Source organism: Pedobacter nutrimenti (assembly GCF_003208655.1).
Taxonomy (GTDB): Bacteria; Bacteroidota; Bacteroidia; order Sphingobacteriales; family Sphingobacteriaceae; genus Pedobacter; species Pedobacter nutrimenti.
Genome location: NZ_QKLU01000001.1, coordinates 920,532 through 978,202, shown reverse-complemented (window position 1 = coordinate 978,202; position 57,671 = coordinate 920,532). Strand labels below are relative to the sequence as shown.

Sequence of the window (57,671 nt, the reverse complement as noted above, 5' to 3'; positions counted from 1 at the left end):
GGTTCAGAATTAAAACAATTTTCAAAAAAAATAGCGCGATAATGTCAATTGAAAAACAGGAAGAAAACCAGGAAATGAAACGTGAGCTTGGGCTCTTAGACGCCACTATGCTGGTCGTGGGCTCTATGATTGGCTCAGGGATTTTTATTGTCAGTGCAGATATCACCCGGAATGTGGGCAGTGCTGGTTGGCTGATTGTGATCTGGTTATTGACAGGTGTGATTACTTTAATGGCCGCATTGAGCTATGGTGAACTGTCCGCAATGTATCCCAAGGCCGGGGGGCAATACATTTACCTGAAAGAATCTTACAATAAACTGATTGCTTTTTTATATGGCTGGTCTTTTTTCATGGTCATCCAAACGGGTACAATTGCCGCTGTGGGCGTGGCCTTTGCAAAATTTGCGGCTTATTTGTATGAGCCTTTAGGGGATCAGAATGTTTTGTATACCCTTGGGAATTTTAAAATCAATGCCGCCCAGTTGGTGGCCATCGTGACCATTGTCTTACTGACCTGGATCAACAGCCGGGGGGTAAAAAATGGTAAAATTATTCAAACCCTGCTGACCATGATTAAAATACTTTCCCTGTTTGGATTGATCCTGATGGGCCTGTTTTTTGCTTTCCGCCAAGGCACCTGGGACAGCAATTGGACGGATGCCTTCAGGGCTGTAAAATGGGATGTGGGCAGCCAAAGTTTGGTGAGTATTGGTGGGGCGACACTTTTTGCGGGTGTGATATCGGCCATGGTGGGTTCTTTATTTTCCAGTGATGCCTGGAATAATGTGACCTTCATTGCAGGTGAAATCCGGAACCCCAAAAAGAATATTGGCTTGAGCCTTTTGTTGGGGACGATGATCGTGACCCTGATTTATGTATCGGCCAATGTAATGTATACAGCTGTATTGTCCATGAAGGAAATTGCTTTTGCACCTGCCGACCGCGTCGCTGTTGCCGCCTCGCAATATATTTTTGGTGCAGCAGGTACGATTATTATAGCGGTCATGATTATGATTTCCACTTTTGGCTGTAATAACGGATTGATTTTATCGGGGGCCAGGGTATATTATACCATGGCAAAAGATGGTTTGTTTTTTTCACCTGCTGCAAAACTCAATAAGTATGAGGTGCCTGGCTGGGGTTTATGGGCTCAATGTATCTGGGCTTCTGCTTTGTGTTTAACCGGACGCTATGGCGATTTGCTGGACTATGTGATTTTTGTGGTACTGATTTTTTACATCCTAACTATAGCTGGTATTTTTATCCTCAGGAAAAAGTACCCGGAAGCAGAAAGGCCTTATAAGGCTTTTGGTTATCCTGTGATTCCAGCCTTGTATATACTGGCTGCCACGGTATTGAGTATCGCTTTGTTGTATTATAAAACGAGTACCTGCGGATGGGGGCTGGTCCTGGTGCTTCTGGGCATTCCAATGTTTTACCTTTCTCAGCGCAAGGAACCTGCAAAGCGTTAGTTGTTAATGCCCATGGCGTACAGAATAATATTTACCCCAAATTTGGTGTTGTCTTCTGCCAGAAAGCGTTTGTTCCTGAAATCATAATCCCATTCGCAGCCATAATCTTTATTGCTGTACAGTACACCAATACGGTCATTGACCAGAATGGCTTTCAGGTAATCGTGTACCAGATCGTCCCCCCAGCCATTTAATTCAAAAGAAGTGGTCGGGGGGCCTTTTTCAAATTTGAAAAAGGAATGGTAAATCTGGTGGTTGTTAGGAATTTTACGCAGGGCCTGAGGGCCAAAAAGGCTGGCCATTTGTTTTTCAAAGGAACGGGCAAATAAGCCATCAATATCGTGGTTACAATCATCTACGAAAACAAATCCGCCGTTTTGCACGTACTTTTTAAAATTAGCGGCTTCCTGCTGGTTAAATTGGACCAGCTTATGACCGCTCAGATAACAAAACGGGTACTTAAAAATATCATTGCTGCTCAGTTCAACCGTTTTTTCTTCCGGGTCCAATGGAATGGTCGTGTACTCCAGTAAGGAATTGAGCAGGTTGGATGGCATGCGTTGATCGGTATCCCAGTCTCCTGAATTGTATTTTATCCTTGCAAAAGTAAATTTAGATCGTTGCATGTGGCTCTAAAATAGCTTCAATTTTCAGGACTATCTATTTTTTTAAGCGCAGATGTTGTAATTTTTTTGATATTCTGTGTTCAGGGCCTGAAATTTCAGGTGATATCCCTTATCTTGAAACAGAATCGTTCAGTGTAATAAAATATGGCCATCGAAATTTCAGAAACAGATCTAAAATCTTTAATTCATAAATTATCCTTATTAAAAAGCGAAATCCAAAAGGTCATTGTTGGGCAGGATGTCATTATTGAAGAAATACTGGTTGCCCTGATGGCCGGTGGGCATTGTTTGTTGGAAGGGGTGCCTGGTTTGGCAAAAACACTTATGGTCAGGACCATGTCACAAGCACTGGACCTTTCTTTTCGCAGGATACAATTTACCCCGGACCTGATGCCGACCGATATCGTGGGTACAGAGATCCTGGAGGAAGATCATACGACAGGAAAACGGTTTTTTAAATTCAATAAAGGACCGATTTTCGCGCACATCATTCTGGCCGATGAGATCAACAGGACACCGCCCAAAACACAATCTGCACTGCTGGAAGCCATGCAGGAGTTTGAAGTGACCTATGGCGGACAGACTTATCCGCTGGACCGTCCTTTTTTTATACTGGCTACGCAGAACCCTATAGAACAAGCCGGAACTTATCCGCTGCCTGAAGCGCAGCTGGACCGTTTTCTATTGTACGTTAAAATTGGCTATCCAAGTGCGGCTGAAGAAACCCGTATATTAAGCAGTACAACCGGCAGTAAAAAAGAACAGGTATTGCCAGTGATTGGTGCTGCTGAGATCAGGCAGTTACAAACCTTAACAAGAGAAGTCAGCATCAGTGAAGATTTAGTGGCCTATGTGGCCGAATTGATCCGGGCCACAAGGCCTGATACCAGCACGGTCGCTTATGTGAAAGAGTGGGTGCGCTGGGGCGCTGGCCCAAGGGCAGGGCAGGCTTTAATTTTGACAGCAAAGGCAAGGGCTTTGTATCATGGCCGTTATGCGGTATTAATGGAAGACCTGCACACCATGGCCTATCCGGTACTGCGGCACCGGATATTGCTGAACTTTAAAGCAGATGCAGAGCAGTTGACGACAGATCAGGTCACTGCCGAATTACTAAAAGTAGTATCGAGGCCTAAAATCAGTATTTAATGAGCAAATTGCTGGATCCTAAAGTGATGATGGCGATAAAGGAGCTTTCCCTTTCGGCAAAAATGACCATTGATGGTTTTATGAGCGGAATCAATAAGAGCACCATAAAAGGCTCGGGATTGGAGTTCAGCCAGTACAGGAGTTATCAGCCCGGTGATGACCTGCGTTCACTGGACTGGAAAATGTTTGCCCGTTCAGACCGCTATTACATCAGGGAATCTGAAGTGGAAACCAATATTTCCATTCGTTTTTTACTGGATGCCAGTGCTTCTATGCAACACCAGGACGGAGATTTTACCAAAATGGACTATGCCCGTTATCTGGCGGCCTCACTGGCCTACCTGGGCAACCGACAGGGAGATGCCATTGGTTTGTACGTCTTTAAAGAAGGGGGTGTTTTTTCGCTGGCGCCCAAACAGGACTTTCAGCATTTGTCCAGATTGTTTTACCAGATCGAACAAATCCAGGCCTCGGGTCATTTTACCCGTCCTGTACACTATAAAGAATTGTATGCCGGTAGTGGTAAAAGAGAATTGCTTGTTTTGATGACAGATATGTATCAGCAAGGGGACGAAATTTTTAACTTGCTGGACACCCTGAATACGCTCAGGCATGAAGTGATCGTTTTTCATCTGATGTCTGCAAACGAACTGGAGCTGGACTTTAAGGGCTACAGCACCTTTGAAGATCTGGAAAGTGGAAAATCCATACAGATTGATCAGCAGCAGGTGAAAAATACCTATCAGCAAAAACTTCAGGCTTTTTTATCAGATACCCGAACAAAATTACTGGATAAGGGTATTTTTTACCGGATGATGCGTACCGATATGCCATTAGATGAAGCCCTGAGGGATTTTTTGAACCAAAGGAATAAACTTAAAATATAAGCTGTGCAATTTTTGTATCCCATAGGTCTGTTTGCGCTTGCCGGAATTGCTGTTCCGCTGCTGATTCATTTATGGAATATAAAACCTGGCCGGAGGCTGAAAATTGGCAGTATTGCTTTACTTGGTGAAGGTTCGGATCAGCGGTCCAGAAGCTTCAGGTTGAGGGACTGGTTGTTGTTGCTGCTGCGCTGCCTGTTGCTGATTTTCTTAGGTTTGATCCTGGCCGGTCCTTATCTGGATAAAAAAATGGAAAAGGATGGACCAAAAGGTTGGGTCCTGGTCCGGAAAGAAAATCTGAAACTCATTTATCATCAGAAGACTAAGGAAATCGACTCGCTGTTGAGCAGTGGCTACCAGGTGCGTGAATTTGCTCCGGGATTCCCGCAATTAAAGCTTAAAGATACCTTGGTGCTGGAAGCACCTTTGAAAATCAATAAATTAAACTATTTTTCCCTGCTGCGTGAATTGAATGAGCAATTGCCTGCCGGTTTTCCCTTGCAATTGTATGCCGACCGGCAATTGAGCAAGCTGTCCGGGTCATTGCCTGAACTGGCTTTAAAGCTTCAGTGGAATACTATAGAAAAGAAAGATAGCCTCAGCAGTTGGAAAACTTCTTTTGCAGGTAAGACTTACCTGGCCAGTTCCGGGCCTTCCTCTACCAGTTACAAAGTATTGGATCAGGGAGAGGGTACAGCCCGCATGCTCGTCTTGATCCAGGGAACAGCAAATCAGGCAGATCAGCATTACCTTAAAGCGGCCTTAAAATCAATTGGGGAGTATAGTGGTCTTAAAATTCAGGTTGATGGGTATAATGAGAAGAATTTCAGTTTGTTAAAGCCTGATTTGGTCTTTTGGCTTTCAGACCGGGAGCCAGACCAGGCTTTAAGAAAAGCCTGGAAAAAAGGGGCGGTGTTGTTGAGTTATGAACAGGGCCAGACGCTTGCCCTGCAATCCAGCATTCATTTGAATCCGGACGAACGAGGAAACCAGGACGCAGTGTTGCTGCATAAACGGATTAGTCCGGTAGTAGTTAAAGGTAGGACGGTATGGACAGATGGTTTTGGACAGCCCTTACTAAGCCTGGACGAGGACCAGGCTTTGCAACATTACCGTTTTTATAGTCGATTTAACCCCCAATGGACAGATTTGGTCTGGAGAGAAGAATTTCTGAAAGCCTTAATGCCCCTGCTTTTTGCGGCAGATGATCAGGCCCGTAGCACAGGTTTTGAACAACATCCTGACGATCAGCGGGTACAACCTGAGGCCTTGCCGCTTTCCCTTCCGGGAAATCAGTATGGTATTGAACAAAGAAGGGGTTGGAAAGAACCATTAAACCTGGTGTTTTGGGGCCTGGCTTTTTCTGTTTTTGTCCTGGAAAGAATTTTGTCTTTAAAAGCAGCAAAAGGATGAGGGGAAGCAGTGGTAAAATATGGATGGAAAATATCCGTCAGAAATGGATGCTCTTTGTCTTTCTGAAGGTGTTGATGATCAGTGCAGGTGCAGCCATGGTGATTACGGTTGTTTTTATGGATGTTCTGCATGGCGTTTTATGGCTGGCCCTTCCTGTTTTTCTTATTGCTTTTGCAGTTTTGGCCTATTGCATGCCTTTCTGGAAAGTTAGCACTCAGTCGCTTTCCGGTTTTCTGGACCGGTCTTATCCGGAATTGGAAGAAAGCAGCAGTTTATTATGTCAATCAACTGAAAGTTTATCTGTGCTGGAAAAATTCCAGCAACAGAAAATCGAAGGAAAACTGCCTCATTCGGTCGTTCCTTTTAAAAGATTGTGGAAAACCATGTTGTTTCCGCTGTTGGGTCTGTTGTTCTGTTTATTCTGGGGCTGGCTGAAGCCTTTGCAGGGTAAAGACTCTTCTCAGGGCCCGGGACGCATGGCGCTGCCGGCAAAAATCAAAGAACGCATTCCAAAAGGTATTGCTTCTTTTCAGATCCGGATCCATCCGCCATCTTATACGGGCAAAGCTCAAAGGACGCAGCAGCAATTTGCCTTAAGGGTCGAATCAGAAGCCCTGGTGGAGTGGGAAATGGAAAGCAATACACCAGCAAGGAGCATCAGGCTGTTGTTTAATGATCAGCAAGTATTGGAATTGAGAAAAGCGGGTAAAACAGGTATATGGAAGGCTAAACGCAGCTTAATGAAACCCGGTTTTTACCAGGTGGAAGTAGATGGTCAAAAGTCTGATCTTTACCAGATTGAACTGATACCAGACCTTCCGGTGCAAATTAAAATTAACCATCCGGGTCAGCACAGTGTTATTGATTACGGACAGCCACCAGTTGTGGACCTGCGGGTTTCATTAAGTGATGATTATGGGATCAGAACTGCTTTTATTGCGGCTACCCTGGCCAGCGGTAAAGGTGAAGGCGTGAGTTTTACAGAAAAAAAGCTCCTTTTTAAGACCAGCTTTAAAGATCAGAGACAGTTGAATCTGGAGAAAAGTATAGACTTGAAAGCATTAGGAATGAAGCCTGGTGATGAACTGTATTTTTTTGTAAAGGCACTTGACAATCATGGTCAGAACAGCAGTTCGGATGTGTATTATGTCTCTATGGTCGATACGACCGAACTGATGAGCCTCTCTGGAATGACCAGCAGTGTAAGCCTTGTTCCTGAATATTTCCGGAGCCAGCGGCAGATCATTATTGATACAGAGAAACTCTTAAAAGAAAAGGGCAGTCTGAGCGATCAGGCTTTTAAAGACCGGAGCAATGCGCTTGGAATGGACCAAAAATTATTGCGCCTGCGCTACGGCAAGTTTTTAGGGGAAGAATCTGAAAACGACATTGGCGACCACGAACATGAAGAAGGAGAGGAGCATCATCACCAGGAGAAAGCGGGGAGTGAAGAAGCGAAATTCGGGGACGTTAAGGAAATTATGGAACGTTACAGCCACCAGCATGATAATGCAGAAGATGCCAGTTTTTTTGAACCCCAGCTGAAAGCACAACTGAAAAATGTATTGACAGAAATGTGGAATTCTGAACTTCGTTTAAGAACATATAAAACGGTGGAGGCCCTGCCTTATGAGTACAAGGCCTTACGTTTGCTGAAAGACCTTCAGCAAAAATCCAGGGCTTATGTGGCTAAAACAACAGTTAAAATTGCGCAGCTGAAAGAAGACAAACGCTTGAGCGGCGAACTGGATAAAATCGCGCAGCCTGTTCAGAAAAGTGTTTTTAAACCAAATGAAGAAAAAGAACTGCTGCTAAAGAAAGCGCTGCTTTTACTGGAAAACAGACGGGCCAGGGTGAATTTAACCACTTCTGACCAGCTTGTCCTTCAGCAACTGGAAAGGGAAATGATTTTGGCGGCTGCCGATCATCCGGCAACTTTTCTTTCTGCGCTCCAAAAATTAAAACAAATTTCTTCTGGGAAAATGTTACCCGATGCATCGTTTTCTGAAGTGGAAAGGGCTGTTCAAAAAATAATGCCTGTACAGCCGGCTAAACCGAAAGAACAGCAAAAGGCCCCTGCATCGGCTTTGTATGAGCGTTATTTTAATCACCTTAAAGAAATGGAGCGCTAAGCATGGAAATCAGATACCTCATATATTTTCTTTGCGCCTTGCTGGTTGTTTTGCTGGTGCTAAAAGAATTTTTAAGAAAGGACAAATCCCGTTTGCTCTGGCGATTGCTTGCTAGCGTGGTGGCCTGTTTTTCCCTGCTTTTTATGATCGTTCCTTTTTCTTATACGAGCTTAGTAAAAGAAAATAAAAATGAAATCACGCTACTCACGCCTGGACTTGCTCCAGACACGGTTTCTGTTTTAAAGGGGGAACTTTACACGACAGATCCGGTGCTTTTGAATACATTTAAAAGTAAAAATGTTCGTTTCATTGCTGATTTGCCTTATTTTTTGAATACACATCCTGAGCTCAGCAAGATCAAAGTATATGGTTATGGTTTAAAAACAGAACAATTGGAGGACTGGGGAGAAACGAATCTGGAATTTCATCCTGCAGCCGGCCCTTCCGGTTTGATTTCCTGCAACTGGAATGCTGTTTTAAAATCTCCGGAAAATTTATTGGTTCAGGGGCTATATCGGAATACAGGTAAAAGAGCGGTTAAGCTGCTGTTGGAAGGACTGGGGCAAAAACAAGATTCGATACAGGTAAAAGCACTGACGGATGTCGCTTTTACCTTCCGTTACCGGCCGGTAACGGAAGGATTGCAGGTATTTAAGCTGCTGGCCCTGGAAGGAAAAGATACCATCAGCAGGGAAGATCTGCCCTTTCAGGTGAAGGCGTCCCTTCCGCCAAAGGTTGTGATGTTGTCTTCTTCCCCGGATTTTGAAGATAAATTTTTGAAAAACTGGTTGTACAAAAATAAATATCCGGTTTTGTACAGAAGCCGGATCAGTAAGGATAAATACAGTACAGATTTTTTAAACCAGGAAAAAAGTCAGGCCGGGCGGCTCGACCGGGCGCTGTTTAAAAAAACAGACCTGCTGATCCTGGACGAGCAGGAGCTTGAGGGGCTGAGCAGGGAAGAATATGCGGCTGTTGAAAAAGAAACGGCGGCAGGGATGGGTTTGCTGATCCGCAGGACCAGCGCAAAAAAAATGTCTGGTTTTGCGGGGAATTTTAATTTGTATGAAAGCCCTGTTGCTGCAGATAAATTGTTGAAAGTAGAGCTTTCCACGGCAGCGAAGACATTGGGCCGCTTAACGGTGGAACAGTCGCTTTTCCTAAAAGCCGGCACTGAGCAGGAAATCATTGCCTCAGATGATAAAGGCCGTGTATTGGCTTTAAGGAGTATGTATGGAAGGGGAAATGTATTGCTTTCTGTACTTCCATCAAGTTACCATTGGTTTTTGTCTGGTCAGACGGCTGATTATGGAACTTTTTGGTCGGAATTACTCGAAAAATCTGTTAGAAAAGGAGCGTCGGTACATCAGTGGAAAGTATGGCCTGATTTTCCTGTTGCAGGTGAACAGACCAGGTTAAGCACTGAAATAGAAGAAACAAGCAGACAGCCGGAAATCAAACTCGAAGACAGCAGGCTTTCTCCGCGCCAGAGCAGTTGGTTGCCCTTTCAATGGGATGTGGTTTTCTGGCCGCTACACCGGGGCTGGACAAATATGAGCATTGATGGAGCTATTCTATCTTTTTACGTGTATCCAAATGGGGCCTGGGAAAATGTAAAGAGCCAGCGGCGCCTGGAAAGTACTGCCCGCTTTGCCAAAGAGCGGTCTGGAGGAAAGGTTTTTTCGCAAACTGTAATTCCCCGACAGCGGGTGCTTTCTTTATGGTGGTTTTTTGGTGCTTTTCTCTGCGCTGCCGGTTTTCTATGGTATGAATCCCGTCTGCCGGGATCAAAATTTAATTGAAACTAAATTGTTATAAAAAATTTGCAGGTTCTGCGGGGAGAATAACTAAATTGGGTTATTGTAAACCTTACCAAAACAAGCAACTTGAAAAGAAAAGACTTTCTCTACTTATCCGGAATGGGTATGGGGGCATTATTGCTACCTGACCTCTCTGCTTTCGGAAACCCCATAGACCCCTTGCAGGCATTGGAAGGAGGCGTGGATGCAAAAATTAAAAAAGAACTGGCCGATGTAGCACTTAATGCGGCAAAAGCAAAAGGTGCCACTTATGCAGACATCCGCATTGGCCGTTACCTGAACCAGTTTGTCGCTACGCGTGAAAAGCGTGTACAGGGTGTGGCAAATACCGAATCTTATGGCGTTGGCGTGAGGGTATTGGCCAATGGCTGCTGGGGATTTGCTGCAACCAATAAGGTCAGCAAAGAAGACATTGCTAAAGCCGCAGAGCAGGCTGTAGCTGTTGCAAAAGCGAATTCCAAGATACAGGGTGAACCTGTACAACTGGCCAAACAGAAAGGCTACGGTGAGGTGAGCTGGAAAACACCTTTGGAAATCAATGCTTTTGAAGTTCCCGTTAAAGAAAAAGTTGACCTGCTGCTACAGGTCAATGACATTGCGATGCAAAATGGGGCCAGCTTTGTAAATTCCGTGATTTTTGCCGTCAATGAACAAAAGTTTTTTGCTTCTACCGATGGTTCTTATATTGATCAGGATGTACATCGTATTTATCCGTCTTTTAACGTAACCCGTATAGACCGTGCTTCCGGAAAGTTCCAGACCCGGTCGTCCCTGAGCTCTCCAATGGGTATGGGCTATGAGTATATGCATGCACGTCCCGAAGATAAAGTGACTGGGGTTGTAACCAGATATAAAGGTCGTTATGATATGCTGGAAGATGCCAAAGCAGCCGCTCTGGATGCGACAGAAAAAGTCAAAGCCAAATCCGTGGAACCAGGAAAATATGATTTGGTACTGGACCCTTCGCATTTGTGGTTAACCATTCATGAATCTGTAGGGCACCCAACCGAACTGGACAGGGTATTGGGCTATGAGGCCAATTATGCAGGAACAAGTTTTCTGACCCTGGACAAATGGCGTTCCAAGAAATTTAAATTTGGAAGCGATAAAGTAAATGTGATTGCCGATAAAACGCAGGTAGGTTCTTTAGGTGCTGTGGGTTATGATGATGAAGGGGTAAAGTGTAAAAAATGGGACATCATTAAAGATGGTGTTTTGGTCAACTATCAGGCCATCCGTGACCAGGCACACATCATTGGTCTGGAAGAATCACAGGGCTGCTGTTACGCACAGGGTTGGGACGATGTACAGTTCCAGCGCATGCCGAACATTTCCCTGCAGGCCGGTAAGGACAAATTGAGTGTGGATGATATGATTAAAAATGTAGAAAAGGGAATTTATATTATTGGTAACGGCAGTTTTTCTATTGATCAGCAACGTTATAATTTCCAGTTTGGCGGACAGACTTTTTATGAAATTAAAAACGGAAAAATTGCAGGAATGCTCAATGATGTCGCTTATCAGTCCAATACCCAGGAATTCTGGAATTCCTGTTCAGCCATTTGTGATCAGAGTGATTACCGTCTGGGCGGATCTTTTAACGATGGTAAAGGACAGCCTTCGCAAAGCAGCGCCGTTTCGCATGGCAGTGCCACTACCCGGTTCAATGGAGTTAATGTTATTAATACAGCAAGAAAGATTTAATTATGGCCATATTAAGTAAAGAAGAAGCCCAGGCAATATTAAAAAAGGTACTCAGCTATTCTAAAGCAGATGCCTGTGAGATCAGCTTAAGCGGATCAGATGGCGGTAATATCCGTTACGCCAGGAACGCAGTATCAACTGCAGGACAGATCAGTACCATGGATCTGGCCGTTAGTTCCACTTTTGGAAAAAAAACAGGCACAGCCACCATCAATGAATTTGATGATGCTTCCCTGCAAAAGGTGGTCAAAAGATCTGAAGAACTGGCCATGCTGGCCCCTGAAAATCCGGAGTACATGCCACCACTGGAACCCCAGACTTACCAGGAATCTAAAACTTACAATGAGAAAACTGCAGCCATTACACCCGATACCCGGGCGGAAATGGTGGCCAAGAGTTTAAGTGTATCAAAATCTGCAAGCCTGGAAGCTGCAGGCTTTCTGGAAAACTCGACCAGGTTCAGGTCCATCATGAACTCAAAAGGTCTGTTTGCTTACAATAAAGGGACTAATGTATCCTTTTCGGTAACCGTAAGGAACCAGCAGGGAACCGGATCCGGTTATATTGAACAGGATTTTAATGACCTCGATAAAATGGATACCCTGGCCCTGAGTAAAATTGCGGCAAGTAAAGCCAATGGCTCTGCTGGTGCCAAGGCCATTGAACCTGGAAAATATACCGTTATTCTGGAGCCTTTGGCCGCAAGTGATATGCTGGGCAATATGTTCAGGGGCTTTGATGCCAGAAGTGCAGATGAAGGCCGCAGTTTTATGAGTAAAAAAGGCGGAGGTACCCGTTTGGGTGAGCAACTGTTCTCAGAAAATGTAAACATATATTCCGATCCGACCAATGCAGATGTGCCTTCTGCGACCTGGAGCGGTGATGGCATACCGGTAAAAAGAACGCAATGGGTAGAAAAGGGTGTAATTAAAAATTTAAGTTATTCCAGGTACTGGGCTTCCCAAAAAGGTGTTCAGCCGCTTCCTTTTAATTCAAGTATTGTTTTGGAAGGCGGTAACCAATCTCTGGAAGATCTGATTAAAAGCACAGAAAAAGGGATTTTGGTAACCCGTTTCTGGTATATCCGTTTTGTGGATCCGCAAACCCTGTTGCTTACCGGACTCACCAGGGATGGTACATTTTATATAGAAAATGGTGAAATCAAATTCCCGGTAAAGAATTTCAGGTTTAATGAAAGTCCGGTGATCATGCTGAACAATGTGGAGGCACTGGGCAAGCCAGTAAGAACAGGAAGTGGAATGATCCCTCCGATGAAAATCAGGGACTTTACCTTTACCTCTTTATCTGACGCAGTTTAATTTGACTTAATCCCTTTATTTTGAGAAGAAGAGATTTTTTATACCTGAGCGGAGTGGGTCTGGGCGTTTCTGTTGCCCAGAGCATTCCGCTTGTTGGTAAAGCCATTTCTATAGAAGAATCGCTAAGACCTGTAGAGGTACAGCTGAAGAAAAAAATGGCCGATGTTGCCTTGAATGCAGCCAGGTCCAAAGGGGCCAGTTATGCAGATGTGAGGATTGGGAGGTATTTGAACCAGGTGATTGCCACCCGGGAACACCAGGTACAGAATATTGCAAATACAGAATCTTACGGACTGGGCATAAGGGTTATTGCCAATGGCTCCTGGGGTTTTGCTGCGACCAATCATCTGGACAATGACAGCATTGCCAAAGCGGCTGAAATGGCAGTGGCCATTGCCAGGGGCAATTCCAGGTTGCTAACTGAACCGGTTCAACTGGCACCTCAGAAAGGTTTTGGTGAAGTAAGCTGGAAAACACCCATAGAAATCAATGCATTTGAAGTTCCCGTAAAAGAAAAAATAGACCTGTTGCTCGATGTCAACCAGCAAGCCCTTAAGGGTGGGGCAAAATTTGTCAACTCGAATCTTTTTATGGTCAATGAGCAGAAGTATTTTGCTTCTACAGAAGGTTCTTATATTGATCAGGACATACACCGGATCTGGCCAACCTTTACAGTTACAAAAATAGAGGCCGGAAAGTTCGAAACCAGGAATGCCCTTAGTGCCCCTATGGGTATGGGATTTGAATATTTGCAGCCCAAAGAAACAGAGAAAATTAAAGGTGGCCCGGTGACCCTATACAAAAAACGCTACGATATGCTGGAAGATGTTAAAGAAGCTACCATGCATGTTACAGAAAAGCTGAAGGCGAAACCGGTAGAGCCGGGGAAATATGACCTGGTGCTGGACCCTTCACATTTGTTTTTAACCATCCATGAGTCTGTTGGACACCCTACAGAACTGGACAGGGTTTTGGGTTATGAGGCGAATTTTGCTGGAACCAGCTTCCTGACCCTGGATAAATGGCAAAGCGGAAAATTTAATTTTGGGAGCAAAAAAGTAAATATTCTTGCTGATAAAACGCAACAGGACTCGCTGGGAGCGGTGGGCTACGATGACGAGGGGGTAAAATGTGGTCAGTGGAACTTGATTAAAGATGGGATACTGGTTAATTACCAAACGATCAGGGACCAGGCACATATTCTGGGTTTGAAAGCCTCTCAGGGCTGTTGTTATGCAGACAGCTGGGACAGTATTCCTTTTCAGCGCATGCCAAATGTTTCCCTTGCGCCAGGTGAAGTGCCTTTGAGTGCAGCGGAAATGGTCAAAAACGTAGAAAAAGGTATTTACATGTTCGGAAGGAACTCTTATTCCATTGATCAGCAGCGCTATAATTTTCAGTTTAGTGCCCAGCTTGCTTATGAAATTAAGGAGGGTAAAATTGTTGGTCTATTAAAAGACGCGGCTTATCAATCCAATACACAGGAATTCTGGAACTCCTGTGTACAGCTTTGCGACCAGAAGGATTATCGTTTGGGAGGGACTTTCTCGGATGGTAAGGGGCAGCCAAGCCAGGCAAGTGCTGTATCTCACGGATGTCCAACAAGCCGGTTTAATGGCGTTAATGTAATCAATACGGGCAGAAAAATTTAAATAAATTTGTTTTCCCGGGCCACACGGATGGAGTCTGCCCTGGAATTGACATTCAGTTTGGAGTAGATATTTTTAATATGTGTTTTAACGGTTTCAGTTTCAATGAACAGTTCTTCTGCGATTTGGCTGCGGTCTTTTCCCTGGCTTCTTAAAATGAGTACCTCTGTTTCTCTTTTGGTTAAGGGCGAATTTTGGTTTCTTTGAAAGGACATAATGACTGTTCGGGCTACATTGATGCTCATTGGGCCACCGCCTTGGGTAACTTCCTGTATGGCATCGATAATTTTTGGAAAGGGGTTGTTTTTTGTGAAGTACCCATTTGCGCCGTTTGCAAGGGCATGAAGGATTGTTTTTTCTGATTCGTATACCGTCAGGACAATCACGTAGGTGTCTGGCAGCAATTTTTTTAGTGCCGGAAGTGCATCAATGCCGTTTGTACCTGGCAGTTGTATGTCCAGTAGAATGACATCAGGACGGTCTTTGCTCAGGTTGTTTTTTGCATGGTCAAATGAACAATAACTGGCCACAACTACGGATGAAGGGGAGTTGTTAATTAAATAAGCATATCCATCTCTGAGGGTATGGTCATCTTCAATAATAACGATTCTGAATTTAGTACTGGTCATCGTATTTATATTGGTTTTTTATGGGTTCAATTTTTAGGATAACCGAGGTGCCTGAACTGTTGGAAAATATGTTCAATTTGGCATTGATCCTTTTTGCCCTTTCATGCATGTTGTTCAGGCCATTACCCTTTTGGGAGTAATTCAAATCGAAACCTTTTCCATTATCTTTTAACAGGAAAAGAATGGTTCCGTTTTCATACGATTTGATTATAAATAAAACGTTTTTTGCCCCTGCGTATTTTATACAATTGCTAATGGCTTCCTGAAAGATCAGGAGGATATTTTTATTGAACATCAATGGGAAGCTGATCCCATTGATGTTTAAGCTGGTTACTGTCCTGACCAGAACGGTTGTTCCCCGAAAAGCATCTTCGACAAAATTTTTTAAGCGGTTACCGAGCTGTTCAAATGAATCGTTTTCAGGGTCCAGCATCCAGACCAGGTCTTTTGTGGTCGCATACAGGTCATCTGTGTTTTTTCTTATCTTTTCGATAAGTGTTATTTTTTCCTGATCTACCGGGGAAGTCCGCGTTAGCAACATGTCTGTAAGAAGCTGTATTCGGATCAGTTTATTACCCAAACCATCATGCAGGTCTTCTGCAGTTTCTTTTCTGACTTTATATTCCTGTTGCTTTCTGATCTTTCTGATCAGTTTGATTTTTCTGCTGTTTTTTCCGGCCAGTATATATCGAAATATTATATACTGGCCCATAACAAAAAAAAAGAAACTGGTTTTTGAGTAAAAGTGCTTAAATAAAGTCAGCGGCAGAAGAACTGCGCTCATGATCATTTTTATATACTTTGTCGTCACAATGCCAGATAAAAAGGCCAGTTCCTGTGCACAAGCCCAACGCTGCTTAAGTGCTATCATAAAGGGAAAATAGATTATTGACAGCAAAAAAAAATAAACAAATAGTAGTTTTAAGGACATTTTTTTGATGTATTAATTAACTATTAAATATATTTTTCAATTATGAATAAATTATACCCCTTTTAGGGGGATTTATTTTGGTATGCAGTTTTTGTGCTTTGGTTAAGGATTCTACAATTACGCAGGATCTTCTTAGTTCTTACAAGGAATTGTTTTTTAATATCTGATAAAAAAACAATTCAGGAGAGAGAATTATACAGACCCGCAGGGATTTTATATAGATGGGCAGGTTAGGGGTGGGTACGACATATCTTTCCTTTTGTTGGCTGGTAGTATAAGGATTTTAGAAAGGGGAGTTTCGCATATTCATAAATAAGGAGCTGGTCTACTTTAGTGGATATTTCAACTAATTCACTAACCAATTTTTATGATTATGAGAAAACTTATACGAAGTTTATTCGTTTTGGTCTTTTTTGTCACGGGGGCAATGGCCCAGCAGCGGACAATTACTGGAACAGTTACTGGAAAGGACGATGGTGCGCCCATTCCGGGGGGTTCTGTAAGGGTAAAAGGGACGGAAAACGGAACCTTTACAAAAGCAAATGGTACCTACTCTTTAAATGTACCCCCAGAGGCGACTACGCTCCAATTTACTTATGTTGGTTATGTTTCTGAATCCAGGGTTATCGGATCGGGAAATATCAATGTAAGTATGACCGCTATTTCAGAGGGACTAAATGAGGTTGTTGTTACAGGTTATAGCACGCAGAAACAAAGAGATTTGACTGGGGCCGTTTCTGTAATATCCGGGAAAACTATTGAAAGTTTACCCGTACAAACTTTTGACAAGGCTATGCAAGGTCGGGCAGCGGGTGTGCAGGTCACCACAAACAGCGGGCAGCCAGGCTCGGGTATATCTGTGCGCATACGTGGGGTAAATACCATCAATGGCAGTTTACAGCCTTTATATATTGTAGATGGGGTACAAATTTCTGCTGGTGGTTTATCAACTGCGACAACTCAAAATGTATTGGGAACCATTAACCCTGCAGATATTGAATCCATTCAGGTCCTGAAAGATGCGGCTACTGCTTCCATTTATGGTTCGCAGGCAGCCAATGGAGTTGTGATTGTAACCACTAAACGTGGTAAAGAAGGTAGAACGGCCATCCGGGCATCCTTTCAAAAGGGGATAAACCAGCACATGAACCCTTACGAGATACTCAATTCTAATGAATACTATGCCTTACGCAGGGAAGCCGCGGTTAACCGGGCGCTTCGTACCGGTGTTTCGGTAGCTTCTCTAATTGCAAATCTAAATAATTCAGCTTTTGGATCGGCTGCTGATCCGGTTAATTTACCAAGTGTAAACTGGTATAATGAAGTTTTCAGGAATGCACCTTTCAGTACCTATGACCTTTCGTTTAGCGGTGGCAATGAAAAAACCAAATTTTTTATATCTGGTACTTATAACGATTATGACGGCGTAGCAAAACAATCTGATTACAAAAAAGGGGGCGTGAGAGCGAATCTTGAGCATAAAGTATCAGAAAAATTTTCTATTGAAAGTAATTTGAATCTATCTTATGCCAGATCTACTGGCTACTCTCCAACGCCTGGTTTTTATATTAATACTCCTTTTACAGGAGCATTGTATATTCCTCCATATAATACCGTTTATATGCCTGACGGAAGCTATCGAAGTGGCGCCGATTTAAGAGGGGCGCAGCTTAATATTGTACAAAGTTTAATGGAGGAATTAAGAAGTACAAAAAGCTTTCAAACTGTAAGTAATTTGGCTCTTAATTATAAAGTCCTTCCTGAGCTGAGCCTGAGGGCTTTTGCAGGACTTGATTTTGCAGATGCCAAAAATTATAACTACAGGCCATCCTCGATTCCTGCTTATGCGTCTACCGGAGGAAGCGGTTCTGAGAGTTTCATCAGGAACATCAATTACAATACGAGTATTACAGCCAATTATACCAAGACATTCAATACCGACCACAACTTCTCTGCTCTGGGCGGGTTTGAGTTCAGGTCCAACGAACAAACTAATTTGGGGGCTTCGGCCCAAGGCTTTCCCAGCCCTTTATTTAAGTTGATTTCTCAGGCCGCAGTGCCTTTAACGACCACTTCAACTTACACAGGTTTTAAAATCGCCAGTTTAATCGGTAGCGTAAAATATGATTACAAAGGAAAATACCTGTTCTCAGGAAATGTTCGTTATGACGGATCATCCAGGTTTGGCGCCAATTATAAATTTGGATGGTTTGGCGGTGCTTCTGCCGGATGGCGTTTATCTTCCGAAGATTTTCTTAAATCGGCCGAATGGTTAAGCGATTTAAAACTGAGGGCAAGTTATGGTGTTGTAGGCACCCAACCAATCAATGATTTCCAGTCTATGACATTATACAGTTCACCAGGTTCGTCAGGGGCCTATAATGGCGATGCTACCATCAGACAATCTCAAATTGGGAATCCACTTTTGACCTGGGAGCAAACTGCGCAGACGGGTTTAGGTGTGGATTTTGCCTTTTTTAAAAACAGGGTTTATGGTTCCATTGATATTTATCAGAAAAGGACCAGCAAACTTTTGTTGAACAGGGTATTACCGGGTAACTCAGGTTTTTCATCCGTTTTCGAAAATGCAGGTAAACTCAATGGAAAAGGCTTGGATTTTGAAATCACAACCGTGAATCTGGATATGGACAATGGATTCAGATGGTCAACGACTTTTAACATTGCTTTAACCAAAAATAAAGTTGTTGAGGTTAATTCGGGAGCAGACAGAAATGGTACAAATACAATTGTTGGTCAGCCCTCAGATGCTTTATGGACATTCAAATACGCTGGGGTAAATCCCGCTGACGGAAGACCAATGTACTATGATAAAAACAATAACATCACCTATAATCCGGTAGCTAATGATAAAGGAAATGGGGATGACAGGATTATTGGTTTTAATAACCCTACTTCATACGGAGGTTTTGGAAATACATTCTCCTATAAAGGTCTGACTCTGGATGTTTTGTTTCAGTATCAATATGGAAACTCGTCCTATTTACAAAGTGCACAACTTTTGGAAGCTTCAGGAGATGGTGCTAACAATCAGGTAAAAAGCCAGCTTCAGAGATGGACGACACCTGGACAGCTCACCTCAGTGCCACGTCCATATGACAATTTTTTTGAACCGGGAGGTGCTAATCCAGCCAATATGTCCTCAAGGTATATTCAAAAAGCTTCTTACATCCGGTTAAAGCAAGTTACCCTGAATTACAAATTGCCTGTATCATTGACATCTAAAATTGGTGTGCCGGGTATAAGTGTATTTGTACAAGGTTTGAACCTGGCTACCATAACCAATTATCGTGGAGAAGATCCGGAAAATACAGGTAACAATCTGAATGCTTACCCAAATCCGAAGACTTTTGCCGCTGGTCTTACTTTTGATTTATAACATAGAATATGAAAAAGAAATTTATAATATATAGTCTTTCATTTGGACTTTTTTTAGGCTCATGTGAAAAAATGGTTAAAATTGAACCGCAGAATGCAATTTCTCCTAATGTAGCTTTAACAACTATTGGGGGCTATGAGGGGCTAATGAATTCTGCTTACAACAGGCTCATTGATTTTAGTTATTACGGTCGTGATTTTACGATGCTTGGAGATGTGCTGGCAGATAATGTCTATACAGAATTGAGTGTCTCAAATAATCGCTGGGTTGGCCAGAATTCCAATGTCCGGGGGGCACATTATGACATCTGGTCAATTGCTTATTCTGCCATTAATGATGTCAACACCGTAATCAATACAATTGATGCAAATATAAAGGATGCTAATGCTGCTTTAAGGGTAAAAACACTGAAAGCGGAAGCCTATGCATTAAGGGCTATGCTTTATTTTGATCTGGCCCGTGTTTATGGATACGAACCAACTAGTGTAACAGCAGGCGGTGGTTTTAACCTTAGTGTCCCGTTGCGTTTGAAATACACAGCAGGCTTACCTGAAGCCGAACAGATCCCAAGAGGGACCATAACTGATGTATATGCGAGTATTGAAAGTGATTTAAATATTGCGATTCCTTTGTTTCCAGCTGGAGCGGGACTTTCAAAGGATCGTTTCAGAATGAATAAAGGAGCAGCTTATGCGCTCTTAGGAAGAACACTTTTATATGAAGGTAAATGGGCTGCGGCAGTAACACAATTTGACAATGCCATGAATACCACAAATACAACTGCGCGTTTAATCGCTACCGGTGGTTATGTTTCAGGATTTAAAACAACGCCCAATCCAGAATCATTTTTTGAAGTTGTAATTAATCCGAATACCCAGCTCGGGGGTGTCATTGGCTCTAATGATGCATTATATTCCTATACCCATCCAACAGGGTATAATGGATTTAAAACATTTGGGGGTCAGACTGTTTCTGACGAATTATACGCTTTATTTGAGGTAAATGATGATCGTTTTAAAATGATGTTTAAATATGGAGGTACTTCACCGACTCCTCCTTTGTTTAACTGGGCAGATAAATATTCCGGTGCAACTGGCCCTTATGCCGATAACTTTAAAGTAATCCGTTTTGCTGATGTATTGCTTATGAAAGCTGAAGCACTGGCCGAACTGGGACAATATACCGATGCAGCAACGCTCGTAACGCAGTTAAGAACAAACAGAAATGCAACAATTACAGGGATCCCAACAGATGCAACAATTAAAAATTACATTCAGACAGAAAGAAGAAGAGAATTGTTTTTTGAGGGGCAAAGATGGTTTGATTTGAAGCGAAGGGCAAATGGCGTGACCAAGCCTGCAAAAACAGCGATAGGTACTATTTCCGCCTCTGATTATAGGCTTTTAGCTGGAATTCCAACTTCCGAAGTCGCGCTTGGACTAATACAGAACCCTAATTATTAAGTTTATATAAAAGACATGAGAAAATTATTATTATACGGATTAACGATATGTGGCTTTGGCTTGTTTTTGTCCAGTTGTATGCCCAAAGATGACAATATTTATAATGGGCCAAGTGTGGTCGAATTTAAAAACCATCTGCTGGGGAAGGTAAATTTGCCTTCTGGTGTAAGTGGAAACGGCGAGTTAAGCAGAACAGAAAGTGTAAATACTCGAGGTACAGATACCATCTATGTACAGTTAGTGGGGCCTCAGAGACCTAATCCCATCGATATTGGTTTTGCTGTAAATGGCACAAGTACCGCAGTAGAAGGAACGCATTATAAATTCAAACCTGCAGGTGCCAGAAAAGTTACCATTCCGGCAAATTCTTCAGTGGGGTACATCTTAATAGATTTGGTTCCGGGATCGGTTGCTGCAGGTGCAACATTTCCTTTGAGTTTAAGTTTAACAGGAACTGATGATGTTAAGCCGAGTGCAAATTATAAAAACTTTGTACTCACATTGAGTAATTGAAAATTAATAATTAGCCCCTTTTAGGAGGCTTTTTTTGTAAATAGAAGAGGCTGCTCGGTAAATAGGTTTTGTCTTCAGCCAGGCTGCTGTTGTTTGTGTAGGCAACAGCAGTTTTTCTAGGTTTATGTATTGTGGCTTTAAGTTTTTATAAATAACTCCCCCTTAGCGTTATTTATAATTCCGAAGCAACTTATTGGTAAGTTGCATCTATAGTAAATCAGTAAATATTATAATTTTTAAAGAAATAAGAATGCTGTTTAATGGTGTTTTTATTTCTGTTTTTGTTTCAAAATACCCCTTTACGGGTGATTGATACTGCGTTTTTATGCTTTTAACTTTGGTTATTCCCCGGCTGATTAATCTAAAGTTAACTATGAAATGCAGAGTCATTCTGGGGAATAATAACCAGGTTTTAAGCGAAAAAACATGCGAGGCACATCATCAGCATTTGTGCGGAACATATACCATTAATGTTGTCTTGAGAGGAAAGGCCGAATACAGGGTAGGGAACCGCCTGTTTAACCTGACGGCTGGTAACCTTTTGTTTATCAATTCAAAAAGCAGTTACAGCTATAAAATAGATTCCATAGAAGCGGTTCATATACTGAGTTTGTCTTTTGAAGAAGACTTCGTTGTTCGGTTTCATGAAATGATGGGTGGCAAGCATACTGCTTTACTAGAAGGAAGGTCAAATTTTGGAGAAGATACCCGGCCTGTTTTTCTGGAAAGCATACACCTGATGCAGGGGGAAATGCAAAAAAGCTTATTCAGGCTAAATGCGCATATAAAAACCTGTGATTATAATCATAACCTGATCGAGGAACATGTTGAAGAATGTCTGTTGGCCTATTACAAACTTTACCGGCGGGAAATTACCGACAGGGCTGGTTATTTACAGTTTTCCAATGTCTCTACCCGTACAGAAATTTTAAAGCGGCTAATGATTGCCAAAGACTATATTTTAAGTAATTACAATCTGCAGATCAGTCTGCAAAATATTGCTGATGTAGCCTGTTTGTCAGTGAATCATTTGCTTAGAACTTTTAAACAAGCCTTTCAGCTTTCTCCTCATCAGTTTGTGACTGAGGCAAGGTTGCAGCAGGCAAAATATCTTTTGACCAATACCGATTATCCTGTTAAAGAAATTACCAGTATTATTGGTTTTGACTGTCCAAGTTCATTCGTCCGTTTATTCAGAACCAGATACAGCTTTACCCCAGGCTGTTTTAGAGAAGAATACCATTCTGATAAAATGGAGATTTTCGCACATTGAGAAACAATTCATCACCTTACCTTTATAATGCATTTCAGACGCGCAAATAGTAGAAGTTTTTTCATGTCTGAATAATTTAGGTAATAATAGTTAAAAGACAGATAGCCAGGATTGGTATCTGTCTTTTATTTTGGATCTATCTATAAAAAGGTATTGCTTTTTGATCATAACAACTTCTTTCTTTAGCCTTTTTGAGTAAAAAAATAACAAAAATCAAAACTATATAGTCCTTTTTTATGATTTGATTGTATTTAAAGTATAATTATTTTGATTTTATGAATAAAGATTTGACTTATAGTGTTAATCATTTTGCCTGGATGCTGCATGTACTGGGAAATAAGAACCTTCCAATTATTCAGGACATTAGCATTGAAATTGAAATTGCCTGTAAAGACTTGACGGCTTATATTTTTGAAGGCATTTTGACAGATCCGGGCTTAGCTAAAAAGCACCATAAAAGAATCAAAAACGAAGTACGGAACCTAATGGAGGAGTCTGGTGAAGTGATGCGACAAATGAAGGTTTTTAGTCCTGTACGGTTTCATCTGGCCAAAACCTTACTTGCCAAGTTGCAATTAATTTTCGATTTCCTGGAAGACTTCGAATCTCCTGGCACCAATTGATCTTAGTTCGTTGTCGTTATCCTTCTTCATAACGCAACACATAATTCCTGTAAATTTTACCGATCCTGAATATTTGTTCAGCCAAAATGAGCAGAATAACCGGAAATATGATCAATTCGAAAATCCCTATTTTCCAGAACAAATAACAGAGCAGTAATAGGAACCTGAGGCATTCCAGGTAGTAGATCCATTTTCTTTGTTCCATTAATGCACCACAGTTGATTAAAGTTAAAAGTACAAAGGCGATAATAAAGAGTTTGTCCCCAATGAGCGCCATATGATATATAGCGGTGATCAAAGTCAGTAAGGTTGTACAAAGAAAAATTTGAACATTCAGATAGATTTTAAACTTGAAACGATATTGACTGCTTGATTTGTGCTGCAGGTACACTTTTTCCAGTTTTGGGCGGATGTTCTGGTCTAGAACTGCCGGAGCGCCAAAAAGGATCGCTATTTTATTTTTCCATCCTTTAACCGATTTGCATGCTTCTATAATTTCCAGGTAATAATGAAAGTGTTGCCAAAGAAAACTGTAGCTTTTTACCGGATGTGTAAGGCCATAACTAGGTTTTTCTTCTTCCGTCTGAAAAGTACCAAAGAGCTTATCCCAGAATACAAAAACATCTCCGTAATTTTTATCCAGGTATTTTTCATTACTTGCATGGTGGACCCCATGAAGGGAAGGGGTAATAAATACATATTCAAGCCATTTTATCTGGGGCAGCATTTGAGTATGGGTAAAAAAGGAGTAGGCGCCATGGATCACCAGCACCGTGATGACCAAATTAGGGTGAAAACCGGCAAGAGGGAGCAAACACCAGAATATGTTTCTGATCAGGGATTGAAACACGGTAATCCGGGCTGCAACTGTCAGGTTAAACTCTTCACTTTGATGGTGCACGATATGAGCAGCCCAAAGCAGGTTAACTTCATGTCCAAGCCTGTGGTACCAGTACCACACCAGATCTGCAGTAAGGAGCAGCAGGGTCCATACCCACCAGGTATTGGGAATCTGAAAAAGGGCAAAATGTTTATATACCCAACAAAACAAGGCATAGAAGCTGGCGGAGATCAGTAAATTCAATAAACGTTCGGCAATCCCTATACTTAAATTTGAAATAGAACTCTCATGTTTGAAAAGATGCTTTTTATGGAGTTTTCCGGCCAGCAGGTATTCCAGAAAAAGAAAAATAAAAAATGCAGGTATTGCAAAAGCAAGATAATTGATTTGTTTTCCGGCAGGCAGAAAAGGCATTGCGACAAGGTAAAATGAAAACATAAAAAACAGGTTGCTAAATAAAGTATACTAAACTAGTATATTTTATTCTAAAATCTATTGATCTTTTCAATTATCCGTTGGCTGCCCTGAAAAAAATTCCGGTAAATATTTTAAATGTTTTTTATCCGTATCAGTACATATAAGCTCTTCTGGAGTCAAGGTGCTGTGGGTTGTTTTACAGCCTGAAGTGTTTTGTTGTTAAAACGTATTGTTCGGTGTAAGTTATTGTTGTTTAGTCTTTTATTTGGTTTTTTGTTCTTGCTGCTTTGGTTGGATTCAGATAGATTTACGTCATTTTTACTAAACTCAGCTATTAAAATGCCCTTAAAAAGAATCCTTTTCCTGCTTTGTATTTTTCCTTTATGTGGCTTTTGTTTGCCTGTAATTTATACAAATCAGGTAGCTTATGATGCAGCAGGTCCTAAACTAGCTTTAATTGGTGTAGAGAAGAAGTTAAATGCAGGTGCTGTTTTTAAAATAACAGATGCCGGGAATTTAAAAACCGTATATGTAAATAAATTGAAAGGTCCATTAAAAGTGGAGGAATGGGACAAGAACAGGATGTTTTATCAGGCCGATTTCTCGGCCTTCTTTAAGTCCGGCAGTTATAAAGTTTCGATACAAATCGATGGCAAAGATTATTTTTCCTATGATTTTAAAATCGGAGATCAGGAACTGGCCAGGCAAACTATACCTGCCCTTTTACATTACTTTAGGAAACAAAGGGCAAATACAGCAGCGGAATGGGCCGCAGACCAGCAGGTCCAGCTATTTGGCTCAGACCAAAAAGTAGATCTTCGTGGAGGTTGGTGCGATGCTTCTGGTGATGTAAGTAAGTACTTTTCTCACCTGGCTTATGCCAATTTTATGTCCCCCCAGCAAATACCATTGGTCACCTGGTCATTGATCAATACCGCTGAAACAATTCCAAAATTAATTCGTAGTATGAATCTTCAGGATTCTATCGATAGTGAAGCTTTATGGGGAGCTGATTATCTGATGCGCTCGCTTTCTGATCAGGGTTATTTTTATATGACTGTATTTAGTTACTTTAATAAAGACCCCAATGCCAGAAGGGTAGTAGGTTTACATGCAAATAGTGTAACGACCGATGAATATCAATGTGCCTTCAGAGAAGGAGCAGGAATGGCAATTGCGGCGTTGGCAAGGGTATCGGGCTGGAAGAAACAGGGTACATTTCGTTCATCTGAATATTTGCAGGCTGCCGAAAAAGCTTTTGCACATGTGTTAGTTAATAATAAAAAGTATACGGATGATGGTAAGGATAATATTATTGATGATTATTGTGCTTTGCTTGCCGCAACCGAGCTTTGGATCGCTACAGATTCTTTATTTTATAAAAATGAAGCCAGGAAAAGAGCAAAAAAACTACAGCATCGCTTAAGTCCTGAAGGCTATTTTATTGCTGATGATGGAAAACGTCCTTTCTGGCACGCTTCAGATGCAGGCCTTCCATTAGTTGCCCTTTCCAGGTACCTGAAAAAGGAAAATGACCCTACCTTAAGGGCAAGCATTCAAATGACCATTAAAAAATCAATAAGGCATCAGTTAAAGATCAATGCTGAAGTAGAGAACCCTTTTGGATATGCCAGACAAATCATTAATACGGATGGGAAAATAAAAAGCAGTTTTTTTATACCCCATAAAAATGAAACCGGCTGGTGGTGGCAGGGAGAAAATGCCCGTCTGGCTTCCCTGGCTGCAGCTGTTCTGGAAGGGAATAGGGCTTTGGGTGGAAAAAATGGAGCCTGGTTTAAATCGCCATACTCTGGTTTTGCATGGAATCAACTGGACTGGATATTAGGGAAAAATCCTTATTCTGTATGTTTTATGTATCAAATGGGAAAGAAAAATGTTCCTTACATGCAATCCAGTTTTGGGCACGGTTCAGAAAAAGGGGGAATTTCAAATGGCATTACCGGAAAGGACGGTTTTGATGATGGAGGTGGAATAGATTTTAAGGAACATGCTGCAGGGAATGAATGGCGCTGGACTGAACAGTGGTTGCCTCATGCGGCATGGTTTTTAAATGCAGTCACTTCTTTATCGGCCGAAGATCCGGTGCAGGCCAAACAAAAACCATTTAGGATCATTGCCATTGCAGAAAAGGGTGGGCATCATTTGGAATATTCCATGGCCGCAAAAAAATGGCTTAATGAACTGGCTGCAGAAAATAATTTTACGATTGATTATGTCCAAGACACCCGGCTGTTTACAGATCAGTTTTTACAGCAGTATCAACTGTTTATACAGTTGGATTACCCACCTTATGCCTGGAAACCGGACGCTATGGAGGCCTTTAAAAAATATATTATCGAAGGTAGGGGAAGCTGGATTGGCTTTCATCACGCCACTTTGCTTGGTGATTTTGATGGTTATGGGCTATGGCCATGGTTCTCTGATTTTATGGGCGGTATACGGTTTAAAAATTATATTCCGGCTTTTGCGGATGGCCTGGTCAAAACAGAACAGTTTTCTCATCCGGTAATGAAAAATATCCCCGCTAAATTTCAAATTGAAAAAGAAGAATGGTATACTTATGACCGAAGTCCAAGGAGCAATGTAGAGGTTCTCGCTTCTGTAGATGAAGGGAGTTATCGGCCTGCATCGGCCATCCGAATGGGAGATCATCCGGTTATTTGGAGCAACCCCTCTATGAGGGCCAAAAATGTCTATATTTTTATGGGACATTCTCCGGATTTGTTTAAGAATCAAATCTACACCCAGATTTTCAGAAATGCGATTTTTTGGGCGTTGGGAACAGAGGCAAAATAATTCCGGAAATGTAACCCTTCATATCTAAGTTATTCAGACATTTATTGCTGTACAAAAAGAAGCAATTTTAATGAATCGTAGAAGGATAAAATACCATTTATTGATGCTGTTACTGCTCATCACAGTAAAATCAATGGCACAAAGCGGGGCCAACTTTATTCCATCTTCAGCTTCCAATCAGCTGGAGATGTGGCAAAAAGAAACTTTTGATCCAAAAACCATAGATAAAGAGCTGGGCTGGGCGCAGGAGATTGGAATGACCATGATGCGGGTTTATTTGCATCATGTGGCCTGGCAACAAGATCCTAAAGGCTTTAAAGAAAGGTTAAATGAGTATTTGGGTATAGCGGAACGGCACCATATTAAAACTATTTTTGTCTTTTTTGATGATTGCTGGAAGGATAGCTATCAGGCAGGAAAACAGCCCGAACCAATCCTCTCGGTCCACAACAGCCAGTGGCTTAAAGATCCTGGCAGCAGGATTGACAGGGAACCGAAATTAATGGATACACTAGAGGTATATGTAAAGGATGTGATGAGGGTATTTGGAAGGGATAATAGGATTATGTTGTGGGACCTGTACAATGAACCCGGCCATTTTAAACATGGAGATAAGAGCTGGCCTTTATTAAAAAATGTGGTTAAATGGGCCAGAAGCGTAAATGCGGTGCAACCGGTAACGATAGGGCTTTGGAATCCTGAATTTAAAGCTTTCAATAAATTTCAGATAGAGAACTCCGATGTGATTACCTTTCATAATTACCGGGATACCAGTGCTTTGAAGCAAGCTTTGGATACTTTAACGGGTAGGGGGAAACAGGTGATTTGTACAGAGTATATGAAAAGGCCTGAAGGGAGTACTTTTAAAGACTGTTTGCCTATTTTTAAACGTTATCAGACTGCAGCAATCAACTGGGGACTGGTGGCTGGCAGGTCGCAAACCAATTACCCTCAGGGAAATAAAGGTGGAGAACCCGAACCTGAGCTTTGGTATCATGATATTTTTAGAAAAGATGGCAGCCCCTTTAATAAAGAGGAGATTAAAATCATAAAAGCTTATAATAAAACAGCTGTAATTGATGATGGACCTTACGTGTTTTACAAAAATGGCAAAAACTTTATTTATCGAATCGTAAATAATAAAGTGACCACAATCAGCGATCAGAAAAATTTTAAAGTCACTTTTAAAGAACCTGGGAAAGACTTTGAAGTAAAATTACAAGGGGAACTGAAAACTGGTCCTGTAGATTATCCTATGCCCGAAAAACTGTTTGTACTTTCTGACATTGAAGGAGAATTTAATGCCTTTCGCTCTTTGCTGCTGGCCAGCCACATTATTGATGAGCAATACAACTGGACTTTTGGAAAGGGGCATTTGGTGATTTGCGGTGATTTATTTGACCGTGGGCTGCAGGTCCCTGAATATATATGGCTGTTGTATAGTCTTGAGCAGAAAGCAAAGGCAAAGAGGGGCTATGTCCATGTGGTTTTGGGTAACCATGACGTGATGAATTTGAGTGGAGATTTTCGGTATGTTCAGCCAAAATACCTGGAGTCTGCCAAGCTAATGGGAATGGACTATAAGGACTTTTATGCAAAAGATACAGAACTTGGCAGGTGGTTGCGCAGTAAAAATACATTAGAAAAAATTGGGGGCCTGTTGTTTTTACATGGTGGGATTTCTCCTGAAATCAATAAGCAGAAGTGGACCTTGGAGCAAATTAATGTATTGGCGAGGCCTTATTACGATCAGAAAAAAGCGACGGTACCCGATTCATTGAAAGTACTTTTTGCAAAAGATGCACTTTTTTGGTACCGGGGTTATTTCGTGGAACCGAAAATAACCCATGCGCAACTGCAGGAAACCTTAGATCATTTTAAAGCGAAGAGGATTGTGGTAGGGCATACCATTGTTGCCGATACAGTGAGCACGCATTTTGATGGTAAGGTTATTGCTGTTGATGTTAATGAGCATGAAGGTAAATCGAATGCTTTATTAATTGAAGGACAAAAATATTATCGGGTAAATGAACGGGGAGAAAAACAATTACTGCTGGAAGATAAAAAGTAGCATTTCTAAAAAAGTACAGGAATCTTTAAATCAAAACAAGCCTTATGTTGTTATATCGGATATGATCTATAAAACCAGTATCCTGTCTCTTTTTTTATTCGTTAGCTTTTCGGCCCGTGCGCAAAATGCAAGTGATATTATTTCTACTGCTAAAACCCCGCCTAAAGATACCGCAGATAAAAAGGATTTGATTGATATTGCTAAAGTGTTGTTTAAAATTAAACCAGGTAAACATGCCAAGGCGGGTGAAAAAAGGATATTTTTCTCTGTACTCCCCATAGGTGGTAACGTTCCTGGAGGGGGGCGTGCCCTGATTACTTCCACCAATGCGGCTTTTTATCTTGGTGACCGAAAACATACCAATATTTCGAATGTTACTTTTACCCCATACTGGAATTTTAAAGGCCGCTTTGGTTTGCCTTTGCGTTCTGACATCTGGTTACAGGACAATACCTGGGTGATCCAGGGGGATACCCGTTTTTTGGTTTATCCGCAATATACCTGGGGACTTGGAAGCGGTCATGAAGACAACAGGTTATTGGTGAATTATAAATATATCCGGTTTTATCAAAATGCACTTAAAAGGATCAGGCCTTATTTTTATGTCGGCTTCGGTTATAATCTTGACTATTTTATCAATGTCACCACACCCGATAATGGTCCGGACCTGAGAACCTTTACAGGTTATAATTCAGGAACGGAAAAGGGGGCTAACTCTTTTTCTTCAGGTATTTCTTTTAATATGCTTTATGACACCCGTAACAATTCCATTAACCCCCTTCCCGGAGGTTACCTGAACGTCATACTCCGTACAAATCCGAAATTTCTTGGTAGCAATACAAGCTGGAAATCCCTTTACGTGGACGCCAGAAAATATATTCCTTTTAATACCAGGCCTGGTCAACAGAACATGCTTGCGCTTTGGTCGTATTTCTGGACCGGACTTAGTAATGATGTCCCTTATTTAAACCTACCAAGCGTTGGCTGGGACCCTTATAACAAATCTGGAAGGGGAATGGACCAGAACAGGTATAGGGGAAAAGGCATGTTGTATTTTGAAGCAGAATACAGAAGGGATATTACTGAAAATGGTTTGCTGGGTTTTGTGGTTTTTGCAAATGCCACATCCGTGACCGAACCTGAAAACAATAATTTTAAGAACATTCATCCGGCCATAGGAACAGGTATGCGTATTAAATTCAATAAAGGTTCTAATACAAATATCGCTGTTGATTATGGTGTAAGTAAAGGCTATTCCGGATTTTCTATTGGTCTTGGAGAGACTTTCTAAAAACAAGACGGCCCAGGTTAAAAAAACACTTGCCAAATTTAATGTGGATCGGTCTGTTCTTTTTGTGGTTTGAGCAAATATATGTCTGTTTCGATAGGGTTTTTCTGTAAAATTTATGGAATTCCCGGCTTGGTATTTTTGAGGTAATCCATATTCAGATCTTTGTGTTATAGCGTCAAAAGTTTTAGAAAGCGACGCATTCATTCAAATTTAAGGAGCTGGAACCATGAGAGAATTCAGAATTAGCAAGTCTGTGACCTTGCGCACGGATATACTGGAGCGTTATTTTGGAGAAATTAGTCAGTATGATGTGATGACCACGGACCAGGAGGAACGTCTTGCACAAAAAGTAAAGGAAGGGGACCAGATGGCTATTGAAAAATTTATTCTTTCCAACCTCAGGTTTGTGGTTTCTGTAGCTAAAAAATATCAGCACCTGGGTTTTGGTTTAGACGATCTAATTGCCGATGGTAATGTTGGCCTGATCAGGGCAGTATATCGTTTTGATGTGACAAAAGGTTTTAAGTTTATTTCTTTTGCCGTCTGGTGGATCCGGCAAAGTATCCTTTCGGGGATAGCAGAAAAAAGGAGATTGGTAAAGTTACCAGGAAATGTGGTTATAGGAATTGCAAAATTGGAACAGAAAGGACTTGAACTGGAGCAGGTTCTAGAGCGTAAAGCAAGTCCTGAAGAACTGGCCGAGTATACCGGGATGGGATTTGAAAATGTGGTTGATTACCTTGCCGGTACTGCCATGGCCCTTTCATTGGATAGTGAAAATCCAACATTAGAGGAGGGTGGTACATTAATTGAGCGGTTAGAAGAAAAACAAACACCGGGTCCGGATCAGGCTATGATTTCAGGCGCTTTAACAACGGAATTGAAAAGGCTCCTGGACAAATTATCAGAACGTGAAAAAAATATTATTTCCTTGTTTTATGGGCTTGAGGGTAATTTTCCTATGACGATGGAAGACATAGGCCAGCGGCTGAAATTGAGTAAGGAACGCATCAGACAATTAAAAACCAGGGCCATGAGGACGCTGAGGAACAATTGTCCTGAAAGTTTATCCGCTTATTTATAGGCTGGATTTAACAAGTTTGTACAATCTTTCGTATTGGTCACCTGAAATAACTTTCACTTCAGTAAGGCCGCTTGAATAGCAATCGGACAATTGTTTTTTGATTTGAAAATAAAATGTTTTGCCCCTTTGATCTTCGTGTACGTAAAGCTGTATGGGCTGATCACCAGCTCCCCCGGCTGTAATCAGGTTGTGAAAATCATTATTGTTAAACATTTGGACAATGGCATCTTCATCAGCAAAAGACATGTCAAAATTTTTAATAGCAATTTCTTTTATTTTGCCTCCTGTTGTTTTGCTATAATAATCTTTTGCACAAAACTGGGATAAAGAGATAAAGATTAATAAACCAGTGGATGCGATGACCCTCATCAGTATTGGTGAAAAATGTATGAAGTCGGGCTTTATGATCAGTAACAAACAAAACAAAGCCGCCAATAAATAAACGATTTTTTTTACCGGATTACTTTTTTCTTCAAACTCGTTTGGATGTTGAAGGTAATAAGTATACAAATTTAATGGAACGTTACTTTTCATATGCTGTAATTAAATCGTCCTGAAGTCGTCCGTTTTTATGTCGGCCCTTCATTAATTTCCTGTTTTTTCTGCTGTCGTTACAGGGGCTCGGCAGCAGAAGATTGTTACACAATTGCTTTTAATATATGGTTGTTGAAAACCCATATTGTCTTGTTATAATTAACAGGAAAATGTCATTTTTAGTGTTCAATAATTATTCCTGTTTAGCAGTTTCAAGTGATTTATGAGCTAAATAGTAAATAAAAGCAGGTTAAGTAATAGATTTTTTACTTAAATGGTATAGGACCATGCCTTTATTGCATAATAAAGGGTGTCTGTTTTTTTAGACTTTGACTTCTGAGGGTATTTAATTTGATCTGGAAAGAAGCCATTTGGCCAAATCTTCTGCTGCTTTATCATTTTCGTATTCCAAAGGCAGCCTGCCGTTAACATATTCATTATATAGCCATGGATCTCCAACGGCAAAGACAGTCCCTTTTCCATATTTAGCGGTTGCAGCAATGGTAGCCCCATTGGAGGCCCTTAAACAGGCTACTGCATTTGCTGAAGTACTGATGCTGCAAACATCTTTCAGGAAAACCTTTTTGGTGGTTTTAAATATCGGATGGTTTTTTATTTCTATGGCACCGTCATAGAAATGATTGTCATCGATAACATGCAGTTGCAGATCATTATTGAAATGCATTCCAAATTTTTGAGCAAGTAAGTTAAAATGTGGTAGCTCAACATTTGCACTGTCATTGGCCATCATGACCAGTACACCTCCGGCTTTTACCCAGTTTGCTATTTCTAATACATCTTCGGGCTGTATGTAATTGGGCGATGGATTTTCTTTTTTTGTGTCCGGATCTACAATAATATAAACACTGGTGCCTTTGAGAAGCGCCGCAGTAGGTTTTGAATCCATTGCGTCCAGTCTGGCACCTTGTTTTTTGAAAATATCTCCCCAAATTGAAAATCCCGTATTCTTTTTATCTTCCCATGTATAATGAAAACGTTCTGGTTTATTGTTCATCATACGGGTTTCATGATTAAAATATTCATCAAGAGTAACTTTTGGTGCTTTTATTTTTCGGCTCTGGCCCAGCTGGAGGAGGGCATCAATTAGGAGTTTGTTTTGTGTTTCATTGGCGAAAGTAAAGGAAAGTTCTTTATTGGTCTTGTTTTCGTAATCTATGTCATTGTGTCCCATATTCACGTACATCATGTTGTATTTTTTATTTGTCCAAACAACAGGATAATAACCGTTGTGCCAGATTTCATGTGCTTTGGGACCCGTGCCTAAGGGAAAACTGCTGCTGTCAATGGAAAGGAGTATGTCAATGTCCGGATTATTTCGCAGGTCATTTTCCCAGCGATACCACTCATTGGCGGCAGATTTAAAGGTTGCCGGAAGGTGGAGGGTCATCGGGGAATTTTGTTTTTCGAGTTTTAATATGGCAGGGGTAGGCCTCCAGGTGTTACTGACATAGGAACCGGATCCTAAAAACTGATGATGGTACCAGTTCCAGTTGTCGGAATAAGTAGATCCGGCTAAAGAAAAAGCAGAGAAATGGAATCCGATCCAGGCCCCCCCATTTTCCATATATTGCTGGAAAGCCGCTCTTTGTTCTGGTAATTCCGGTCTGGTATCCAGAAAAAGAACGACCTGGTAATCTTTAAGGAATTTAGCATTCAGATTAGACCAGTTTGAAGTGGTATCATAACTGAAATGATATTGAGCAGCAATTTTTGGAAACCAGTTATTGGCTTCCCTGACATAACTGATGTGGGCAAGATCACGTTTTGCAGTATAAAAGGCAATAACTTTGAATTTTGGTTTCGAAGTAGCCGCATTGACTTGTACAATAAAAATGAAAACAAGAAGTAGAGCTTTATAAAGGTTGAAAGTTCTGGTCATGGTGATCTAAAAACAGGTTTTTTATTAAGGTATTAAATTTATAATAATTTGAAAAAAATTGATGGTACAGCCTGGGCCGGAAGGTATAAGTTGCTGTGATTTTAAGCTGTTGCTAAAGCGTATTGCTGTATCATTTTATTTGTTTGCTATTTTACCTTAGGTGCACTTTATCAATGCTTTAAGGGAATTTATACCTGGTGTTTAAGCGTATTGTGTTTTATTTAGTGTATTGAATTTCAGTTTGTTGTGTAATTTTTTTATTGCAGTTTTTTAATAAAACAACATTAAATTTACGGCAACCAGATATTCTACTTTTTAAATTTTAATGATAAAATCCGTTTACAGCCATTTAAGCCCACATTGTTCCAAAGTCTTTCGAATTGCTTTTTTGTTATTGCTTTTTCAGCTTCAATTAAAAGCTCAAAAAGTGATTGCCATCAATGATAAAATTCCTCATCACATCATTTCTTATGGGGAGATCGAGTACCTGGAAGATAAAAGCAATGCCCTGACTTTTGAAGAAGTAAAGAGTGAGGATATGGAGGGCCGGTTTCAGGAAAACAAAAAATACACCCCAAAAAATTACCATACCGGTTCTGCCTATTGGTACCGTTTTAAAATAAGACATTTGAAATCTTCGAAGGAAAACTGGATCCTGGAATTTTTTGATCAGTCTATTCATAACATCAGTTTATATGTACCGAATGATTCAGGTGCTTATCAGGTCCGTTATTTTGGAACTGCTTATCCCTTCAACAATAGGGAATATCAGCATAAAAACTTTACTTATGATATCAGAAACGATGCAGATGGTGTATTTACTTATTATGTCAGGTTAAAATCCTCCCAGTCTGTGGGAGCCATTATTGTATTAAGAAATGTACATTGGTTTATAAAATATGCTTTAAATGAGTACCTGATTTTTGGTTTGTTTTATGGAATGGTTATCGTTTTCAGTTTGTATAACCTCTTGATGTTTTTCGCCATCAAACAACGACAATACCTGTATTACGTCTTGTACAATTTGAGTATTGGTTTATATGAAATGAGCAGCGACGGGATTGCTTTTCAGTATCTGTGGCCTTATTCACCGGTATGGAATGAATATGGTTTTGGTATTGCCCTTTTTCTGAGCAGTATTTTTGGTCTGCTGTTTACGATCAACTTTTTGTACGTAAAATCCAAGGCCCCGAAATTATATAAACTGATTAGCCTGGTTATTGCTTTAAGGGTCATTTTCTTTATTTGTTGTCTTTTTGATAAACATCTTTTCAGTTATAAGCTGATCGAATTGATTCCCCTGGTGGTGGCTTGGGGAACGGGGATATATATATTGAAAAACCGTTATCGTCCGGCCAGGTTTTTTGTGATTGGTTACAGTTTTCTTTTCCTGGGCTTTTTGATTAAAATTATGCTGTTGCTCAATGTAAGCTGGTTGCCATATGGACCGGTTACCTATTACAGTTTGAGTTTTTGTTTTGTGATTGAAATGATCCTTGTTTCTTTTGCCATTGGGGAGAGTATAAGGACATTGCGCAGAAAAAAAGATAAAGCGCAGAAAAGAATGATCCAGCAATTGCAAATTAATGAAAAACTACAACATACCTTAAATAAAGAATTGAGTTCTTTGGTGGAGGAAAGAACCAGGGAGGTAATGGATAAAGCTTCCATTATTGAAAAGCAGAATGAGGAAATTTCAATGATGAATGCAATGCTTGAAAAGGATAACCAGGAACTTCACCTCAATATAGAAAAAGTAACCAGGGCCCGGGTAATGCTCGATGAAGTAGATTTTGTGGAGTTCAGTAAGATTTATCCGGACCGGGAGACCTGTTTCAAGTATTTGTCGGAGTTGAAATGGTCAAAAGGTTATGCCTGCCGGAAATGTGCAAATACGGCTTATTTATCTGGTTACTTGCCTTACAGCAGAAGATGTACCAAATGTGGTTATGATGAGTCTGTTATTGCTTATACTATTTTTCAAAATAGCAGAATACCTATTAATAAGGCTTTTTACATGCTCTACCTGGTTTATTCGACAAAGGGAAAAATTTCTTCTCATAAATTATCTGAAATATTGCTGATCAGACAAAGTACCTGCTGGTCCTACAACAGTAAAATGCAAAAAATTCTGGAAGAGCGTAAGAAAGAACTTAAGAACGCTGGGGCAGGAGGCTGGAGTAAACTCGTTTTGGAGAGGTAACACGGGTGTTTTTGCTTTAAATCATGATTTAAACATGCTCAGGCATGTTTTTTTTTGATTTTTTTTAAATGTTTTTTTAGCGTATCAGACGCTTTGCTTAAAAACGGTTAAATGCATCATTATCAGCAGTTCTTCGTGTTCCTGTTTGTTTGTGAAGCGTATTGCTTTTTCATGTAAGTTGTTGTTTTTCAGATTGTTGTGTGTTTTTTTTCTTGTACTTATGCCAGAATTAAAATAGTTTTACTTCACCAATTATAAATTCTAACCAAATAAACAACATGAAACAAAGAATTACTCACCACGTATTTTTTTTGCTGAGCACATGGAAAGGCCTTGCCTTTTTTTTATGCCCAGATCTAGTCAGGTTTTCCTTTCAAAGCTCCATTTTTATTCAGAAAACTGATCTCTCCGGTTTTCATTATAGAAAAGCGTTGAACTGCGATTAGTTATTCCTCTATTTCTTATTGACTGTATGGGCTGATCAATACCTGATCAATCGAAACAGTAAAAACCTACAATCAAATTATGGATAAACCTTACAATTTGAGAAGGAATTCTATGTCCTTTTCTTTTAAAGATTTAAAACCGCTGGAAGTATCTTTTTATGTATTTCTGCTGATGAACCTGCTTTGTTTTAGTGTATTTGCACAGACAAATTTATCAGGTACAATAAAGGACGATAAAGGTCTGGCACTTCCCGGGGTAAGCGTTAGGGTTAAAGGCGCTTCTACAGGAACAGTTACAGATAATGATGGTAAATACAGTTTAAAGCTTACAGCAATAAATCCGGTATTGGTATTTACCTATATCGGTTACAAGACCAAAGAGGTCGCCCTAAACGGGAAAAGTGTATTAAATGTAGTACTCGAAGACGATGCACAGGGACTCGACGAAGTGATGGTGGTTGGTTATGGCACGCAGAAAAAATCTACCCTTACCGGTGCTGTTTCCCAGATCAGCTCCGAGGAAATCATGAAATCCCCAACTGTTAACCCAACAAACAGCTTAATTGGAAAGCTACCCGGCTTATTGGCTGTACAAACGAGCGGGCAACCTGGTGCCGATGCGGCTTCTTTAAAGATCAGAGGGGTGGCCACTTATGGAAATTCTTCGGCTATTGTTGTTGTCGATGGAATTGAAAGACCTGGTTTTGGAGACGTGGATGCCAATGAAATAGAATCTGTAACAATACTTAAGGATGCTGCTTCCACGGCAATTTACGGGATCAGGGGTGCCAACGGGGTAGTGGTGATCACAACCAAATCCGGAAAACTTGGAAAACCAAAAGTAACCTATACGGGTAACATCAGTTTACAATCTTATACCGGACTTCCTATTGGTTTGGATGCCTATAACAATGCCTTTCTTCAAAATCAGGCTTATAAAAATGACAACCAGCCCTTGCCCTGGACCGATGCAGAACTTCAAAAATTTAAAGATGGCTCAGATCCGATTGGTTATCCGAATGTTCAATGGTTTGATTACCTGACCAGAAAGTTTTATCCGCAGACACAGCACAACATCAATGTTAGCGGCGGAACAAAAATTGCTAAGTATTTCGTGTCTGCTGGCTATTCCTTTCAGGATGGGATCTTTAAAAAATTTGATTCTCCTTATGGGATTAATACCGTTCCAAATTTCAGCAGGTACAATTTCAGGTCTAACATTGACCTGACCCTGAACAAAGACCTCACAGTGGGAATTAAATTAGGCGGACGCTTTTCAAACCGCTATCAGCCTGCAGGTCTGTTGTCTTCCTCAGCTTTTTCCTATGACACTATAGAGGGAATGATTTCCAGGATTCTGCAGGTACCTGCTTACGCTTATCCGGTAACACTTCCCGATGGCCGCATTGCCCAAAATCCTTCTGTAGGTTTGAACCTTTGGAACCCATTTGCTGTACTTACCCGTTACGGAACTCGTAATGATGACAACAATACCGTTGAAACGACTTTTAACCTGGAATATAAACTGGGTTTTATTACAAAAGGACTCTCTTTTAAAACGAATTTTGGATACGATTCCTATTACAGCAATGTAGCCAGACGGAATGCCAACTGGGCTGCTTATGTTTGGGACCGTCAAACCGGGGCGATCACCTTATCGCCAGATACCCGCAACAGGGATGAACCTCTGGGCGGGATAAATGTCACCACCGGTGGCAGTACAAATTCCAATTTACAAACCGGTTTTTACTACAACAGGAGTTTTGGAAAGCACAATGTATCTGGTTTATTGCTTGGAATCCGTCAGCTGATCACCACCACCTCGGACCCGAACAATGTGTTGTTTACTGCGCCGCCTAAAGCTTCTCAGGGTGCAGTAAACCGTTTGACCTATAATTACAATGAAAGGTACTTCCTGGAATTTAATGCAGCATATAATGGTTCAGAAAACTTTTCTTCCCTGGAAGGACGTCAGTATGGTTTCTTTCCTGCAGTTTCCGCGGGCTGGACTTTAAGCAATGAACCCTTCTTTAAGAAAAACCCGGTTTTAAGTTACCTTAAACTAAGAGGTAGTTATGGTGTGGTCGGAAATGATAAGATAGGCGACAACCGATTTTTATTCCTGACCAGTTACAGTGCCAATTCAAATGTGCAGTTTGGCTCACCAAACTCGCCGACCAATTATCCAACTATTTTTATCGGGGATACGAACCTTGGAAACCCGGAGGTCACCTGGGAAAAAGGAACCAAGCGGAATATTGGTCTGGAGGCCAGGTTTTTTAGCGATGCCCTGAAGCTAAATGCAGACGTGTTCGATGAAAGACGTAAAGATATTCTCACACCAAGAAAAAGTGGTTTACTGACCTTTGGTCATAGTTATCCTTCGTTGAATATCGGAGAGGTGTATAATAAAGGCTATGAGATTGAACTGGACTACCAGGGTAAAATTGGGCAGGTTTTATTTGGTTTGAATGCCCAGTTGAGTTATGCAAAAAACAAGATCATCTCCAGCGATGAGCCTCTTGGGATTCCTGAAGGACTGAAACAGGAAGGTAAAAGTGTGGGACAGTTTATTGGTTATGTCAGCGATGGTTTTTATACTTCGGCCGCGGATGTCGCCAATTCTGTTAAACCACAAGGCATAACCCCAATACCAGGCGATTTGAAATTTAAGGACCTGAACGGAGATGGTGTGATTACCTCGGACGACAGAACAGCCATCGGGTACAGCAATACGCCCGAGTACATTTACAGTTTTACGCCAAGGTTCTCTTATAAAGGAATTACGCTTTCTGTACTTTTTCAGGGGGTTGGACATGTAAGTTCAAATTTGATTTTGAACGAGCAGAACAATGGTCAGCAAATGTATCCTTTTATGCTGAACGCCTGGACACCTGAAAATGCAGCAACTGCAACCTGGCCGGCCCTTCATGCCAGGGGTTATACAGGACTGAACAATGCGTTGAGCGATTTCAACCTGCAGAATGCACAATACCTGAAAATCAGAAATGTGGAACTTGCCTGGTCTTTACCAAAAAGATGGGTGGAGTCTTTAAAACTAAGCGGGATCAGGGTTTTCCTCAATGGTCAGAATTTATATACCTGGACCAAGTTTAAAATGTATGTAGATCCGGAGAACCTGAATGTCGTGAATCAGGCCTTTCCGCTCCAGGCACTTTATCCATCTTCCAAAGTCTATAACCTTGGTGTAAATATTAATTTCTAATCCAATGAATACAACTAAAATATATACAGTTTTGTTCCTGCTGTCTTTATCTTTTGTCTCCTGTAAAAAGAATTTTCTGGACAGAACCCCGGGCATTAGCCTTGATGAGGACAAAGTTTTTTCAGATCCGGTTCAGGCCGCCCGCTTCGCGGACAATGCTTACAATTATCAGATTAATGATTATGCGCGTTTTAATGACCACAGGGGGGCAACGGCGCAGGCTTCTGACGAAGCGGTTTCCGGAAACTCAGAGTCTTCGGTGACAACTTTAAACAGAGGGCTTTACCATGACCATTCCAATACAGCCTCTTTAAATGACATGCGGGATGTATGGGCCAGACAATATGCGGGCATTGCCATTACAAATAAAATGCTTGAAAAAATCTCCGGTGTTCCGGTAGCAACTATATTTCCGGCAGCCAGAATAGAAGGGGAGATGAGGTTTTTAAGGGCTTTCTTTTATTTTGAACTCATCAAAAGATTTGGAGGCGTACCGCTGATTGTCAAGTCTTATGGTGTAAACGAAGACATCAATATTCCAAGAAATTCTTATGAAGAATGTGTCAGTTTTATTCTTTCGGATCTGGAGAAAGCTTCAACTTTACTGTTAAGTGATGCCGAAAATGGTGATTCAAATTATGGCCGGGCAACAAAGGGTGCAGCCCTGGCCCTGAAAGGAAGAGTTTTACTTTATGCGGCCAGTCCTTTAAATAATCCTTCCAATGACAAATCCAAATGGAAAGCAGCCGCTGATGCAGCAGTGCAGGTCATGAGCCTGGGTCAGTATGCACTTCAAAATACCTATGACGATTTGCTGAACGTCCCTAAATCCACGGAATACATTATGATTAAGATCCGCGGACCAAGGGCAATTGATGGAATCTTTGCTGATTTTGCCATGTCGCCGGGTTCGGGAGGACAGCAGGGACAGATGGATCCTACAGAGAACCATGTGCGCATGTATGAAATGCAGGCCACTGGTAAAAGCATTGACGACCCTACTTCAGGTTATAATCCACAGAAACCTTATACCGGACGTGATCCAAGATTTTATGCCAATATCCTGTACAACGGAGCACCCTGGCAAGGAAAAACCATTGACACCTGGGCGGAGTATAATGCCGACGGAAGCTTAAAAGCAAATGGAAAAGACTTCAATCCGAATAATATTATTTATACCGCTACGAGATATTATTGCCGCAAATACTGGCCTGAGGTCTATAACCGTCTTGGTGGAACCTCAGGAACGACCCTGTTGAACTATGTGTACTTTCGCTATGCAGAAGTGCTGCTCAATTATGCAGAGGCACAAAATGAATACCTGGATGCACCCGATGCCAGCGTGTATGATGCCATCAACAAAATCAGACAAAGGCCAGCGGTTAATATGCCGGTATTGCCTGCAGGATTGAACAAAAATCAAATGAGAGAGGCCATCCGTCATGAACGGGCCATCGAGCTGGCCTTTGAGGACCATCGCTGGTATGATATTATGAGGTGGAAAAATGGTCCGGATATTATTGCCAAGCCCATGTATGGGATGAATGTGGTTAGAAATGCCAATGGCACTTTTACTTACACGCCTGTTGTCCTTGGAAATGCTTTCCAAAAAGTATACCTGGATTATATGCATCGTTACCCGATCCCTAAAAACGAGATCTACAAAAGTAAAGGTGTCCTGGTTCAGAATCCGGGATGGTAAACAAAATGGGTATTCATTTTTACAAAATTTTCTTTATGAAATTTTCAAAATCTAAACATATCGCTTTTCTGCTTTTTCTCTTTTTAATTGTACTCCGCACATCGGCACAGAATCCTGATGAGCAGATTACAGTAAAGGCTAAAGTACTCGATGAGCATAAAAGTCCTTTGGCAGGTGTGCTGGTCTACCTGCAGGAATCAAAAAATAACAAAGGGGTAAACACCGCGGCCGATGGGAGCTTTAGCATAAACTGTAGCACTAGTGACGTTTTTGTTTTTCAAATGAGTGGTTACCTGACCATCACCAAAAGAGCTGCTGAAGTAAACAACGGGAGCGTGGTTTTGGTTAAAGCACTTATTGATGCGGGTGATGATGATAATGTATATATCCCTTTTGGGGTCAGAAAAAAGAGACAGATTACCGCAACCATTAGTACAATTACCACTGAAAATCTGCCTCAAATTCCTTCTTCATCTTTAAATAACGTTTTTACCGGTCGTTTGCCTGGTTTATTGATTACGCCAAACGGTTCGCAGCAACCCGGATACGATGTATCCAGTTTTTTAATCCGGGGACGCTCTTCCTATAATAACAATCAGGACCCTCTGGTTCTTGTAGATGGAGTGGAACGGGATTTTAAATCAATGGATTTAAATGAAATAGAAAGTGTCAGCGTATTGAAGGACGCTGCAACGCTTGCCTGGTATGGCATGTATGCTGCCAATGGTGTAATTTATGTAAAAACAAAAAGAGGGAGCGCAACCTCGACAAAGGTTACCTTCGATGCCCAGGCTGGCTTGCAGGCACCTTTGGAAGTGACCAAACCTTTGGATTCTTACACCTATGCAAGCTTATACAATGAGGCCCAGGCCAACAGCGGAATTGCACCAAGCTATAGCGCAGAGGCACTTCAGGCTTATCAGACAGGATCAGATCCTTATAAATATCCCAACAACAATTTTGTCAGAGATTTTACCCGTACCGTGGCCCCAACGCAACGTTATGTTGCAACAGTAAGCGGGGGTAACGCTTTCCTGAAATTTTATACTTTATTAAGTTATTACAATCAGGGTGGTTTTTATAAAGGTGGAAGTAACCCAAGTTATGATGCAAATACCAATTTTAACCGTTACAACCTGCGGACCAACCTGGACCTGCATGTCAGTAAATCCCTGGATGTTGCGCTCGATGTTGGCGGAAGGATTACCAATTTGCGTTTTCCAAATGTAGGTACCGGAACCTTTTTGAGCACTGTATACAGTACACCTCCAAATGCCTTCCCGATTTTAAACCCTGATGGTTCATATGGCGGAACTTCCCTGTTTCAAAAAAGCAACCCCCTGGCCATGATGTCCTCCGCAGGTGTGAGTACCGATCTGACCCGGAATATGATTGCAACCATAGATGCCAGACAAAAACTAAACAACATACTCGAAGGTTTGACCTTGAACCTGTTTTACTCCTATGATGTCTACGGATCTTACCGTTCGGGCTTTAATCAGGATTATGAAGTTTATGAACCCAATCCGGCCGGAGGTTATAACCGTTTTGGGAATGCAACCATCGTTACGTATTCGCCGAATAGTTTTTCAGGCAATTTAAGAAAAAACGAATTCTGGGCCGGGTTTGATTATGACCGGAATTTCGATAAACATGGTGTCAATTTTTCTACCCGGGTGTCCAGGGCAATTTACTCTGCTTTTGCGGCGTTGGACTTAAAAAGGGAAGGCTGGTCAAACCGCTTGTCTTACAATTACAATCAGCGCTACTTCGTGGACCTGATTGGTACCGTCTCTGGCTCAGAGAATTTTATGCCGGGTAGGAGATATGGTTTTTTTCCAGCGCTGTCGGCCGGCTGGATCATCTCGGATGAAGATTTTATGAAAAACACTTCATTTCTGGACTTTTTGAAAATCAGAGGTTCTTATGGCTTGGTTGGAAATGATGCATTGACTTCCCTGGCCCGGAGGTTCTCTTTTGTGAACAGTTACAACAGGAGTGCGGGCGGATATAATTTCGGGACCAGTTATTCAGGGGTTGGCGGTACAGCAGAAAATCCTTTGGCCAATCCCGACCTGACCTGGGAGAAGGCTTATAAAACCAGTCTGGGATTTGATGCAAAGCTGTTTAAACAGTCGTTGTCTTTGAGTGCAGATTATTTTCATGAAAACCGCAAAAATTTACTGACCAATTCTATGATACCAAGTATTATAGGACAGTCCCTGGTGCAGGTTAATGAAGGGGAAGCATCCTACAAGGGGTTTGAAGCCAGTTTAAACTACAATAAAAAACTGGGTGCCCTAAACCTGAATTTCTTTGCGAATTATACTTACAGTACCAGTAAAATCCTGGCCATTAATGAAGGCGCAGGTTTACCAGATTATCAGAAACAGCTTGGACATCCTATTACCAGTGTGTACCAGCTGGCAACTGGCTATAACAGGAACTTCCTGAAGGCGGAGGGAATTTTTCAAAACCAGGCCGAAATTGACGCTTCACCCGTGCAACGTTTTTCCAGAACGGTTAAACCAGGGGATATAAAGTATAAGGACATTAACGGAGATGGTGTTATTGATAACCTCGATTTTGTGACAACAGATTACAATTTTGTACCGAAGTCTTTTTATGGTTTTGGATTTACCGCTGCTGCAAAAGGTTTTGATCTTTCTGTGTTTTTTCAAGGTGTTAGTGGAAGAACAATATCCATTCAGACACTGATAAATTCTGGTAATGCAAACAATGGTTATCTGAACCAATTCAGTGTTGACCGCTGGACCCCTTCCAGTCCGGATGCAAAATATCCAAGATTAATGATCACCGATCGGGGCAACAATACACAGAATTCCGATTTCTGGTTAAGGTCGGGTGATTATTTAAGATTAAAAAATGCGGAGATCGGCTATTCCCTTCCGGCTTCTTTTGTGAAAAGGTTAAAACTTTCTCAGGTGCGCTTTTACCTGAGTGGCCTGAACCTGCTCACGTTTGACAAACTGGGGGACCTGAATATAGACCCAGAATTGCCTGAAGCCGGATACAACTCTTCTTATCCATATATGAAAATTTACTCATTTGGTGTGAACCTGAAATTTTAATCGTAGAAAGATGAAAAAAAACTTGTTATACCTGGTCTTGTTGTTGATAACCATTGGCATTATGGCCTGTAAAAAAAGCTTTCTGCAAGACGGAACGCTAACCCCTGACGGCGCACTGACAGATGCACAGGAATGGGGAAACCCCGATTTTACACGGAATTTTTTAAACAACATTTATTCGACCCTGCAGATGCGCTACAGCCTGGATGGTGATGGTGCGCTGTTGGCTTCGGGAAGTGATGAAGCCGTGAATTCCAATCAAAACTCCTCCATTAATATCCTCAATAACGGGACCTGGAGCCCGGTCAGGATTTTTGATGATGTGTATTCTGCAATGTATACCGGTATCCGTAAAACCAATTTGTTTTTACTAAAGGTACCGACCAGTGCACTTTTGCCTACCGGATCTGCCACTTTTCAGGAGGAGGTACAGCGGGTAAAAGGTGAAGCCTTTTTTCTCAGGGCATTCTTTGAGTTTGAACTGGTGAAACGTTACGGAAGCATGGTTCTGGTGACCAGAGTCCTGGACCCCAAAGAAAATCTGGACCTTCCAAGGAATACTTTTCAGGAATGTGTCAATCAGATTGTGCTGGATTGTGATTCGGCAATAGCCCGTTTGCCTGAATCTACCCAGGACTGGACTGTTGGAACGGGAAGCAATGCCGATAAATCAAGGCTGGGAAGAGCAACCCAGACAGCCGCCCTGGCACTTAAATCGAGGCTGTTGCTTTATGCAGCAAGCCCTCAGTTTAATCCTTCAGCAGATGCAGCCAAATGGCAGAAAGCTGCTGATGCTGCAAAAGCACTGATTGACCGGAACAAACACAGTTTGTATACCTCTTATCCAAATATTTTTTTATGGAATATTTCCGGGGCTGCTTACAATAATGAGGTTATTTTTGCGACGCAAACCTTAAACAATGCCACCGTAGAAACGGATAATGCACCTATAAGTTATGATGGGGCAAGTGGAAGAACAAATCCGACACAGGAACTGGTCAATGCCTTTGAAATGAAAAGTTCGGGCCGCCCGATTACAGATCCGGCTTCGGGTTATTCTGCCCTGGCACCCTATAACGACAGGGACCCCAGACTTGGTTTTTCCATTATGTTTAATGGCTCGACCTTTAAAAATAAAAAAGTAGATATTTTTTCTGGTGGAAAAGACGGTATAGGTGTGAATGTAAACGCTACCAAAACAGGTTATTATATGCGCAAATTTCTGGCTGAAGCGGCAGTTTGGAATACCTCTGCCAATACCAGTGTGCGTAAACCATGGGTAATTTTCCGTTATGCAGAAATTCTGCTGAATTATGCCGAGGCGCTAAATGAGGCGCAAGGTACCGCTGCGATGACCGAAGTTTTAAAATCTGTTAACCTGATCCGTCAGCGGGCAGGTGTTGCCATGCCTGCATTACAGACCAACAACCCTTCAGCAGCAGGTTATGTGGCACCCAGTAAAGATGAAATCCGTAAAAGAATCCGGAACGAAAGAAGGGTAGAACTTTGTTTTGAAGAGCAGCGGTTTTATGATGTCAGAAGATGGAAAGAAGGAGAACTGAGTTTTAATAAGCCGGTTACAGGTATGAAAATTACCCAAACTGCTCCAGGAATTTTTACCTATGAAACTTTTACAGTGGAAAGTAGGGTGTTTACAGCAAAGAACTATTTGTTCCCGATTTCTCAGTCGGAATTGAATAAAGCACCGGCATTAAAACAAAATGAAGGTTATTAAGAAGCTTGTTTAATTGTTGATAGAACTGTACACATCCCGTTTTGGGATGTGCTACAGTTTCTTTTTGCATTTGAGCCCAGGATCGTACCATATAAAATTAAATCAATGAGAGGAAAACAATTGTTATTCTGTTTGTTAACTATGGCTGCCTTAACAGCCTCAGCGCAAAATAAACCAATCAAAAAAAGGGTGGATTCCCTGTTGAAGCTGATGACTTTAAAGGAAAAGATCGGGCAGCTCAATCAATATTCCGGTCGGGAACTGACCGGGCCGGCAAGTAACAGAAAAAACAATTTATTAAATGATATCCGCAGTGGTATGGTGGGGTCTATGCTGAATGTAAAAGGCGTAAAGGATACCCGGGAAATACAAGCTGCGGCCTTACAGTCCCGGCTTAAAATTCCTTTATTGTTTAGTCTTGATGTTATTCATGGTTATAAGACGGTTTTCCCGGTTCCACTTGCAGAAGCTGCTTCCTGGGATATGGAGGCCATTGGTCAGTCTGCACACATTGCGGCCAAAGAAGCCGCAGCATCGGGAATCCACTGGACTTTTGCACCAATGGTTGACATTGCAAGGGACCCGCGTTGGGGCAGAATTATGGAAGGGGCAGGGGAAGATACTTATTTGGGTTCAGCAATTGCCAAAGCGAGGGTTCTGGGTTTTCAGGGGAAGAAACTAGGAGCTACCGATGCGGTTATGGCTTGTGTAAAGCATTTTGCCGCTTACGGAGCTGCTGTTGCAGGAAGGGATTACAATCCGGTTGACATGAGTGAACAAATGCTTCATGAGGTCTATTTACCTCCTTTTAAAGCGGCCCTTGATGCAGGGGCGGCAACCTTTATGAATTCCTTTAATACCTTAAACGGTGTACCCGCTACAGCAAGCAGTTATCTTCAACGGGATATCCTGAAAGGTGCCTGGAAATACAGTGGTTTTGTGGTCAGTGACTGGGGCTCTATCCGGGAAATGGTGCCCTGGGGCTATGCACAGAACTTGAGTGAGGCAGCACAGTACGCCATTCTTGCCGGAAGTGATATGGATATGGAGAGTGAAGCCTATAAAAAAGAACTGGAAAAACTTGTTCTTGCCGGAAAGGTAAATAGTGTTCTGATCGATGACGCAGTGCGCCGGATTCTGACCAAAAAGTTTGAACTGGGCCTGTTTGATGATCCCTATAAATTTTCAGATTTCCAAAGAGAAGAAAGGGTGATGCAGGACAAGAGCCATGCCGCTATAGCCAGATCTGTTGCCAGAAGTTCAGTGGTATTGCTAAAAAATGAACTAAATACTTTACCCTTAAAAACGGGAATTAAAAAGATAGCCTTAATCGGACCATTGGCAACAGCGAAAACCGATTTGGCCAGTACCTGGACAGTTTATGCAGATACCTTAAGCATGACCAGTGTATATGAAGGTTTAAAGGAAAAATATAGTCCGGTAGCTGAATTGACCTATGCCAAAGGCTGTAACCTGAATGATCAGGATACGACCGGTTTTAAATCAGCAGTGGAGCTGGCCGGCAAGGCAGATGTCGTGGTCATGGTACTGGGAGAAGCAGGGGATATGACCGGTGAGGCCAAGTCCCGAACTGACCTTTCCCTGCCAGGTAGGCAGGAAGCTTTATTCAGAGCTGTAAAAGCAACAGGGAAAAAAATTGTGGTGGTGCTCATGGCAGGAAGGCCGTTGATTTTTAATTCCATTGCCCAGCAGGCAGATGCAATTGTTTATGCCTTCTGGCTTGGTGCAGAAGCTGGACATGCAGTGGCTGATGTGCTGAGTGGGGATTACAATCCTTCCGGTAAATTGCCTGTTACATTTCCCCGTTCTGTAGGACAGATTCCATTATTTTACAATTATCTTAATACCGGAAGGCCAATAAGCAAGGAAGGGGATATTCATTACAGATCGGCGTATATGGATTCGCCCAACAGCCCAAGATATGCATTTGGTTACGGCCTAAGTTATACCAGTTTCGATTACAGTAACTTGAAAATGAGTACAGATTTTCTAAAGAAGGGGCAGGACCTTACAGTAAGTTTTACTTTAAAAAATACAGGTGAATATACTGGGGAAGAGGTTGTTCAGCTTTATATTCAGGATAAAGTTGCTTCTATTGTCCGGCCTGTGAAAGAACTGAAGGGTTTTGAAAAAATAAACTTAAAACCTGGGGAGCGCAAAATAGTAAAATTTGTCCTTCCCGCCAGTCAGCTTGCTTTTTATAAGCCGGGGGCAGGGTGGGTCACCGAAGCCGGGGCTTTCAAATTAATGATCGGATCTGCTTCTGACCAGATCCGTTTGGAACAAACATTTAACTTAAATTAGCTGGATGCATTCAGATAAGCAATTTCAGATGAACGGAAAAAGAAGATTTGGAAAACAGGTCGGCAGGATCATTTTAGTATTGATGTTATTCTGCAGGTGGAGCACACCTGCTGCCGCTCAAAGTGATAACCTGCCGGGCGGAAGAATAAAAATGGGTTTTAATGACGCCTGGTTTTTTGGTAAAGATGAAAAAGACCAGGCCGGAGCGGCTTCGCTGGATGTTTTGAAATGGAAAAAAATTACGCTGCCGCATACCTGGAATGCAAAAGATGTACTGGATGATGAACCCGGTTATTACCGGGGAACAGGCTGGTATAAAAAAAGTTTCAAAAGCAATATGAGCTGGAAAAACAAGTCTGTTTTTTTATGTTTTGACGGCGTTAACCAGGAAACAGAAGTATATGTGAACGGCCGTCTTGCCGGCAGTCATAAAGGAGGATACACTGGTTTTGTCATCCCTATTGGTCATCTGTTGAAATTTGAGGGAAATGGATGGAATGATATTGCCGTAAAGGTCAGTAACCGTTACAATGAAGATATTGCCCCTTTAACAGCCGATTTTACCTTTTTTGGAGGAATCTATAGAAATGTGAACCTTCTGGTCACTGAAGACATCCACTTCTCAAAAGCAGATTATGGCAGCGATGGAATTTACATCAGAACCCCATTGGTTTCGGATCAGAAGGCGGCAATACAAACAGAAAACAAGCTGGAAAATGCATCCGGCAAGATCCGGAAATTAAAGCTGATCACTGTATTGTTTAATGCCGAAGGAAAGCAAGTGGCTGAAAAAACGACCAGTGTGCTTTTAGCTGCAGGTGAAAGTAAACTCATCAAACAAGATTTGCCGGTTTTGGAGCAGCCCAATTTATGGTCTGTTGATCGTCCATATTTATACAGGATTGTAAGCAGGATTACCGATGCTGCAGGTGGTGGTATATTGGACCAGGTTTCCAGCTCCTTAGGATTGCGATGGTTCAAATTCGATGCGGAAAAAGGTTTCTTTCTGAATGGGAAAGCGCTTAAATTGGTGGGGGCAAGCCGTCACCAGGATTACCAGGGCATTGGAAATGCGGTACCGGAAGCATTGCAGATCAGGGATGTGGAACTGTTGAAAGCAATGGGCGGAAATTTTTTAAGGGTGGCCCATTATCCCCAGGACCCGGTGATCCTGGAAAGTTGTGACCGTTTGGGCATTCTTGCTTCTGTTGAAATTCCCATTGTCAATGCCATTACAGAATCTGAAGCATTTACAGCTGTCAGCAAAAATATGCAGCTGGAAATGATCCGGCAAAACTTTAACCATCCGAGTGTGGTGATCTGGGCTTATATGAATGAAGTTCTGCTCAGGCCTAAATTTGGAAATGACAAAATTCGCCAGCAATTGTATTTTGACCACATCCGTGAACTGGCCCAATCGCTGGAAGACCTGACTCGAAAAGAAGACCCTTCCAGGTACACCATGATGGCCTGTCATGGTGATTTTGACCGTTATCATAAAGTTGGTCTTACAAAAATCCCGATGATCGTTGGATGGAACCTTTACCAGGGTTGGTACAGTGCAGGACTGGATGATTTTGCAAAGTTTTTAGACAAACACCATCAGGTATTGCCTGATAAACCGCTGCTGGTTAGCGAATATGGGGCAGATGCAGACCCGAGAATCCGTTCTTTTAGGCCAGTACGTTTTGATAAAAGTATAGAGTATGCCATCAACTATCATCAGGTTTATTTAAATGCAGTTTTAAAAAGGCCTTTTGTAAGCGGGGCGATGGCCTGGAACCTCGCGGATTTTAATTCAGAAACCAGGGAGGAAACCATGCCCCATATCAATAATAAAGGATTATTGACCCTTTCCAGGCAAGCAAAAGATACGTATTTTCTGTATCAGGCTTATTTACTGGATAGGCCCTTTCTTAAAATCAGTTCTGAGCTTTGGAGAGACCGGGCAGGTATTTCTGACCCTTCGGGAACAATTTCCACACAGCCCGTCCAGGTGGTAACGAACTTAACATCTGCAGAACTTTTTTTAAATGGTAAAAGCCTTGGGATCCGTCAAAGTAAAGATAAGCTTTGTGAATGGGAAGTCCCGTTTAAACAAGGAGAAAACAGTTTAAGGACTGTTGATCCCAATAATCCATTAAACAGTGACCAGCTGGTATTGAATTTTAACCTGGTGCCACAGAACTTTACAGGACCATTAGGAAAAGACTTTCATCAGCTCAACATCCTGCTTGGGGCAGACCGGTATTTTATTGATCAGGACCTGCACCAGGTCTGGATTCCGGACCAACCTTATCAGCAAGGTTCCTGGGGCAGGATAGGGGGCAACCCATTTAAGGGAAGCAATAACCGGATTTCTTATGGAAGTGATAAAAATATCCTGAACACAGATCTGGATCCCGTGTATCAAACCCAAAGGATAGACATTAAACAATATAAAATGGATGTTCCAGATGGCGATTACGAATTAAACCTGCTGTTTTCTGAGCTGATCGGAGGGATTGATAAGGAAGCCCTGGCGTATAACCTGGATAACAATCATGTCAAAGAGAAAGCGGAAGAACGGATATTTAGTGTACAGGTTAATGGGAAGGTCTTTTTGAAGGATTTCAATCTGGCCGAAAATTATGGCTATGCGACTGCGGTAAAGCAGCAAATCAGGCTGAATGTGACCGGTGGAAGGGGCATTACGATTGACTTTATCCCTGTAAAAGGTAAGCCCGTACTGAATGCACTGCAGCTAAGAAAAACAAATTAAAATGACAAATCAATCAATACAGAAAGGTCTTAAAAGGTTTACGTTGGGTTTATCTCTTGGTCTGGGCCTGCTGTTACAACAGCAGCAAGCCCTGATGGCCCAGGGGACTTTTAAGGAAAAAAGCGACCTGTATATCCGGGCAGAAAAGCTGCTCAAAAATCAGGTAATGGAAGAAGCGGCATGGGCCATGAAACAAAGCCCCGTTACGGTAACGGCATCAATTTCTGCTGAAAGTGCTGGCGGAAAGCACGATTTTTTTTCCCAGGCCGATTATTTCTGGCCTGATCCGGAAAATACCAATGGCCCCTATAAAGAAAGAGACGGGCTGACAAATCCAGGGAACTTTGTAGCCCATCGTAAAGCGATGATCCGTTTAAGCCGGATTATTGGTGCACTTGCTTCTGCTTATAAAATAACGGGTGAAGAAAAATATGTAAAACAAGCCTTATTACATCTTGAAGCCTGGTTTTTGAACCCGGAAACCTTAATGAATCCGAGTCTTTGGTATGCCCAGGCCGTAAAAGGCAGACAGACCGGGCGGAATTACGGCATTATTGATACCATACACCTGATGGAAGTTGCGCAGGGTATTCTGGTTATGGAAAGGGCAAAAGTTTTTGATCCGGATAAAGCCAAAGGTATTAAAAAATGGTTTGCAGAGTATATGCAATGGCTCAATACCAGTAAACCGGGACTACAGGAAAAAGGAATTAAAAACAATCATTCCACTTGCTGGGCCATGCAGGTGGCCTCCTTTGCAAAACTTTGTGGAGACCAGTCAATGCTGGACTCCATGCGATTAAGGTATAAAACAGTTTTATTACCTACGCAAATGGCATTGGATGGAAGTTTCCCTCTGGAGCTGGCAAGGACTAAGCCATATGGGTATTCGATTTTTAACCTGGATGCAATGGTGATGCTTTGCCAGATCCTTTCCCGGCCTGGCGATGACCTGTGGACATTTGAAAGTACAGATGGCAGGTCCATCAAAAAAGGAATTTCCTATCTGTATCCATATGTTTCAGATAAAGGGAAATGGCCCTTGAAACCTGATGTCATGTATTGGGAAAACTGGCCTGTTGCACAGCCTTTTCTATTGTTTGGGGCTTCAGCTTTTCACCAGGAAAACTGGTTTAATACCTGGAAAGCCTTGGATCACCAGCCTCAAGTAGAAGAAGTGATCCGGAACCTACCTATACGTCATCCTTTAATTTGGTTATAAATATGAAATATACATCCGTTTTTTTATTGCTTTTGTGGCCCTCTCTGCTCCAGGCACAGCAGAAATGGCAATCCAGGTATGTCAAAATGAAAAAGGACAGCAGCTTGGTTTACATGCCCGACGAAAAGGGAAATGTTATTCCTGATTTTAGTCAGGTGGGTTATCACCATAATCAAATTCCCATACCCTTTGTGAAAGTGGTTAAAAGTATTTCTCCTGCTGGCACAGATGCCGACCAGCAGCTTATTCAAAATGCTATTGATGAAATTGCCAGCTTACCGGCAGATGAAAAAGGTTTTCGAGGAGCTTTGCTGTTGAAAAAAGGAATCTATAAAATACCAGGCAGCCTTAAAATTTCAAACGGAGGAATTGTTTTAAGGGGAGAAGGGGAAGCGACGAAACTGATCGCTACAGGCAAGGGCCAACGAAAACTTTTGATGGTCTCAGGGCAAGGTAAACTTGAGGAAATTGCTGGAACCAGATTGAAAATCAAGGATAAATATGTTCCTGTGGGCGCCAAATCTTTCCGGTTAAGCAACACAGCAGATTTGAAAAAAGGAGACCGGATTGTTGTTTTCAGGCCCGGAACAAAACAGTGGATCCAGGACCTTAAAATGGACCAGATTGAACCAGGTAACGGGACCATACAATGGACACCGGAAGAATACAACCTGAAATTTGAAAGGACCATTACCGCAATCAGGGGCAACACCATTTTTATCGATCAGCCGGTGGTTATGGCGATGGAAGAGCAATATGGAGGCGGAGAGATTTTTAAATATCAGTTTAATGGAAGGATTTCTGAAGTAGGTATAGAGGATATGGCTTTTGAATCGGAATTTGCTTCACCGACAGATGAGGATCATGGCTGGGATGCAGTTTCCTTTAATAAAATCGAAAATTCCTGGGTATCGGGCGTAATTAGTCATTATTTTGGATACTCCTGTGTAAACCTGGGTGCAGACAGTAAAAATATAACAGTTCGAAACAGCAAGTGTTTTGCACCAAAATCGCAGATTACCGGTGGCAGGAGGTATTCCTTTAACAATGATGGCCAGTTGAACCTGTTTGTAAATTGCTATGCTTCTGAAGGCAGACACGACTATGTTACAGGGGCGAAGGTGGCCGGACCGAATGTTTTTTTTAATTGCAGGTCCGAAAATGCAAAAGCCGATATCGGACCTCATCACCGCTGGGCGATGGGTACTCTATACGACAATATAATCACCGACGGAGAGATCAATATTCAGGACAGGGGAAACTGGGGCACAGGACATGGCTGGTCCGGAGTAAACCAGGTTTTATGGAATTGTACCGCAAAAAGTGCTGCAGTACAAAATCCCTATGTTTCTGGTCAGAATTACAGCATAGGCCTTAAGGGTGAAAAAGTACAGGGCCGTTTGAAAAACCGGCCTGACGGAAACTGGGAAGGACAGAACCAGCAGGGGCTGGAGCCTGGTTCCCTTTATTTAATGCAGGTAAAACAATTCAAAAAACAAATTAATTGATAACACATGAATAAGATTTTAGTAAGTATATTGGGGATAACGTTAACTGCGGGGATTGCCCGGGCGCAGAAAATTAATGTTTCAAAGGCCTTTGCGTCGGCCGAAAAGCAAACAGATGTTTTACTTTCCGAAATTAAAAAAGATACCCTTGCACAAAGAAAAAATCAGGTTTCTCCCCGTACAGTAGAAAATGGCCAGTTTAAAATGGTGGTTTCCAGAGACTGGACCAGCGGTTTTTTTCCGGGAGAACTTTGGTTTTTTTATGAGTATACTAAAAACCCCAAATGGCTTGAACTCGCCAGGACTTATACAGAAAAGATCAAAAAAGAGCAATGGAATACCGGAACCCATGATCTGGGCTTTATGATTTACTGCAGTTTTGGAAATGGTTACCGTTTGACCAAAGACAGCGCTTACCGGTCGGTGATTATACAAGCGGCAAAATCTTTATCCAAAAGGTTTAACCCGGTCGCAGGGGTGATTAAATCCTGGGACCATAATGAAGACAAATGGAAATATCCGGTCATTATTGACAACATGATGAATCTTGAGCTGCTTTTTGAAGCCACTAAATTGACCGGTGATTCCTCTTTTTATAAAATAGCAATCAGTCATGCCAACACCACCATGAAAAATCATTTCAGACCTGATTTTAGTTCCTGGCATGTACTGGATTACGATACCCAGACGGGCAAGGTACGCCAAAAAGTAACCGCTCAGGGTTATAGTGATGAGTCGGCATGGGCAAGGGGACAGGCTTGGGCCTTGTATGGATTTACCATGTGCTACAGAGAGACTGGAAATAAAATTTACTTATCTCAGGCTAAATCTATTGCCTCATTTATATTGAACAATAAGTCTACCCCGGAGGATGGCATTCCTTACTGGGATTATAATGATCCGGGAATTCCAAATGTATCCAGGGATGCTTCCGCAGCAGCCATCACGGCCTCAGCATTATATGAATTGTCGGGTTATGCAGGTAGCGAAGGCTATAGGGCTGCAGCAGATAAAATTTTAACCAGCCTGAATAAAAGCTATACCAGTAAAGCCGGGGAAAATAGAGGCTTTATTCTGGCACACAGTACCGGGCACCGGCCTGCACATTCCGAAGTAGATGTACCCATTAATTATGCTGATTATTATTATCTGGAGGCATTATTAAGAAGCAGGAAATAATGAAAACCAAATACGCTCTGGGGATTCTTTTATCCCTTTTAATTCCCCTGATGGCTTTAAAGTCAGCAGGGGGATTATCCAATGGCAAAGTGGTCATTGGATATGTGGGTGGTTATAAAGGTCTGATCAATACTGCTGCAATAGAGGTTCAGAAAGTAACGCACTTAAATTACGCTTTTGTAAATGTCAGAAACAACAGGGCTGTTCTTGGCCGTGAGGCAACAGACACCATTAACCTGAAGAATCTTTCTGCATTGAAAACAAAAAAACAGCAGTTAAAAATATTACTGTCTATAGGTGGCTGGGCCTGGAGTAAAAATTTTTCAGACGCTGCCTGGAGCGATACCTCCAGAAAGGCTTTTGCCAAAAGTGCTGTTGCCCTGGCGGCACGCTTTAAAATGGATGGGATAGATATAGACTGGGAATACCCGGGCATCTCTGCAAACAAGGGGAATATCTACAGAAAAGAGGATAAAGGGAACTTTACCTTGCTGTTGAAAAGCCTGAGGGAACAACTGGACAGTCTTGGACAGAAGGAAAACAGAACACTCCTGCTGACAGTTGCAGTGGGTGGTTTTTCCAACTTTATCAAACACACGGAAATGGACAAAGCACAGCTGTACCTCGACTTTGTTAATCTGATGACCTATGATTTTTACCCTGGACAAACTGCCGTACACCATACCAATTTGTATCCTTCGAAACAATACTCGGGAAATAGCGCTGACCGGGTGGTCAAAGAATTTACTGCTGCCGGCGTTCCAGCTGCCAAACTGGTGATGGGTATTGCATTTTATGGACAAAAAGTGAAGCTTAAAGAAAATTCATTTAAAGGACTAACAGATACAGTTTTATCTGCGGGTTATGGGAAAGGTTATACCTTTATTAAAGACAGTCTGATCAATAAAAAGGGCTTTGTCTCTTACCGGGACAAAGCAGCTGATGCCGCATACATTTACAATCCGGAAACCCTGGAGCTGATGAGCTATGATGACGAACGTTCTGTGAAAGCTAAATGCAAGTATGTCAAAAAGCAGGGTATGGCGGGTGTGATGTTCTGGGAATATGATGCCGATCTGAATGGTTACCTTTTAGAACAGATTCATAAAAGTTTAAAATGAGCAGGTGCCCGCAGATTTTAACTTGCCAGGGGAATGGCCATAATGTTGTCTGAAAGAACGGATAAAAGCAGCATCGGAACTAAAACCAACTATTGCTGCAACTTCACCAACACGATAACCTCCGGAAGTAAGCAGAATATGGGCCTTTTCCATACGGAGTTGCTGGACATAACCAAAAACAGTAGTCCCGAATAATTTTTTGAACCCGCTTTTGAGCTTAAACTCATTCAAAAAGAAAGTACGGCTAATGCCTTGCAGACTAAGGTCGGCTAAATAATGTTCGGCTAAAAAATCCTTTATGGCATGTAATTGTTCCTGTTCTTTTAAATCTGGTTTTGATGAAGGTTTCTGATGATTTTCGGGATACTGGCTTAAGGTGATCAAGGTAAGTTCTTGAACCATGGAGCGGATATAGCTGAACTGAAGAGGGGCTATAACCGGAGGGTTTTTAATCCTTTGAAGGATATCTTGCTGCCAGGTATTGATGGGCCGGTTGCGGGGGAACAGCCGAAAGGATTTCTTTTTTTCTGCGGCCTCTAAAACCCGCTCAAATTCAGTACCCGCTTCTAAAAGTGTTTGTTGAAAATAAACAGGGTTTAATCCCAGGCACAGATATTCGTATTGCCGCTGTTTTGGGAAAATAAAAGTGCTTACCGGGTCCACACAATTCAGAAGGTTAAAGTGCCCGGCTTTTATCGGTACGGTATCTTTGAAACCCGAAATGTGGGCCTCAGATTGTCCCGAAAGCTGGAAATGCAGGCTAACGTGTGTGGTATCTTCCATATGGTTTACCTGAAGCCCCTGAATAAAGTCCGAGGAAAAATTGAGCAGGGCAAAGTCCTGGTCCCTGACGGTCCTGCTTTTGCACATAAATTGATCTTCCAGCTTTCCAGTCTGTTCAGCAGAAACAAATTTGTTTGAAAACTCCCTTCTGATCAGACTGGAAAATTCAGCTCCTTCAATTTGATACATCATTTATCCTTTTGGGTCAATTTTAAATCCTGATCTGCACATCAAGATTCTGCTGGATGTTTCAAATTGCGGCTTCAGGTCCTTTGGGCTGCTAATTTACAAAATTGCCCCGGGCTTATTAAAATACTCGCATATGAATCATTCAGCTAAGACAAAAATTGACATTTCCGCTTGGAAAAGAAAGGACCATTTCTATTTCTTTAAAGATTTTGAGCAGCCATTCTTTG

38 protein-coding genes (2 of these 38 cut by a window edge) are annotated in these 57,671 nt (G+C 41.8%); 31 read left to right on the top strand and 7 right to left on the bottom strand.

The window, feature by feature from the left end; translation table 11 throughout:
* Both B0O44_RS04120 and B0O44_RS04115 read left to right on the top strand, forming a co-directional pair.
* On the top strand, window positions 1–13 hold the 3' portion of the coding sequence (locus B0O44_RS04120) for a UDP-N-acetylglucosamine--peptide N-acetylglucosaminyltransferase SPINDLY family protein (RefSeq protein WP_110827399.1). Its footprint begins 2,894 nt before the window's first position; only the last 13 of its 2,907 coding nucleotides appear in the window; its start codon lies off the left edge, out of view; the stop codon is at window positions 11–13.
* Window positions 14–41: 28 nt separating this feature from the next.
* Entirely contained in the window at window positions 42–1,472 is a 1,431-nt protein-coding gene (locus B0O44_RS04115) for an APC family permease (protein ID WP_110827398.1), read from the top strand.
* Here the strand turns inward: B0O44_RS04115 and B0O44_RS04110 are convergent.
* A complete protein-coding gene (locus tag B0O44_RS04110; protein WP_110827397.1) occupies window positions 1,469–2,098 on the bottom strand; it encodes a DUF4159 domain-containing protein in 630 nt (209 codons plus the stop codon). The genes B0O44_RS04115 and B0O44_RS04110 overlap by 4 nt on opposite strands.
* A 144-nt stretch (window positions 2,099–2,242) precedes the next feature.
* On the opposite strand from B0O44_RS04110, the gene B0O44_RS04105 reads away from it, so the two are divergent.
* The 8 genes from B0O44_RS04105 to B0O44_RS04070 all read left to right on the top strand — a co-directional run bounded on the left by B0O44_RS04105 (window position 2,243) and on the right by B0O44_RS04070 (window position 14,171).
* Window positions 2,243–3,247: an AAA family ATPase gene (locus tag B0O44_RS04105; protein ID WP_110827396.1), complete on the top strand. Its 1,005-nt coding sequence runs from the start codon at window positions 2,243–2,245 to the stop codon at window positions 3,245–3,247.
* Window positions 3,247–4,134 (top strand): DUF58 domain-containing protein, encoded by an 888-nt coding sequence (locus B0O44_RS04100; protein WP_245943575.1) that lies wholly within the window; start codon window positions 3,247–3,249, stop codon window positions 4,132–4,134. The genes B0O44_RS04105 and B0O44_RS04100 overlap by 1 nt, the downstream gene beginning before the upstream one ends.
* Window positions 4,135–4,137: 3 nt before the next feature.
* Window positions 4,138–5,544: a BatA domain-containing protein gene (locus B0O44_RS04095; RefSeq protein ID WP_110827395.1), complete on the top strand. Its 1,407-nt coding sequence runs from the start codon at window positions 4,138–4,140 to the stop codon at window positions 5,542–5,544.
* Complete coding sequence (locus B0O44_RS04090; RefSeq protein WP_110827394.1) at window positions 5,541–7,676, top strand: hypothetical protein; 2,136 nt, start codon at window positions 5,541–5,543, stop codon at window positions 7,674–7,676. The genes B0O44_RS04095 and B0O44_RS04090 overlap by 4 nt, the downstream gene beginning before the upstream one ends.
* Window positions 7,677–7,678: 2 nt before the next feature.
* Entirely contained in the window at window positions 7,679–9,478 is a 1,800-nt protein-coding gene (locus B0O44_RS04085) for a hypothetical protein (protein WP_110827393.1), read from the top strand.
* A gap of 84 nt (window positions 9,479–9,562) precedes the next feature.
* Window positions 9,563–11,200, top strand: a complete 1,638-nt coding sequence (locus B0O44_RS04080) for a TldD/PmbA family protein (protein ID WP_110827392.1) — start codon at window positions 9,563–9,565, stop codon at window positions 11,198–11,200.
* A 2-nt stretch (window positions 11,201–11,202) separates the two neighbouring features.
* Entirely contained in the window at window positions 11,203–12,519 is a 1,317-nt protein-coding gene (locus B0O44_RS04075) for a TldD/PmbA family protein (protein WP_110827391.1), read from the top strand.
* A 20-nt stretch (window positions 12,520–12,539) separates the two neighbouring features.
* The gene (locus B0O44_RS04070; RefSeq protein WP_110827390.1) at window positions 12,540–14,171 is read left to right on the top strand and encodes a TldD/PmbA family protein; all 1,632 of its coding nucleotides are present in this window, start codon (window positions 12,540–12,542) and stop codon (window positions 14,169–14,171) included.
* On the opposite strand, the gene B0O44_RS04065 is transcribed toward B0O44_RS04070, so the two are convergent.
* Window positions 14,168–14,797, bottom strand: a complete 630-nt coding sequence (locus B0O44_RS04065; RefSeq protein WP_110827389.1) for a response regulator — start codon at window positions 14,795–14,797, stop codon at window positions 14,168–14,170. The two genes, B0O44_RS04070 and B0O44_RS04065, sit on opposite strands and share 4 nt — an antisense overlap.
* Complete coding sequence (locus B0O44_RS04060; RefSeq protein WP_170123265.1) at window positions 14,784–15,668, bottom strand: sensor histidine kinase; 885 nt, start codon at window positions 15,666–15,668, stop codon at window positions 14,784–14,786. Before B0O44_RS04060 ends, B0O44_RS04065 begins: the two co-directional genes overlap by 14 nt.
* A 433-nt stretch (window positions 15,669–16,101) precedes the next feature.
* Between B0O44_RS04060 and B0O44_RS04055 the strand changes: the two genes are divergently transcribed.
* From B0O44_RS04055 to B0O44_RS04035, 5 genes are all read left to right on the top strand, one after another.
* Window positions 16,102–19,125, top strand: coding sequence for a SusC/RagA family TonB-linked outer membrane protein (locus B0O44_RS04055; protein WP_170123264.1), 3,024 nt, complete (start codon window positions 16,102–16,104; stop codon window positions 19,123–19,125).
* Between the two features lie 71 nt (window positions 19,126–19,196).
* Window positions 19,197–20,588 carry a RagB/SusD family nutrient uptake outer membrane protein gene (locus B0O44_RS04050; protein WP_170123263.1) on the top strand — a complete coding sequence of 464 codons (1,392 nt, stop codon included), beginning with the start codon at window positions 19,197–19,199 and terminating at the stop codon, window positions 20,586–20,588.
* 15 nt (window positions 20,589–20,603) lie between these two features.
* Window positions 20,604–21,101: a hypothetical protein gene (locus B0O44_RS04045; protein ID WP_146229767.1), complete on the top strand. Its 498-nt coding sequence runs from the start codon at window positions 20,604–20,606 to the stop codon at window positions 21,099–21,101.
* 373 nt (window positions 21,102–21,474) lie between these two features.
* Window positions 21,475–22,374, top strand: coding sequence for an AraC family transcriptional regulator (locus B0O44_RS04040; protein ID WP_170123262.1), 900 nt, complete (start codon window positions 21,475–21,477; stop codon window positions 22,372–22,374).
* 275 nt (window positions 22,375–22,649) lie between these two features.
* Entirely contained in the window at window positions 22,650–22,997 is a 348-nt protein-coding gene (locus tag B0O44_RS04035) for a hypothetical protein (protein WP_110827383.1), read from the top strand.
* A 16-nt stretch (window positions 22,998–23,013) separates the two neighbouring features.
* On the opposite strand, the gene B0O44_RS04030 is transcribed toward B0O44_RS04035, so the two are convergent.
* Window positions 23,014–24,276 (bottom strand): sterol desaturase family protein, encoded by a 1,263-nt coding sequence (locus B0O44_RS04030; RefSeq protein WP_245943573.1) that lies wholly within the window; start codon window positions 24,274–24,276, stop codon window positions 23,014–23,016.
* A gap of 318 nt (window positions 24,277–24,594) precedes the next feature.
* Between B0O44_RS04030 and B0O44_RS04025 the strand changes: the two genes are divergently transcribed.
* From B0O44_RS04025 to B0O44_RS04010, 4 genes are all read left to right on the top strand, one after another.
* Window positions 24,595–27,072: a ThuA domain-containing protein gene (locus tag B0O44_RS04025; protein WP_110827382.1), complete on the top strand. Its 2,478-nt coding sequence runs from the start codon at window positions 24,595–24,597 to the stop codon at window positions 27,070–27,072.
* 70 nt (window positions 27,073–27,142) lie between these two features.
* On the top strand, window positions 27,143–29,143 hold the full coding sequence (locus B0O44_RS04020; RefSeq protein WP_110827381.1) for a metallophosphoesterase: 2,001 nt from the start codon (window positions 27,143–27,145) through the stop codon (window positions 29,141–29,143).
* The gene (locus B0O44_RS04015; RefSeq protein ID WP_245943571.1) at window positions 29,100–30,434 is read left to right on the top strand and encodes a BamA/TamA family outer membrane protein; all 1,335 of its coding nucleotides are present in this window, start codon (window positions 29,100–29,102) and stop codon (window positions 30,432–30,434) included. The genes B0O44_RS04020 and B0O44_RS04015 overlap by 44 nt, the downstream gene beginning before the upstream one ends.
* Window positions 30,435–30,660: 226 nt before the next feature.
* The gene (locus B0O44_RS04010) at window positions 30,661–31,518 is read left to right on the top strand and encodes a sigma-70 family RNA polymerase sigma factor (RefSeq protein WP_110827380.1); all 858 of its coding nucleotides are present in this window, start codon (window positions 30,661–30,663) and stop codon (window positions 31,516–31,518) included.
* Here B0O44_RS04010 and B0O44_RS04005 read toward each other — a convergent pair.
* Both B0O44_RS04005 and B0O44_RS04000 read right to left on the bottom strand, forming a co-directional pair.
* Window positions 31,513–32,052 carry a hypothetical protein gene (locus tag B0O44_RS04005; RefSeq protein WP_110827379.1) on the bottom strand — a complete coding sequence of 180 codons (540 nt, stop codon included), beginning with the start codon at window positions 32,050–32,052 and terminating at the stop codon, window positions 31,513–31,515. The genes B0O44_RS04010 and B0O44_RS04005 overlap by 6 nt on opposite strands.
* 346 nt (window positions 32,053–32,398) lie before the next feature.
* Entirely contained in the window at window positions 32,399–33,952 is a 1,554-nt protein-coding gene (locus B0O44_RS04000) for a DUF4350 domain-containing protein (protein ID WP_110827378.1), read from the bottom strand.
* 325 nt (window positions 33,953–34,277) lie between these two features.
* Here B0O44_RS04000 and B0O44_RS03995 point away from each other — a divergent pair, with 325 nt between their 5' ends.
* The 11 genes from B0O44_RS03995 to B0O44_RS03945 all read left to right on the top strand — a co-directional run bounded on the left by B0O44_RS03995 (window position 34,278) and on the right by B0O44_RS03945 (window position 56,472).
* Window positions 34,278–36,155: a 7TM diverse intracellular signaling domain-containing protein gene (locus B0O44_RS03995; protein ID WP_110827377.1), complete on the top strand. Its 1,878-nt coding sequence runs from the start codon at window positions 34,278–34,280 to the stop codon at window positions 36,153–36,155.
* A 525-nt stretch (window positions 36,156–36,680) separates the two neighbouring features.
* Entirely contained in the window at window positions 36,681–39,827 is a 3,147-nt protein-coding gene (locus tag B0O44_RS03990; RefSeq protein ID WP_110827376.1) for a SusC/RagA family TonB-linked outer membrane protein, read from the top strand.
* Between the two features lie 4 nt (window positions 39,828–39,831).
* Window positions 39,832–41,529, top strand: a complete 1,698-nt coding sequence (locus B0O44_RS03985; protein WP_110827375.1) for a RagB/SusD family nutrient uptake outer membrane protein — start codon at window positions 39,832–39,834, stop codon at window positions 41,527–41,529.
* Window positions 41,530–41,564: 35 nt separating this feature from the next.
* The gene (locus B0O44_RS03980; protein WP_170123261.1) at window positions 41,565–44,621 is read left to right on the top strand and encodes a SusC/RagA family TonB-linked outer membrane protein; all 3,057 of its coding nucleotides are present in this window, start codon (window positions 41,565–41,567) and stop codon (window positions 44,619–44,621) included.
* A 10-nt stretch (window positions 44,622–44,631) separates the two neighbouring features.
* The gene (locus B0O44_RS03975; RefSeq protein ID WP_110827373.1) at window positions 44,632–46,356 is read left to right on the top strand and encodes a RagB/SusD family nutrient uptake outer membrane protein; all 1,725 of its coding nucleotides are present in this window, start codon (window positions 44,632–44,634) and stop codon (window positions 46,354–46,356) included.
* Window positions 46,357–46,497: 141 nt separating this feature from the next.
* On the top strand, window positions 46,498–48,681 hold the full coding sequence (bglX, locus tag B0O44_RS03970; RefSeq protein WP_245943569.1) for a beta-glucosidase BglX: 2,184 nt from the start codon (window positions 46,498–46,500) through the stop codon (window positions 48,679–48,681).
* 28 nt (window positions 48,682–48,709) lie between these two features.
* Entirely contained in the window at window positions 48,710–51,442 is a 2,733-nt protein-coding gene (locus B0O44_RS03965) for a glycoside hydrolase family 2 TIM barrel-domain containing protein (RefSeq protein ID WP_170123260.1), read from the top strand.
* Between the two features lies 1 nt (window position 51,443).
* A complete protein-coding gene (locus B0O44_RS03960; RefSeq protein ID WP_245943553.1) occupies window positions 51,444–52,664 on the top strand; it encodes an alginate lyase family protein in 1,221 nt (406 codons plus the stop codon).
* Window positions 52,665–52,666: 2 nt separating this feature from the next.
* Window positions 52,667–54,172, top strand: coding sequence for a hypothetical protein (locus B0O44_RS03955; RefSeq protein WP_110827370.1), 1,506 nt, complete (start codon window positions 52,667–52,669; stop codon window positions 54,170–54,172).
* A gap of 6 nt (window positions 54,173–54,178) precedes the next feature.
* Complete coding sequence (locus tag B0O44_RS03950; protein ID WP_110827369.1) at window positions 54,179–55,351, top strand: glycoside hydrolase family 88 protein; 1,173 nt, start codon at window positions 54,179–54,181, stop codon at window positions 55,349–55,351.
* Window positions 55,351–56,472: a glycoside hydrolase family 18 protein gene (locus B0O44_RS03945; RefSeq protein ID WP_110827368.1), complete on the top strand. Its 1,122-nt coding sequence runs from the start codon at window positions 55,351–55,353 to the stop codon at window positions 56,470–56,472. The genes B0O44_RS03950 and B0O44_RS03945 overlap by 1 nt, the downstream gene beginning before the upstream one ends.
* On the opposite strand, the gene B0O44_RS03940 is transcribed toward B0O44_RS03945, so the two are convergent.
* A complete protein-coding gene (locus B0O44_RS03940) occupies window positions 56,464–57,447 on the bottom strand; it encodes a helix-turn-helix transcriptional regulator (RefSeq protein WP_110827367.1) in 984 nt (327 codons plus the stop codon). The two genes, B0O44_RS03945 and B0O44_RS03940, sit on opposite strands and share 9 nt — an antisense overlap.
* A gap of 130 nt (window positions 57,448–57,577) precedes the next feature.
* On the opposite strand from B0O44_RS03940, the gene B0O44_RS03935 reads away from it, so the two are divergent.
* On the top strand, window positions 57,578–57,671 hold the 5' portion of the coding sequence (locus B0O44_RS03935; protein WP_110827366.1) for a chloramphenicol acetyltransferase. It continues 542 nt past the right edge of the window; the window shows 94 of its 636 coding nt (coding positions 1–94); it begins with the start codon at window positions 57,578–57,580; the stop codon falls past the right edge of the window.

Excerpts from the sequence above, each read along its gene's own strand:
- B0O44_RS04115 (WP_110827398.1), top strand. The coding sequence starts at position 42 with ATGTCAATTGAAAAACAGGAAGAAAACCAGGAAATGAAACGTGAGCTT.
- B0O44_RS04110 (WP_110827397.1), bottom strand. The coding sequence starts at position 2,098 with ATGCAACGATCTAAATTTACTTTTGCAAGGATAAAATACAATTCAGGA.
- B0O44_RS04105 (WP_110827396.1), top strand. The coding sequence starts at position 2,243 with ATGGCCATCGAAATTTCAGAAACAGATCTAAAATCTTTAATTCATAAA.
- B0O44_RS04100 (WP_245943575.1), top strand. The coding sequence starts at position 3,247 with ATGAGCAAATTGCTGGATCCTAAAGTGATGATGGCGATAAAGGAGCTT.
- B0O44_RS04090 (WP_110827394.1), top strand. The coding sequence starts at position 5,541 with ATGAGGGGAAGCAGTGGTAAAATATGGATGGAAAATATCCGTCAGAAA.
- B0O44_RS04085 (WP_110827393.1), top strand. The coding sequence starts at position 7,679 with ATGGAAATCAGATACCTCATATATTTTCTTTGCGCCTTGCTGGTTGTT.
- B0O44_RS04075 (WP_110827391.1), top strand. The coding sequence starts at position 11,203 with ATGGCCATATTAAGTAAAGAAGAAGCCCAGGCAATATTAAAAAAGGTA.
- B0O44_RS04065 (WP_110827389.1), bottom strand. The coding sequence starts at position 14,797 with ATGACCAGTACTAAATTCAGAATCGTTATTATTGAAGATGACCATACC.
- B0O44_RS04060 (WP_170123265.1), bottom strand. The coding sequence starts at position 15,668 with ATGATAGCACTTAAGCAGCGTTGGGCTTGTGCACAGGAACTGGCCTTT.
- B0O44_RS04055 (WP_170123264.1), top strand. The coding sequence starts at position 16,102 with ATGAGAAAACTTATACGAAGTTTATTCGTTTTGGTCTTTTTTGTCACG.
- B0O44_RS04050 (WP_170123263.1), top strand. The coding sequence starts at position 19,197 with ATGGTTAAAATTGAACCGCAGAATGCAATTTCTCCTAATGTAGCTTTA.
- B0O44_RS04045 (WP_146229767.1), top strand. The coding sequence starts at position 20,604 with ATGAGAAAATTATTATTATACGGATTAACGATATGTGGCTTTGGCTTG.
- B0O44_RS04040 (WP_170123262.1), top strand. The coding sequence starts at position 21,475 with ATGAAATGCAGAGTCATTCTGGGGAATAATAACCAGGTTTTAAGCGAA.
- B0O44_RS04035 (WP_110827383.1), top strand. The coding sequence starts at position 22,650 with ATGAATAAAGATTTGACTTATAGTGTTAATCATTTTGCCTGGATGCTG.
- B0O44_RS04030 (WP_245943573.1), bottom strand. The coding sequence starts at position 24,276 with ATGTTTTCATTTTACCTTGTCGCAATGCCTTTTCTGCCTGCCGGAAAA.
- B0O44_RS04025 (WP_110827382.1), top strand. The coding sequence starts at position 24,595 with ATGCCCTTAAAAAGAATCCTTTTCCTGCTTTGTATTTTTCCTTTATGT.
- B0O44_RS04020 (WP_110827381.1), top strand. The coding sequence starts at position 27,143 with ATGAATCGTAGAAGGATAAAATACCATTTATTGATGCTGTTACTGCTC.
- B0O44_RS04015 (WP_245943571.1), top strand. The coding sequence starts at position 29,100 with ATGAACGGGGAGAAAAACAATTACTGCTGGAAGATAAAAAGTAGCATT.
- B0O44_RS04010 (WP_110827380.1), top strand. The coding sequence starts at position 30,661 with ATGAGAGAATTCAGAATTAGCAAGTCTGTGACCTTGCGCACGGATATA.
- B0O44_RS04005 (WP_110827379.1), bottom strand. The coding sequence starts at position 32,052 with ATGAAAAGTAACGTTCCATTAAATTTGTATACTTATTACCTTCAACAT.
- B0O44_RS04000 (WP_110827378.1), bottom strand. The coding sequence starts at position 33,952 with ATGACCAGAACTTTCAACCTTTATAAAGCTCTACTTCTTGTTTTCATT.
- B0O44_RS03995 (WP_110827377.1), top strand. The coding sequence starts at position 34,278 with ATGATAAAATCCGTTTACAGCCATTTAAGCCCACATTGTTCCAAAGTC.
- B0O44_RS03990 (WP_110827376.1), top strand. The coding sequence starts at position 36,681 with ATGGATAAACCTTACAATTTGAGAAGGAATTCTATGTCCTTTTCTTTT.
- B0O44_RS03985 (WP_110827375.1), top strand. The coding sequence starts at position 39,832 with ATGAATACAACTAAAATATATACAGTTTTGTTCCTGCTGTCTTTATCT.
- B0O44_RS03980 (WP_170123261.1), top strand. The coding sequence starts at position 41,565 with ATGAAATTTTCAAAATCTAAACATATCGCTTTTCTGCTTTTTCTCTTT.
- B0O44_RS03975 (WP_110827373.1), top strand. The coding sequence starts at position 44,632 with ATGAAAAAAAACTTGTTATACCTGGTCTTGTTGTTGATAACCATTGGC.
- bglX (WP_245943569.1), top strand. The coding sequence starts at position 46,498 with ATGGCTGCCTTAACAGCCTCAGCGCAAAATAAACCAATCAAAAAAAGG.
- B0O44_RS03965 (WP_170123260.1), top strand. The coding sequence starts at position 48,710 with ATGAACGGAAAAAGAAGATTTGGAAAACAGGTCGGCAGGATCATTTTA.
- B0O44_RS03960 (WP_245943553.1), top strand. The coding sequence starts at position 51,444 with ATGACAAATCAATCAATACAGAAAGGTCTTAAAAGGTTTACGTTGGGT.
- B0O44_RS03955 (WP_110827370.1), top strand. The coding sequence starts at position 52,667 with ATGAAATATACATCCGTTTTTTTATTGCTTTTGTGGCCCTCTCTGCTC.
- B0O44_RS03950 (WP_110827369.1), top strand. The coding sequence starts at position 54,179 with ATGAATAAGATTTTAGTAAGTATATTGGGGATAACGTTAACTGCGGGG.
- B0O44_RS03945 (WP_110827368.1), top strand. The coding sequence starts at position 55,351 with ATGAAAACCAAATACGCTCTGGGGATTCTTTTATCCCTTTTAATTCCC.
- B0O44_RS03940 (WP_110827367.1), bottom strand. The coding sequence starts at position 57,447 with ATGATGTATCAAATTGAAGGAGCTGAATTTTCCAGTCTGATCAGAAGG.